The organism is Streptomyces sp. S.PB5 (genome assembly GCF_030403745.1).
Taxonomy (GTDB): Bacteria; Actinomycetota; Actinomycetes; order Streptomycetales; family Streptomycetaceae; genus Streptomyces.
The window spans coordinates 287,676-343,987 of record NZ_JAQMWP010000003.1 but is presented as its reverse complement, the minus strand read 5'-3'; the positions used below and the strand labels follow the sequence as shown (position 1 = coordinate 343,987).

The 56,312-nt window shown below is 71.1% G+C and carries 51 protein-coding genes (1 of these 51 only partly in view); 16 read left to right on the top strand and 35 right to left on the bottom strand.

Translation table 11 applies throughout. The features are described from left to right. From argJ to PH203_RS10365, 4 genes are all read right to left on the bottom strand, one after another. Positions 1–805 carry the 5' portion of a bifunctional glutamate N-acetyltransferase/amino-acid acetyltransferase ArgJ gene (gene argJ / locus PH203_RS10380; RefSeq protein WP_289918927.1) on the bottom strand. The gene continues 347 nt to the left of window position 1, outside the view, so only the first 805 of its 1,152 coding nucleotides appear in the window; it begins with the start codon at positions 803–805; its stop codon lies beyond the left edge, outside the window. Then, a complete protein-coding gene (gene argC, locus PH203_RS10375) occupies positions 802–1,830 on the bottom strand; it encodes an N-acetyl-gamma-glutamyl-phosphate reductase (RefSeq protein ID WP_289918924.1) in 1,029 nt (342 codons plus the stop codon). Before argC ends, argJ begins: the two co-directional genes overlap by 4 nt. A 57-nt stretch (positions 1,831–1,887) precedes the next feature. Further along, on the bottom strand, positions 1,888–4,572 hold the full coding sequence (locus tag PH203_RS10370; protein WP_289918922.1) for a YfhO family protein: 2,685 nt from the start codon (positions 4,570–4,572) through the stop codon (positions 1,888–1,890). Positions 4,573–4,750: 178 nt separating this feature from the next. Then, the gene (locus PH203_RS10365; RefSeq protein ID WP_289918920.1) at positions 4,751–7,225 is read right to left on the bottom strand and encodes an alpha-L-arabinofuranosidase C-terminal domain-containing protein; all 2,475 of its coding nucleotides are present in this window, start codon (positions 7,223–7,225) and stop codon (positions 4,751–4,753) included. Between the two features lie 153 nt (positions 7,226–7,378). Between PH203_RS10365 and PH203_RS10360 the strand changes: the two genes are divergently transcribed. Continuing rightward, the gene (locus tag PH203_RS10360; RefSeq protein WP_289918918.1) at positions 7,379–7,822 is read left to right on the top strand and encodes a DUF6314 family protein; all 444 of its coding nucleotides are present in this window, start codon (positions 7,379–7,381) and stop codon (positions 7,820–7,822) included. On the opposite strand, the gene PH203_RS10355 is transcribed toward PH203_RS10360, so the two are convergent. Next, on the bottom strand, positions 7,804–8,397 hold the full coding sequence (locus PH203_RS10355) for a histidine phosphatase family protein (protein WP_289918916.1): 594 nt from the start codon (positions 8,395–8,397) through the stop codon (positions 7,804–7,806). The two genes, PH203_RS10360 and PH203_RS10355, sit on opposite strands and share 19 nt — an antisense overlap. Before the next feature lie 122 nt (positions 8,398–8,519). Beyond that, the gene (locus tag PH203_RS10350) at positions 8,520–8,945 is read right to left on the bottom strand and encodes a GNAT family N-acetyltransferase (protein ID WP_289918914.1); all 426 of its coding nucleotides are present in this window, start codon (positions 8,943–8,945) and stop codon (positions 8,520–8,522) included. Between the two features lie 101 nt (positions 8,946–9,046). Between PH203_RS10350 and PH203_RS10345 the strand changes: the two genes are divergently transcribed. Next, on the top strand, positions 9,047–9,676 hold the full coding sequence (locus tag PH203_RS10345) for a DUF6461 domain-containing protein (RefSeq protein ID WP_289918912.1): 630 nt from the start codon (positions 9,047–9,049) through the stop codon (positions 9,674–9,676). Between the two features lie 157 nt (positions 9,677–9,833). On the opposite strand, the gene PH203_RS10340 is transcribed toward PH203_RS10345, so the two are convergent. Further along, positions 9,834–11,267 carry a PLP-dependent aminotransferase family protein gene (locus PH203_RS10340; RefSeq protein ID WP_289918911.1) on the bottom strand — a complete coding sequence of 478 codons (1,434 nt, stop codon included), beginning with the start codon at positions 11,265–11,267 and terminating at the stop codon, positions 9,834–9,836. Between PH203_RS10340 and PH203_RS10335 the strand changes: the two genes are divergently transcribed. Next, positions 11,266–12,180, top strand: coding sequence for a DMT family transporter (locus tag PH203_RS10335; protein ID WP_289918908.1), 915 nt, complete (start codon positions 11,266–11,268; stop codon positions 12,178–12,180). The two genes, PH203_RS10340 and PH203_RS10335, sit on opposite strands and share 2 nt — an antisense overlap. A 115-nt stretch (positions 12,181–12,295) precedes the next feature. Then, the gene (locus tag PH203_RS10330; RefSeq protein ID WP_289918905.1) at positions 12,296–12,490 is read left to right on the top strand and encodes a DUF1918 domain-containing protein; all 195 of its coding nucleotides are present in this window, start codon (positions 12,296–12,298) and stop codon (positions 12,488–12,490) included. Position 12,491: 1 nt separating this feature from the next. On the opposite strand, the gene PH203_RS10325 is transcribed toward PH203_RS10330, so the two are convergent. Then, entirely contained in the window at positions 12,492–13,730 is a 1,239-nt protein-coding gene (locus tag PH203_RS10325) for a family 10 glycosylhydrolase (protein ID WP_289918901.1), read from the bottom strand. Between the two features lie 167 nt (positions 13,731–13,897). On the opposite strand from PH203_RS10325, the gene PH203_RS10320 reads away from it, so the two are divergent. Both PH203_RS10320 and PH203_RS10315 read left to right on the top strand, forming a co-directional pair. Beyond that, entirely contained in the window at positions 13,898–14,773 is an 876-nt protein-coding gene (locus PH203_RS10320) for a 3-hydroxybutyryl-CoA dehydrogenase (RefSeq protein WP_289918899.1), read from the top strand. A 223-nt stretch (positions 14,774–14,996) separates the two neighbouring features. Then, entirely contained in the window at positions 14,997–15,254 is a 258-nt protein-coding gene (locus PH203_RS10315) for a hypothetical protein (protein ID WP_289918896.1), read from the top strand. A 23-nt stretch (positions 15,255–15,277) separates the two neighbouring features. Here the strand turns inward: PH203_RS10315 and PH203_RS10310 are convergent, their stop codons facing one another. The 10 genes from PH203_RS10310 to infC form a co-directional block, all read right to left on the bottom strand. Beyond that, a complete protein-coding gene (locus PH203_RS10310; protein WP_289918895.1) occupies positions 15,278–15,823 on the bottom strand; it encodes an NUDIX hydrolase in 546 nt (181 codons plus the stop codon). Positions 15,824–15,930: 107 nt separating this feature from the next. Continuing rightward, positions 15,931–17,271, bottom strand: a complete 1,341-nt coding sequence (locus PH203_RS10305; RefSeq protein ID WP_289918893.1) for a transcriptional regulator — start codon at positions 17,269–17,271, stop codon at positions 15,931–15,933. 267 nt (positions 17,272–17,538) lie between these two features. Then, the gene (locus tag PH203_RS10300; protein WP_289918891.1) at positions 17,539–18,594 is read right to left on the bottom strand and encodes a PP2C family protein-serine/threonine phosphatase; all 1,056 of its coding nucleotides are present in this window, start codon (positions 18,592–18,594) and stop codon (positions 17,539–17,541) included. 145 nt (positions 18,595–18,739) lie between these two features. Beyond that, a complete protein-coding gene (pheT, locus tag PH203_RS10295; RefSeq protein WP_289918888.1) occupies positions 18,740–21,250 on the bottom strand; it encodes a phenylalanine--tRNA ligase subunit beta in 2,511 nt (836 codons plus the stop codon). After that, positions 21,250–22,371: a phenylalanine--tRNA ligase subunit alpha gene (pheS, locus tag PH203_RS10290; RefSeq protein WP_289918886.1), complete on the bottom strand. Its 1,122-nt coding sequence runs from the start codon at positions 22,369–22,371 to the stop codon at positions 21,250–21,252. The genes pheT and pheS overlap by 1 nt, the downstream gene beginning before the upstream one ends. A 139-nt stretch (positions 22,372–22,510) precedes the next feature. Next, positions 22,511–23,647, bottom strand: coding sequence for an ATP-binding protein (locus PH203_RS10285; protein WP_289918884.1), 1,137 nt, complete (start codon positions 23,645–23,647; stop codon positions 22,511–22,513). A gap of 53 nt (positions 23,648–23,700) precedes the next feature. Beyond that, positions 23,701–24,543, bottom strand: coding sequence for an RNA methyltransferase (locus tag PH203_RS10280; protein ID WP_289918883.1), 843 nt, complete (start codon positions 24,541–24,543; stop codon positions 23,701–23,703). A 152-nt stretch (positions 24,544–24,695) separates the two neighbouring features. Further along, positions 24,696–25,079, bottom strand: a complete 384-nt coding sequence (gene rplT, locus PH203_RS10275) for a 50S ribosomal protein L20 (protein WP_033531708.1) — start codon at positions 25,077–25,079, stop codon at positions 24,696–24,698. 111 nt (positions 25,080–25,190) lie between these two features. Next, positions 25,191–25,385: a 50S ribosomal protein L35 gene (rpmI, locus tag PH203_RS10270; RefSeq protein WP_004933563.1), complete on the bottom strand. Its 195-nt coding sequence runs from the start codon at positions 25,383–25,385 to the stop codon at positions 25,191–25,193. Positions 25,386–25,496: 111 nt separating this feature from the next. Beyond that, on the bottom strand, positions 25,497–26,156 hold the full coding sequence (infC, locus tag PH203_RS10265) for a translation initiation factor IF-3 (protein WP_289919442.1): 660 nt from the start codon (positions 26,154–26,156) through the stop codon (positions 25,497–25,499). A gap of 379 nt (positions 26,157–26,535) precedes the next feature. Here infC and PH203_RS10260 point away from each other — a divergent pair, with 379 nt between their 5' ends. Further along, positions 26,536–26,895, top strand: coding sequence for a DUF1844 domain-containing protein (locus PH203_RS10260; RefSeq protein ID WP_046261477.1), 360 nt, complete (start codon positions 26,536–26,538; stop codon positions 26,893–26,895). Between the two features lie 11 nt (positions 26,896–26,906). On the opposite strand, the gene PH203_RS10255 is transcribed toward PH203_RS10260, so the two are convergent. Further along, positions 26,907–27,635 (bottom strand): SseB family protein, encoded by a 729-nt coding sequence (locus PH203_RS10255; RefSeq protein ID WP_289918853.1) that lies wholly within the window; start codon positions 27,633–27,635, stop codon positions 26,907–26,909. Between the two features lie 150 nt (positions 27,636–27,785). On the opposite strand from PH203_RS10255, the gene PH203_RS10250 reads away from it, so the two are divergent. Continuing rightward, positions 27,786–28,757: a serine hydrolase gene (locus PH203_RS10250; RefSeq protein ID WP_289918851.1), complete on the top strand. Its 972-nt coding sequence runs from the start codon at positions 27,786–27,788 to the stop codon at positions 28,755–28,757. 31 nt (positions 28,758–28,788) lie between these two features. Here the strand turns inward: PH203_RS10250 and mycP are convergent, their stop codons facing one another. Together mycP and PH203_RS10240 are read right to left on the bottom strand one after the other, a co-directional pair. Beyond that, on the bottom strand, positions 28,789–29,946 hold the full coding sequence (gene mycP / locus PH203_RS10245; RefSeq protein WP_289919441.1) for a type VII secretion-associated serine protease mycosin: 1,158 nt from the start codon (positions 29,944–29,946) through the stop codon (positions 28,789–28,791). Between the two features lie 23 nt (positions 29,947–29,969). Next, complete coding sequence (locus tag PH203_RS10240; RefSeq protein ID WP_289918849.1) at positions 29,970–31,682, bottom strand: hypothetical protein; 1,713 nt, start codon at positions 31,680–31,682, stop codon at positions 29,970–29,972. A gap of 745 nt (positions 31,683–32,427) precedes the next feature. On the opposite strand from PH203_RS10240, the gene PH203_RS10235 reads away from it, so the two are divergent. Beyond that, the gene (locus tag PH203_RS10235) at positions 32,428–33,630 is read left to right on the top strand and encodes an amino acid deaminase/aldolase (RefSeq protein ID WP_289918847.1); all 1,203 of its coding nucleotides are present in this window, start codon (positions 32,428–32,430) and stop codon (positions 33,628–33,630) included. A gap of 22 nt (positions 33,631–33,652) precedes the next feature. Here the strand turns inward: PH203_RS10235 and PH203_RS10230 are convergent, their stop codons facing one another. From PH203_RS10230 to PH203_RS10215, 4 genes are read right to left on the bottom strand one after another with little or no spacing between them, the layout of a single operon-like run. After that, positions 33,653–34,609 carry a DUF2510 domain-containing protein gene (locus tag PH203_RS10230; protein WP_289919438.1) on the bottom strand — a complete coding sequence of 319 codons (957 nt, stop codon included), beginning with the start codon at positions 34,607–34,609 and terminating at the stop codon, positions 33,653–33,655. 27 nt (positions 34,610–34,636) lie between these two features. Beyond that, the gene (locus PH203_RS10225; protein ID WP_289918845.1) at positions 34,637–35,437 is read right to left on the bottom strand and encodes a 3-oxoacyl-ACP reductase; all 801 of its coding nucleotides are present in this window, start codon (positions 35,435–35,437) and stop codon (positions 34,637–34,639) included. Further along, positions 35,434–36,822 carry an aldehyde dehydrogenase family protein gene (locus tag PH203_RS10220; RefSeq protein ID WP_289918842.1) on the bottom strand — a complete coding sequence of 463 codons (1,389 nt, stop codon included), beginning with the start codon at positions 36,820–36,822 and terminating at the stop codon, positions 35,434–35,436. The genes PH203_RS10225 and PH203_RS10220 overlap by 4 nt, the downstream gene beginning before the upstream one ends. 8 nt (positions 36,823–36,830) lie before the next feature. Continuing rightward, positions 36,831–38,189, bottom strand: a complete 1,359-nt coding sequence (locus tag PH203_RS10215) for a glutamine synthetase family protein (RefSeq protein WP_289918841.1) — start codon at positions 38,187–38,189, stop codon at positions 36,831–36,833. A 120-nt stretch (positions 38,190–38,309) separates the two neighbouring features. On the opposite strand from PH203_RS10215, the gene PH203_RS10210 reads away from it, so the two are divergent. Both PH203_RS10210 and PH203_RS10205 read left to right on the top strand, forming a co-directional pair. After that, positions 38,310–39,044 carry an FCD domain-containing protein gene (locus tag PH203_RS10210; protein WP_289918839.1) on the top strand — a complete coding sequence of 245 codons (735 nt, stop codon included), beginning with the start codon at positions 38,310–38,312 and terminating at the stop codon, positions 39,042–39,044. Between the two features lie 82 nt (positions 39,045–39,126). Next, positions 39,127–39,813, top strand: coding sequence for a gamma-glutamyl-gamma-aminobutyrate hydrolase family protein (locus tag PH203_RS10205; RefSeq protein WP_289918837.1), 687 nt, complete (start codon positions 39,127–39,129; stop codon positions 39,811–39,813). 49 nt (positions 39,814–39,862) lie between these two features. Here PH203_RS10205 and PH203_RS10200 read toward each other — a convergent pair whose 3' ends face one another. Further along, on the bottom strand, positions 39,863–40,792 hold the full coding sequence (locus PH203_RS10200; protein ID WP_289918836.1) for a LysR family transcriptional regulator: 930 nt from the start codon (positions 40,790–40,792) through the stop codon (positions 39,863–39,865). 70 nt (positions 40,793–40,862) lie between these two features. Between PH203_RS10200 and PH203_RS10195 the strand changes: the two genes are divergently transcribed. Next, positions 40,863–42,002 carry a TDT family transporter gene (locus PH203_RS10195; protein ID WP_289918832.1) on the top strand — a complete coding sequence of 380 codons (1,140 nt, stop codon included), beginning with the start codon at positions 40,863–40,865 and terminating at the stop codon, positions 42,000–42,002. Here PH203_RS10195 and PH203_RS10190 read toward each other — a convergent pair. From PH203_RS10190 to PH203_RS10175, 4 genes are all read right to left on the bottom strand, one after another. Beyond that, positions 41,950–42,669 (bottom strand): helical backbone metal receptor, encoded by a 720-nt coding sequence (locus PH203_RS10190; RefSeq protein WP_289918830.1) that lies wholly within the window; start codon positions 42,667–42,669, stop codon positions 41,950–41,952. The genes PH203_RS10195 and PH203_RS10190 overlap by 53 nt on opposite strands. Positions 42,670–42,679: 10 nt before the next feature. Continuing rightward, complete coding sequence (locus tag PH203_RS10185) at positions 42,680–43,249, bottom strand: XRE family transcriptional regulator (protein WP_289918829.1); 570 nt, start codon at positions 43,247–43,249, stop codon at positions 42,680–42,682. Positions 43,250–43,554: 305 nt separating this feature from the next. Next, positions 43,555–46,161 carry an ABC transporter permease/substrate binding protein gene (locus PH203_RS10180; protein WP_289918827.1) on the bottom strand — a complete coding sequence of 869 codons (2,607 nt, stop codon included), beginning with the start codon at positions 46,159–46,161 and terminating at the stop codon, positions 43,555–43,557. Next, a complete protein-coding gene (locus PH203_RS10175; RefSeq protein ID WP_289918822.1) occupies positions 46,154–47,209 on the bottom strand; it encodes a glycine betaine/L-proline ABC transporter ATP-binding protein in 1,056 nt (351 codons plus the stop codon). The genes PH203_RS10180 and PH203_RS10175 overlap by 8 nt, the downstream gene beginning before the upstream one ends. A 153-nt stretch (positions 47,210–47,362) precedes the next feature. Between PH203_RS10175 and PH203_RS10170 the strand changes: the two genes are divergently transcribed. Both PH203_RS10170 and PH203_RS10165 read left to right on the top strand, forming a co-directional pair. Beyond that, the gene (locus tag PH203_RS10170; protein ID WP_289918821.1) at positions 47,363–48,307 is read left to right on the top strand and encodes a 5'-3' exonuclease; all 945 of its coding nucleotides are present in this window, start codon (positions 47,363–47,365) and stop codon (positions 48,305–48,307) included. A gap of 148 nt (positions 48,308–48,455) precedes the next feature. After that, on the top strand, positions 48,456–49,298 hold the full coding sequence (locus tag PH203_RS10165) for a siderophore-interacting protein (RefSeq protein WP_289918819.1): 843 nt from the start codon (positions 48,456–48,458) through the stop codon (positions 49,296–49,298). A gap of 86 nt (positions 49,299–49,384) precedes the next feature. On the opposite strand, the gene PH203_RS10160 is transcribed toward PH203_RS10165, so the two are convergent. From PH203_RS10160 to PH203_RS10145, 4 genes are all read right to left on the bottom strand, one after another. Beyond that, entirely contained in the window at positions 49,385–50,161 is a 777-nt protein-coding gene (locus PH203_RS10160) for an ABC transporter permease (RefSeq protein WP_289918815.1), read from the bottom strand. Continuing rightward, positions 50,158–51,192: an ATP-binding cassette domain-containing protein gene (locus tag PH203_RS10155; protein ID WP_289919436.1), complete on the bottom strand. Its 1,035-nt coding sequence runs from the start codon at positions 51,190–51,192 to the stop codon at positions 50,158–50,160. The genes PH203_RS10160 and PH203_RS10155 overlap by 4 nt, the downstream gene beginning before the upstream one ends. 189 nt (positions 51,193–51,381) lie before the next feature. Further along, positions 51,382–51,978, bottom strand: coding sequence for a PadR family transcriptional regulator (locus PH203_RS10150; RefSeq protein ID WP_289918813.1), 597 nt, complete (start codon positions 51,976–51,978; stop codon positions 51,382–51,384). Positions 51,979–52,111: 133 nt separating this feature from the next. Then, positions 52,112–52,708 carry a TetR/AcrR family transcriptional regulator gene (locus PH203_RS10145; protein ID WP_289918811.1) on the bottom strand — a complete coding sequence of 199 codons (597 nt, stop codon included), beginning with the start codon at positions 52,706–52,708 and terminating at the stop codon, positions 52,112–52,114. Between the two features lie 200 nt (positions 52,709–52,908). Between PH203_RS10145 and PH203_RS10140 the strand changes: the two genes are divergently transcribed. Both PH203_RS10140 and PH203_RS10135 read left to right on the top strand, forming a co-directional pair. Next, complete coding sequence (locus tag PH203_RS10140) at positions 52,909–53,847, top strand: alpha/beta fold hydrolase (RefSeq protein WP_289919435.1); 939 nt, start codon at positions 52,909–52,911, stop codon at positions 53,845–53,847. A 177-nt stretch (positions 53,848–54,024) separates the two neighbouring features. After that, positions 54,025–55,560 carry an amino acid permease gene (locus PH203_RS10135; RefSeq protein ID WP_289918808.1) on the top strand — a complete coding sequence of 512 codons (1,536 nt, stop codon included), beginning with the start codon at positions 54,025–54,027 and terminating at the stop codon, positions 55,558–55,560. Positions 55,561–55,711: 151 nt separating this feature from the next. Here the strand turns inward: PH203_RS10135 and PH203_RS10130 are convergent, their stop codons facing one another. After that, entirely contained in the window at positions 55,712–56,293 is a 582-nt protein-coding gene (locus PH203_RS10130) for a GNAT family N-acetyltransferase (protein WP_289918805.1), read from the bottom strand. Positions 56,294–56,312: the final 19 nt, after the last annotated feature.

Below are 56,312 nucleotides of genomic sequence, written 5' to 3'. Positions count from 1 at the left end.
CCTCGACCTTGATGTCCTTGCTGGCGCCCTCGGCGTCCCGGATGAGCTGCTGCCCGAGGTCGTCGCAGACGGCACGCACTGCCTCGGCGAACTCCGCGTACTCCGGGGTGACCTCGGCGGCGCCGGAGGCGAGCAGCAGCACGGTGTCGTTGGTGGACATGCAGCCGTCGGAGTCGACGCGGTCGAAGGTGGTGTGTGTGGCGGCGCGAAGTGCCTTGTCCAGCACATCACTCGGAAGGTCGGCGTCGGTGGTGAGCACGACCAGCATGGTGGCGAGGCCGGGGGCGAGCATGCCCGCGCCCTTGGCCATGCCGCCGACGGTCCAGCCGTCCTTCGTCACGACGGAGGTCTTGTGGACGGAGTCGGTGGTCTTGATGGCGATGGCGGCCTTCTCGCCACCGTGCTCGGAGAGCTGGGCGGCGGCCGTCTCGACTCCCGGGAGCAGCTTGTCCATCGGGAGCAGCACACCGATGAGACCGGTGGAGGCCACGGCCACCTCGCCGGCACCGATGCCGAGCACGTCGGCGGCCTTCTCGGCGGTGGCGTGGGTGTCCTGGAAGCCCTTGGGGCCCGTACAGGCGTTGGCGCCACCGGAGTTGAGGACGACGGCGGTCAGCTCACCGCTCTTGAGCACCTGCTCGGACCACAGGACCGGCGCGGCTTTCACACGGTTGGAGGTGAAGACACCGGCGGCGGCGCGGCGGGGCCCGGTGTTGACCACGAGGGCCAGGTCCGGGTTGCCGTTCTCCTTGATCCCGGCGGCGATGCCCGCCGCCGTGAATCCCTTGGCTGCCGTGACGCTCACGGTGCGACTCCGATCGTGGAAAGCCCGGTGGACTCGTCGAGTCCCAGGGCGATGTTCATGCTCTGTACGGCACCGCCCGCGGTGCCCTTGGTCAGGTTGTCGATGGCGCTGATGGCGATGATGCGGCCCGCCGCCTCGTCGTACGCGACCTGGATCTGAACGGCGTTGGAACCGTAGACGGACGCCGTGGCGGGCCACTGCCCCTCGGGGAGGAGGTGGACGAACGGCTCGTCGGCGAGGGCCTTCTCGTAGGCGGCACGCACCGACTCGGCGGTGACGCCCGGCTTGGCCTTGGCGGAGCAGGTGGCGAGGATGCCACGGGGCATCGGCGCGAGGGTCGGTGTGAAGGAGACGGAGACCGTCTCCCCGGCGACCCCGCTGAGGTTCTGGATCATCTCGGGCGTGTGCCGGTGACCGCCGCCGACGCCGTACGGCGACATGGAGCCCATGACCTCGGAGCCCAGCAGATTGGGCTTGAGCGCCTTGCCGGCGCCCGAGGTCCCGGAGGCGGCGACGATCACGGCCTCGTGCTCGGCGAGTCCGGCGACGTAGGCCGGGAAGAGCGCCAGCGACACGGCGGTGGGGTAGCAACCGGGCACCGCGATGCGCTTGGCCCCCGTAAGCGCGGCGCGGGCACCCGGCAGTTCGGGGAGGCCGTACGGCCAGGTGCCGGCGTGCGGGGAGCCGTAGAACTTCTCCCAGTCGGCGGCGTCCTTCAGCCGGAAGTCGGCGCCCATGTCGACGACGAGGACGTCCGGACCGAGCTGCTCGGCGACGGCGGCGGACTGGCCGTGGGGCAGGGCGAGGAAGACGACGTCGTGCCCGGCGAGGACCTCGGCCGTGGTCTCCTGGAGCACCCGGTCGGCCAGCGGCAGCAGATGCGGCTGCAGCACGCCCAGCTTCTGTCCGGCGTTGGAGTTGCCGGTCAGGGCGCCGATCTCGACCTCGGGGTGCGCGAGAAGCAGGCGCAGCACCTCGCCACCCGCGTACCCGCTCGCTCCGGCCACCGCCGCACGTACCGCCATGTCACCCTCCTCTTGGATGGCATGACTATACGTATCGATGCACGTTTATGCAACCGATCACGAGAGCATGCGCCGCCGCCGGACGGCCCGGCCGACGCCGAGCCCGAGGAGCACCACGAGCGCACCGCTCCCGACCGTCGTGCCCAGTCTCAGCCCCGGCGGATGGAACGTGCAGCTCACCTCGGTCGAGGTGCCGTCCAGCGGCACGGCGATCAGCCCGTGGTACTCCCCCGCCGGCACTTCCGGACCGTCGCCCGTCGCGCAGCGCCAGCCCGCGATCCGGGGTGCCGCGACGACGGCGGTCCCGGTGCTGCCCGCGGGAAGCTCCGCCCGGATCGTGCCGCCGGAGCCGGAGACGGTCACCTCGGTGGCGCCGGTCGCCTTGAGCTGCCGTACGGCATCCCGCAGCCGGGCGGTGTCCAGACAGCCGACCGCGCCGTCCGGGACGACACCCAGTCGCTCCGGGGTCAGCTCGATCGTGAGGCGCCCGGAGGCCGGGACCGTGCCGAGCCGCTGCATGGCGGCGCTCTGGGCCCTGGCGGGGTTGTACCTGAACCGGCCGGTCGGGGCGCCGGCGGCCGACCCGGCTTCGGCTTCGGCGAGCCGTGCGGTGCCGGCGAAGTGGGGTGCCCAGAGGTACACCTCGTCGCCCGCCCGGCAGCGGGTCGTGATCGTCGGTCCCTGGCCCCCGGTGCCGTGGCGGGGGACGCCGATGAGCAGGCCCTCGTGGTTGCGGGGCGGCTGCTTCCCGGCGGCGTTGCGGACCGTGAGGTGGGGCAGGGTGTAGACGCGGGTGCCCAGGAGGAGTTCCTGGTTGCGGTAGGGCGACGGTCCGAAGGAGGAGGCGTCGGCGGACGGCCGTACGGTGACCAGGGGCGGGACGTCCCGCCGGGTGACGGTCAGTTCCTCCCCGTCCTGGCGGAACCAGTTCTGGTGCGGGTCCGGCGGGGAGTGCACCCGGGCGCCGACGGAGAAGACGACGTCCGTGACAGCGTTGTCCAGGCTCTGGAGGCTGCGGGCTCCCGAGGTCCAGCCGTGGCCGAGGGCGCTGAGGGTGCTGCTGAAGACGGCGGAGGTGTGGCTGCTGTAGTACTGGGCGCCCTCGCCGCCGACGAGCAGCGGGTCGTTGCCGACGGTCTGCTCGCGGCCGGGGTCGGTGCGGTAGCGAGGCCAGCCGTCCACCTCCGCGATCGCGTCCGCCTGCCGCTGCTGGCGGTCGCCCCAGGGGGCGTAGTCGTCCATCGCCAGGAACCGGGCCCGCGTGGTCACGGCGTCGGTGGCGGTCGCCTCACCGAGCTGTACACCGATGAGGAGCGTCGCGGCCAGTGCGGCGGGGGCGACGCGCAGCCACGGGAGGCGTCCGCGGCGCAGGCTCAGCAGGGCGAGACCGGCGAGCGCGCCCGCAGCCGCCACGAGGAACACCGGCCAGGCGAAGAGCCGCACGAGATGGCTCCCGCTCGCGACCACCGCGATCAGCGCGAGCAGCCCGGCCGCCGCGCCCAGTGCGCGCCGGTCCAGGGGACCGTAGGAGAGCGTGTGCCAGGCCGCGATCACCAGGAGTGCGCACACGACGAAGGTCTGACGGTACGGGCTGCCCTGCGGGGCGGCGAAGGCGTGCCAGAGGAGGTGGGTCGGGTGCCACTGCATCGACAGGATCACGGCGACGACCAGCACGGTCCACCCGGCGCGCACCCGTCGGGGAGCCGCCCGGTGGAAGGGCAGCGCCAGGGCGAGCAGCAGGGCCGTGGTGCCGACGAAGATCCCGGGTGAGCCGAAGCTGTACGTCGTCGGGAGCAGCCGGGCCAGCAGGTCCTCGGCGCCGACCGGCGCGAACCGTGTGAACCGGCCCGGCGAGGCGTGCGCGCTGCCGAAGTACACGACCGCCACCAGGGGTGCCGCGAGCCCCAGACCGAGCGCGAAGGTCAGGACGGCCCGGCCCGCGGCGGCGAGGGCGCGGCGACGCGGCAGTCCGGAGAGCGACAGCCGCACCAGCAGGACGAGTCCGGCCGCGAGGGTCGCCATGTACGCCGTGTAGAAGTTGGCGATCCACACGGCGGCCACGACCAGCACCCCGAGAAGTGGCCGCCGCCCGCTGAGGATCCACTCGCCGACCAGGCACAGCAGCGGCAGGGCGATGAGCCCGTCGAGCCACATGAGGTTGTACGAACCGGCCGCCACGGTCCATCCGCACAGCGCGTACGAGGCCCCCAGCAGGCCTGCCGCCCACCAGCGGCCGGGGCGCAGCCTGAGCAGCAGCCAGGTCATCGCGGCGGCGGCACAGGCGATCTTCAGCACGGTGATGACGTACACCGCGAGGTCGATCCGGTCCCTCGGGAACACCCCCACGAGCAGGGCGAACGGGCTGGTCAGATAGGTGCCGAGATCGGGCAGGAAGCTGGTGCCGAACCCCGACTGCCAGTTGACGAGGAGTCCGCCGGAGCCGCGTCCGTGCAGCAGGTCCCACAGGTGTGCGTGGAACGGGATGTACTGGTTGCCCAGGTCGTTGACGGTCCGGGTGCGCGGGCCGAAGGGGTAGCTGCGGGCGACGGTGTCGGCGGCGCAGAGCACGAACACGGTGATGGCCGCCGCGAGCAGGGCGGCCTGGCCCGGTCCGGGGCGCGGATCGGCGGGTGGGCGGGGTGCGGGCAGCGGCGGGCGGGTGCCCACGTGTTCGTCCGCGGTTCTGAGCTCATCGCCATGAGCCGTGGTTTTGAGCTCGTCCCCACAAGCTGTGCCACTCATCGTTTTCTGCCCCCGTCCGGGGTGGTCAGCCCCGTCTGTTGTGGATGCGTCGATTTAGACGGAGGGTGAATCCGATGAGTTGTGCGACATGCGTAAGTGGCGGGATGAATTCCAGGCGAGGCGCAAGTTAACAAAGATGCGGGCCGCTGTCGTTCGACAGCGGCCGCACCCCGGGAAACTACTTCTGCCTGATCCTCAGGAACGTGACCGAGTTCGCCGGGAAGGTGTACGTGAATTCGTCCGCGACCGCGTCGAACGTCGACTTCACGGGCGCGACCGGTGTCTCGGTCTCCGTGTTCACCGCGTTCGGGTCGGCCGTCAGGGTGGTCACCCGGGCCTTGGAGGCGACCTTCGCGCCGCCCAGGTCGATGGCCGTACGGGCCGCGGTGGCCTGGGCGTTGACGACCTTGACGATGAGGTCGCCGGTCTTCTTGTCCTTGGTGACGACCTGGCGGAACGGCTCGGCCGGCTTGTCGTCGGTGAAGCTGCCCCACTCCTGGCCGTCGAGGTGGAGGGTGACCTGACGGCCCCGCACCTTGATGTCGATGTCGTAGGTACGGCCCGTCTCGATGCTCCCCGCCTTGGAGATCAGCGTGGACTTTCCGCCGTCCACGGCCTGTTCGACGGCGGAGAGCGTGTTGTTCCAGCCGCCGAGGTTCCACCAGTAGTAGTTGCCGGTGTCCTTGACGCCGAAGGCGACGAGAAAGCCCTCCTTGCCGGACTTCTTGGTGGCCTTCACCTTGAGGTCGTAGTCGTGCCAGTCGACGTCGCCCGCGGACACCATGGTGTTCTCGGCGGCCACGTCGGTCTGCACGTACTGCCCGTCCTGGATCGCCCAGCTGCCGCCGCCCGTGTGCGTCCACTTCGAGGCGTCACCGGAGAAGTCGTCGGCCAGCAGGGAGTTGCCGTCGGCGTCCGTGACCCGCACATCGTCGTACGCCGCTGTCGTCGCCCAGGTCGACAGGCCGACGGCGCCGGTGATGGGGCCGGCCAGGGAGGGCGTGCCGGTGGCCGTGGAGGGCACCACGCGGTCGCCGACGTTGTTCATGAACAGCTTCTGGACCTCGTAGTTGGCGGAGTTCCAGGAGGCGTGGTTGTTGAACCACACCATGTCCGGGCTCCACTGGACGTAGTCCTCGTTGGCGAACAGCGGGGCGTAGGAGGCGAGTTTGACGACGTCGGCGTTGCGCTCCAGGCCGGTCATGAACGCGGCCTCGGCGAGGCCGTTCTTGAAGGCGTTGCCCCAGGAGGCGTATTCGCCGAGGAAGACCTTCGGGCCGCTGCGGTCGTAGGAGTCGTAGCGGTCGTTGTTCTGCAGGAACCACTGCGGGCTGTTGTAGTAGTGCTCGTCGACCATGTCGACGTTCTCCTGGCGGTTGAGCTGCCAGGCCGTGTCGAAGGTCGAACCGGCGTCGTCCGGGCCGGAGTTGGAGACCACCGTGATGTCGGGGTACTCGGCCTCGACTGCGGCGCGGAACTGCTTGAACCGGGCCATGAACTCGACCGGCAGGTTCTCCTCGTTGCCGACTCCGATGTGGGTGAGGTGGAACGGCCTGGGGTGGCCCATCCGGGCGCGCTTCCCGCCCCATTCGCTAGTCGCCGGGCCGTTGGCGAACTCGATGAGGTCGAGGGTGTCCTGGATGTGCCGCTTGAGCAGCGCGTCGTCGTCGGTGGCCTGGTTCTGGCCGCAGCCGGTCACCAGGGCGGGGACGACGGGCAGCGGCATGGCGCCGATGTCCTCGGCGAAGCGGAAGTACTCGTAGTAGCCGAGGCCGTAACTCTGGTTGTAGCCCCAGAAGTTGGAGTTGGTGGCGCGCTCCTCGACCGGGCCGATGGTGTCCTTCCACTGGTAGGACCGCTTGCGCTCGTAGCCGGAGGCCTCGCTGTAGTCCGCCATGGAGCCGGTGTTGACCAGGCAGCCGCCGGGGAAGCGCAGGAAGCCCGGGTGCAGGGCGGCGACCTTCTCGGCGAGGTCCTTGCGCAGGCCGTTCGGCTGGTGCTTGTAGGTGTCCCGCGGGAAGAGGGACACCATGTCCAGGGCGGCCGCTCCCGACGTACCCACGGTCAGACGGCCGTTGCTGCTGGTGCGGGCCGCCGTGAAGGTCGCCCCGTACTTGGCCCAGCCGCCCTTGGCGGCCACCTGGCGGGCGGTGGCGAGGCTGCCGTCGGCGTCCTGAAGGGTGACCGTGAGGGTGGTGCCGCTCCCGGCGCGGGCCCACACGGAGAAGTCGTACTTCTTGCCCTGCTCCACATGGACGCCGGTGTTGTATCCGGCGTTCGTCACGGCCGAACCTGCGCCCAGGGAGAGGTAGTTGCGGTTGCGTGCGTTGAGCCGGCCGGAGTCGTCCAGGACCTGTGCGGTGCCGTCCACCGTCCAGGAGGTGAGGGGGGTGTAGGAGAGGTTGTCGGCCGTGGAGTACTCGAAGGAGCGGTTCTGGACGAGCTCGGCGTACAGACCTCCGTCGGCGGCCCGGTTGATGTCCTCGAAGAAGACGCCGTACATCGTGTCGTCGATCCTTGCGCCCTGGGCGGTGGGGTCGACGGTGATGGCGTAGTCGGCGACGTCCTCGGCATGGGCGGGGGCCGGTACGAGACCGGCGGCCGCCACTAAGGCGGTGGCGGCGAGGCCGAATCTCCAGCGGGTGCGTGACATGAATACTCCGCGGCTCAGTGGGGAGTGGTTCGAAATATCAGACACTGATCAGCAATTCGAACGGCAAGATAGGGAGGGGTCCTCGCGAGCGTCAACGGGTCGCACGGGACCGAAAGTATCGGAAGCGTCGAAAGTGCCGGAAGAGAGGAACGGATGGGCGAGTTCTGGCCGGTCCCGGACGTCCTGGCGTTCCTGGCCGGGGGTTGGCGGGTCGAGCGGTCGGTACGGGACCTCGCGAGCGGTGACGCGGGAGCGTTCTCGGGCACGACGCTTTTCAGCCCGCTCGACGGCGGCGGGCTGCTGCACCGGGAATCGGGCACGTTCACCTGGCAGGGCGTCCCGCGCCCCGCCGAGCGCACCCTGCGCTTCCTGCCGGGCAGTTCACCGGGCGCGGCCGACGTACGCTTCGCCGACGGCCGCCCCTTCCACGACCTGGACCTGACCTCCGGCCGCCATGTCGCCGACCACCCCTGCTCGGCGGACCTCTACCGCGGCGAGTTCAGCGTCCTCGACGCGAACCACTGGCGGACGGTGTGGCGGGTGGGCGGCCCCGCCAAGGACCTGGTCCTCACGACCGACTACGCACGCGAGGGCTGACCGGCCACCCCGTCGAAGCGCAGGTTCCAGCGGCCCGAACGGCCGGTGACGGTGGTCGTCGACAGCGGACGGACGTCGATGTTCCAGTAGGTCGACGGCGGCGCCTTGAGGGCGTACACGAGCGCGGCCCGGACCACCGAGGGCTCGGCGACGGCGACGATCCGGCCGCCGTCCCCCACGGGCCGCGTGTCGAGCCAGCTGCCGACACGGGAGATGAAGGCCAGCAGCGACTCACCGCCGTGCGGGGTGCCGCGCGGGTCGGCGAGCCAGGCGTCCACCGCCTCAGGCTCGCGCGCCATCGCCTCGCCGAGCGTGAGACCGCGCCAGCGGCCCATGTCGCAGTCCCGCAGGGCTAGTTGCACCAGCGGGGCATAGCCGAGGGCGTCGCCCGTCGCGCGGCTGCGCGGGGTCGGCGAGCAGTAGCGCAGCTCCGCCGCGGCCAGCGGCAGCAACTCCCCCGCCGCGCGCTGCACCTCGTCCCAGCCGGCCTGGTCCAGCGGCCGGTCGTCCTCGAAGCGATCCGCGAGCAGGGGTGAGCTGCGGGCGGCGGCGACGAATGTGACCCGAAGTGACATGCGGCGATGGTGAGTGGAGAAAGTCCGCAGGTCAAGGGAGGTTATCTGGGGGTTACGCAGGGTTGGCGGAATCTTACTCCGCGGTCAGGACGTGCCGGACAAGTCCGCCGAAACGAGAGGTGTTAGTAGAGGTGCGCCATCCAGTGGTCCGGGTCGGCGAGCGGCTCGAACCCCGCCTTCTCGTAGACCCCGTGTGCGTCGTGCGTGGCGAGCAGGATCCGGCGCAGTCCGTGCGGGCGCAGGTGCTCGCGCACGGCCTCGACGAGCGCGGTGCCGATGCCCTTTCCGCGTACGGCCGGGTCGACGTAGACGTCGCACAGCCACGCGAAGGTGGCGCGATCCGTGATGACCCGGGCGTACGCCACCTGATCCCCGGAAAGCGTGTCGTACACCCCGAAGTTGAGCGACCCGGCGATCGCCCGGTCCTGCTTCTCCCGGGGGCGGCCGATCGCCCAGTACGCGTCGGTGGAGAGCCAGTGGTGGACGCGGGCGGCGTCGATGCGGTCGGGGTCGGCGGAGATCTCGTAGCCGTCGGCGAGGTTGCTCATGCCGGGATCCTGGCAGGGCGGGGAGGGCGGCGGCGAGCGGTTTCTCGGGGGCGTTGTCGGTCTCGGAGGCGTTGTCAGTGGTGGGTGCGATGCTGTGCGTCATGACGGGGACGACACCGCACGCCACGGACTACGCCTGGTTGCGCGAGCAGCACGACGGCCTGCTGGAGGGCTACTGCGTCACGCTGGTCGACGCCATCACACCGGCCCGCCTGCTCGAAGAGCTGGGGGCCGCACCCGGCATACGGGTCACCGGGGTACCGGCGCTGTTCGAGCCGGCCTTCGAGTTCTGGGACCGGCAGGACGACGGGGACGACGGGGACGACGAGATGTTCGTGGGCGTCGCGGCCCTCGACGGCTGGGCGGTGATGGTCGAGATCCATGGCTGCGTGGGTGTCACCTCATCGGTGATGGGCCCCGTGTCGAAGGGGCGGACCGTGGTCTCGCACTGCCGGAACATCAACGCGGTGGACCACTTCACCTGGCTGGCGGACGGCGAGCTGCTGCTGCACTTCGAGCCCCTCTTCCCGTCCCTGCGGGACGGCAGCGGCGCCGACCGGTTCCTCACGGAGATGCGGGAGTCCGGCTTCGAGCCGGACGAGGAGCGGACTTCGGCCCACCGCCCCACCGAGTCCGCGTTCGCCCTCGCCGAGCGGATCACCGGGATACGGCTGACGGCCGGGCGGTTCGGCTCCCTGGAGTTCGTCTGCGGGGCGGTACGCGCGGGCTAGGCGCTCCGCGGGGAGGGCGGCGAGGGGCTGCCGGCCGGCTGCGGTGCCGACGTGGCCGGACGTGTCCGGTCACGCCCACGCGACGAAGCCGCACTCCGGTACGACCCCGCGCCCCTTCGGGACGCTGCCGCGCCGCAGCCGACTTCACCGGGTCCGCTCAGAAGACCTCGTCACAGGCCGCCCGCAGCCGCCGTACCCCCTCCGCGATCTCCCCGGCACCCGCCACCGCCGCGAAGCTCAACCGCACGTGTCCCGCCGGAGGTTCGGCGCTGAAGTACGGGCGGCCCGGTGTGATCGCGACGCCCGCACGCAGGGCGGCGGAGGTGAGCGCGGCCTCGTCCAGGCCTTCCGGCAGGCGGAGCCAGAGGTGGTAGCCGCCCGACGGGATGTGCGGGAGGGCGAGTTCGGGGAGGCCGAGGCGGAGGGCGGACGTCATGGTGTCCCGGCGTTGCCTCAAGTCGGCCGAGATCGCCCGCAGATGGCGTGGCCAGGCCGGCGAGCCGACGAGTTCGAGCGCGGCCTCCTGGAGGGGGCGGGGCACGAAGAAGGTGTCGACGACCTGGATGGCCCGGAGGCGTTCCAGTACCGGCCCCTTCGCCACCAGCGCGCACACCCGGAAGCTCGGCGAGGTCGCCTTGGTCAGTGAGCAGACGTGGACGACCACACCGTCGGCGTCCTCGGCGGCCAGGGGGCGCGGCAGCTCCCCCGCGTCCTCGTGCACGAGCCGTCGTACGAAGTCGTCCTCGACGACGAACGCGCCGGCCTCGCGGGCGATGCGCAGCACCTCACCCCGCCGCGCAGGGGCGAGCACCGCACCCGTCGGGTTCTGGAACAGGGGCTGGCAGACGAACACCCGGGCGCCGGTGGCCCGGAAGGCGTCGGCGAGGAGTTCGGGCTTCACACCGTCCGCGTCCACCGGGACCGGTACGGGGCGCAGACCGGCCGCGCGGGCGATCGCCAGCATGCCCGGATACGTCGGCGACTCCACCAGCACCGGCGCCCCTGGCGGGGCGAGGGCGCGTAGCGCGATCGTGAGCGCCGACTGGCCGCCCGCGGCGATCAGCACCTCGGCCGCCGTGACGGAGCCGCCGATACCGCGCGCGAACCACTCGCGCAGTTCCGTCAGCCCCTCCATGGGCGGCCTCCCCCAGGCGCCGGGGCGGCGGGCGGCTCGGGAGAGGGCCGCGGCCAGTGCCTGCTCCGGCTGGAGCGAGGGGTGCAGATAGCCGCCGGTGAACTCGATGACCTCCGGCGGCGGTGCGGCGAGCGAGACCAGGACACCGCTCGCGTCCACCGAGCGCGGTACGAGGTCGGCGGCGGCGTCCGCGCTGAGGGCGACCTCCTGCCAGGAGGTGTCCCCGGCCGGGGTGGCGGTCGTACGCGCTTGCGCGCGGAACGCACCCGCGCCGGGCCGGGTGACGACGAGCCCCTCGGCGGCCAGCTGGGCAAGCGCCCGGGAGACGGTCACCGGGCTCACCCGGTAGCGCTCGACGAGCGCCCGGCTGGACGGGAGCTTTCCACCAGGAGAGTAGCGGTTCAGCTCGGATCGCAGCCGTTCCGCCAGCTCACTCACACTGCTACGCTCTTGCATGAGAGCACAGAGTAGCGCTACTACCCCCACCACGATAGCGGTCGACGCCCCGCCCGCCAGGACGACCGGCACCGTCCTCGCCGCCCTCGGGGTCGTCGCCTTCTCCCTCACCTTCCCCTCGACCGCCTGGGGTCTGGAGGGTTTCGGCCCCTGGTCGCTGGTCGGCGTCCGGTCCGTCCTCGCCGCGCTGATCGCCGGGGCGTGTCTGCTGGCGCTGCAGATCCCGGTCCCGGACCGGCGGCACTGGGCGGGGCTCGCGGTCGTGGCCGCCGGGGTCGTCGTCGGCTTCCCGCTGCTGACCACCCTCGCGCTGCAGACCTCGACCACCTCCCACGCCGCTGTCGTGGTCGGGCTGCTCCCGCTCACCACCGCGCTGTTCTCCGCCCTGCGCATGGGCACCCGCCCGTCCCGCACCTTCTGGACCGCGGCCCTCGCCGGGGCGGCCGCGGTCGCCGCCTTCACCGTGCAGCAGAGCGGCGGTGCGCTGACCTCCGCCGATGTCTATCTGTTCGGCGCGCTGCTGGTGTGCGCGGCCGGTTACACCGAGGGCGGCCGGCTCGCCAAGGTCATGCCGGGCTGGCAGGTCGTCGGCTGGGCGCTGGTGCTGTGTCTGCCGGTCAGCGCGCCCGCCGCCGCGGTGGCACTGTCGTACGAGCCCGTGCGGTTCACCGCGCACAGCGTGGCCGGGCTGCTGTGGGTGGCGGCGGGTTCGCAGTTCCTCGGGCTGGTCGTCTGGTACCGGGGCATGGCGATGATCGGGATCCCGAAGGCCAGCCAGTTGCAGTTGGCCCAGCCCCTGCTCACACTGGTGTGGTCGGTGCTGCTGCTGGGTGAGCACCTGACGGTGGCCGCCCCGCTGACGGCCGCGGCGGTGCTGGTGTGCATCGCCGTCACCCAGCGGGCGCGCGGCTGAGGGCCGCGTACGCGCCCCGGCTGAGGGCGTGTACGCGCCGGTCCCAACAGGGCGTCAGCGCCGTAAAATCAAGGCCACGGACCGCTGCTCCCGCACCTCGTGAGGAGGACCGCAGATGCGTGCAACCGTGGGCGACCAGCTTGTGCAGCACGGCAGGGTGGTCGGACAGCACGACAAGATCGGCGAGATCGTCGAAGTGATGGGGCACGAGGGCAACCCCCCGTACCGCGTCCGCTTCGAGGACGGGCACGTGGGCGTGTGCTCACCCGGCCCCGACACCGAGATCCGTCACCGGGACACCGCGAAGTAGTTCAGCGTGAGGTTTTCGCCGGCTGCTGGTAGTGGTCGGCGACGACCCGCGCCATCGCGCCGATCGGATCCGAGGCCACCTCCCTGGCGGCGAAGAACACATGCCCGCAGACCTCCGGGTGTTCCTTGGCGAGGGTGAGGTGCCGGGACAGCTCCGCGGGGTCCTGCCAGGCCGCGGGCTGGGCCGGGTCCCCGGCCTTGTACAGCGCCTCGCCCAGGTACAGCTTCGTCCTGCTCCCCCGCGCCACATCGGCCCACCAGGGCACGAGCTTCGCGTAGTCGGCGACGGCCAGGCCGATGTTCCAGTACAACTGCGGCACGAGGTAGTCGATCCAGCCCTCCTGGACCCACTTGCGGGTGTCCGCGTAGTTGTCGTCGTACGACTGCACCCCCGCGCCCGTGTTGGAGCCGAGCGGATCGGTGGCCACGTTGCGCCACACGCCGAAAGGGCTGATTCCGAACCGGGTGGCGGGCCGGATCTGCTTGATACGGGCCGCGGTCTCCAGCACCAGCTTGTCGATGTTGTCCCGCCGCCAGTCGGCCCGGGTGGCGAACCCGCCGCCGTACTCGTCGTAGGCCGCGTCGTCGTCGAAGGTCTGTCCGGCGACCGGGTACGGGTAGAAGTAGTCGTCGAAGTGGACCGCGTCCACCGGGTACTTCGCCACCGCGTCGAGGATCGCGTCCTGCACGAAGGCACGGACCTCGGGCAGCCCGGGGTTGTAGTACAGCTTCCCGCCGTACGGCACCACCCACTCCGGGTGCTGCCGCGCCGGGTGCGAGGCGACGAGCCCCGCCGGATCCGCCTGGTTGGAGATGCGGTACGGGTTGAACCAGGCGTGCAGTTCCAGTCCCCGCCGGTGCGCCTCCCGTACGGCGGTCCCGAGCGGGTCCCAGCCGGGGGCCTTGCCCTGGGTTCCGGTCAGGTACTGCGACCAGGGCTCGTACGGTGAGGGCCACAGCGCGTCCGCGGTGGGCCGTACCTGGAGGATCACGGTGTTGAGGCGGTCGGCCACGGCCCTGTCGAGGTGGCCGATGAGCTCGGCCTTCTGCTCCTTGGCGGTCAGGCCGGACCTGGAGGGCCAGTCACGGTTGGCCACACTCGCGATCCATACGCCCCGCGTCTCACGCACCGCACGCGAATGACGGGCCGGCGCGGCCTGCGCGGCCGACGCGCTCCCCGAAGCGGTGGTGAGCGTCGTGAGCGTGGCCAACGCGAACGCCCGACGTGACAAACGACCCATCTGTACACCCCGAAATCCGGCAGATCCGCCCGACCGCGGACCGTTCGCGCCCAGGATGCCCGACCCCACCGATCGATCATCGATACTTTCCAGTAACGTGCACGAACGGAGCAGGGCATCTCCACAAAGAGTCCCTGCGGAGTTCGTGGACCAGCGAAAGGGACGATGTGACGGACATCCCCGCGGGAGACATCGCGCGCGTCGGAGTAGTGGGCTGCGGCCAGATGGGAGCCGGCATCGCCGAGGTCTGCGCCCGCTCCGGACTGGACGTGAAGGTCGCCGAGACCACCGGCGAGGCCCTGGAGATCGGCCGGACCCGGCTGCTGAACTCCCTGGCGAAGGCCGCCGAGCGCGGCAAGATCACCGAGGAGGAGCGGGACGCGACGCTGGCGCGGCTGTCCTTCACCACCGACCTCGGCGAGTTCTCCGACCGCGATCTGGTGATCGAGGCCGTCGTCGAGAACGAGCAGGTCAAGACGGAGATCTTCCAGGTCCTCGACCAGGTCATGACCCGCCCGGACGCGATCCTCGCCTCCAACACCTCGTCCATCCCCCTGGTGAAGCTGGCGGTCGCCACCTCGCGGCCCGACCATGTCATCGGCATCCACTTCTTCAACCCGGCCCCGGTGCAGAAGCTCGTCGAGCTGATCCCGGCGCTCACCACCTCCGAGGGCACGATCAGCCGCGCCCAGGCCTTCGCCGAGAAGCTCCTCGGCAAGCACGCGATCCGCGCCCAGGACCGCTCCGGCTTCGTGGTCAACGCGCTGCTGGTGCCGTATCTCCTCTCCGCCATCCGGATGTTCGAGTCGGGCATCGCGGGCCGCGAGGACATCGACAACGGCATGGAGATGGGCTGCGCCCACCCGATGGGCCCGCTGAAGCTGTCCGACCTGATCGGTCTGGACACGATCGTCTCCATCGCGAACTCCATGTACGAGGAGTACAAGGAGCCCCTGTACGCCGCTCCCCCGCTGCTCCAGCGCATGGTGGACGCGGGCCGGCTGGGCCGCAAGACGGGTTCCGGCTTCTACACCTACAGCTGACAGGTCTCAGCCATGTGCACAGTGCCCGTTTCAGGGTGCTGATTACACAGTGCGACGAACACGGGCCCGGCACTCTTCGGAGCGCCGGGCCCGCCGCATTCACACACCGTGTGCGCGCCGGGCCCGCATATGCCTGTCGCACACGCTCCCCACGCGTCCACCAGGGGAGTTGACTCTTCATGCGCATGCAAGGGATGTGACGACTACGGAAAGGAGTGGACCCGTGACCACCGACCCGGAGCATCCCGTGGTCCATGGAGAACTCGCAGAGTTACGCCGCCGCCTCGACGTCGCGTACGCGCGTGTCGAGGGAGGGCTCGCACTGCTCAGCCATCGCACGGAGGAGACGGACAAGGAACTGGACGACCTGAGCGCACGCATCGTCGCACTGGAACACGCCCGCTGGCCGCTGCCCGCCGTCGCCGCCGTGACAGCCGTGGGCGCGCTGATCGTGGCGATCTGGCAGGCCATCGGCCGCTAGGACGCGGGACGCGGTGGGGGGAGTCAGGGCAAGGCGTCCTGCCCGAGCCTCAGATGGTGCAGCAGGAGTAACGCGGCCGCCATGTTGGCGGCCGGGACCTCCCCACGGGCGACCATGTCGGGGACGAGCTTGAGGGGGACCCATTCCCGGCGGTCCGACTCGAAGTCGTCCACGGGGTGTCCCACGTACTCGCCCTCCTCGGCCCAGTAGATGTGGTGCCGGGCGTCGGTGAGCCCGTTGGACGGTTCCACGCTCATGAGGTGGTGCAGAGGTCCCGGTCGCCAGCCGGTCTCTTCCTCGAGTTCCCTGGCGGCCGCGTACGCGATGTCCTCGCCGTCCTCGACGACACCCGCGGCCAGTTCCCACCCCCAGCTGTCGGTGATGAAGCGGTGGCGCCACAGGAGGAGGACCTCATTGGCCTCGTTGACCACCGTGGCCACGGCAACGGGCCGCAGCCGTATCAAAAAGTGATCGAGGTGCCGACCGTCCGGCAGCTCGACATCCGCGAGGTTGACGCTGAACCAACGGTTTTCATACACAGTTTGTTCGTTCTGTTTCGTCCACTGCACGGTTCTGCCACCTTCCGCCGAGTAAGTGGCAATATCGCAGCAGGAGCAGTTCGGCAGCAGACGCCGGGACACCACTCACAGCTGCGGCGCAGTGTGTGGGTGAGGGTTCACAGCGGTACGCGCAGGGCTCCGTCGATCAGTTCGGCTGCCTCGGCCGTGCCCGCGCAGCCGCTGCGGACCAGGTGTTCGCGCACCGCCCGGAGTCTGTCGCGCAGTCGCTGGGACTCCATTCCACGGGCCTGTTCTGCCATCTGCACCGCGGTGGCCACCGCCTTGTCGGCGTTGCCCTGGCGCAGCTCGATCGTGCTCAGCATCGCGAGCCGGTGCACCCGGCCGCGGTCATGGGCGGGATTGTCGACGGCGACCGAGGCATGCTCTCTCGCCGCCACCAGTTCGCCGAGGCTGAGGAGTGCCTCCGCCACCTGGACGTTGACGAGTCCCGGCTGGACATAGCCCGTTTCGTCGGGTTCGTATCCCCGCCGGATGCGTTCTGCGGCCTGTTCGGCACGCCGGATGCAGGACAGCGCGCTCGTGCCGTCGCCGAGGTGGGCGTACGCCTTCGCCTGCATCGCGTAGAGGTCGGAGGCGAGCGCGGGGGTGATGTGCTTGCCGGCGGCGCGCAGCGCGGCCTCCGCGAAGGCGACGGCCTGCCGGTGCTCACGCATGAACAGCGACTGGTTGACGAGGAGCGCGATCACATAGGCCCCAAGTCCCCGGTCGCCGCTGGCCTTTGCCAGGCGCAGGGCCTGGTGGAAGTAGCGCTGGGCGAGGCCGTGCGCATCGGAGTCGTACGCGCAGATCCCGGCGACCGCCACCAACCCGCCGGTGGCCCGGTGCAGTTGGCGTCCGGTCTCGTCGGTGTAGCTGCCGCGCAGCAGGGGCGCGGCCTCGGCGTTGAGGAACCCGACGATCCGGGCGCGGGTCGCTATGCCGCCGGCCTTGCGGTACATCTGCTCGTAGTGCGTCCGGGCGGCCCGCAGCATCTCCAGGTCACCGGCGGTGACCCGGTGCCGGCCGCCGCGCGAGACGTCGACGTCCTCGGGCGGGTTCTCCCACTCCCACACCGGCATGACGGCGGGGGTGCCGGTCACGGCCGGGGCTCCCAGTATGTGCGGCCGCTGCTGCTCGTCGGAGCGCCACAGGGCGGTGGCCCGCTCCACGAACCCGGAGAGCGAGGTGGTGTGCGGGGTGGCGGGTTCGCCGGGCACGCCGAGGCCGATGTCGTCGAGTGTGACCGTGCGGTGCAGCCGGGCGGCGAGCACCTCGCAGATCAGGTCGGGCACCTGACCACGCGGCCGCTGCCCCTTCAACCACCGTGCCACGGCGGTGTGTTCGTACCGGAGCGCGAGCCCGCGCGCACGTCCGGCCTGGTTCACGTGTGCGGCCAACCCCGCGTGCGAGATCCCCGCTTCGTCCAGGATCGCGTCGAGCAGAGTGTTGGGCTGCATATATGCCCCCCGGGTGGCTCGGTGCCGACCGTGCCGTCAGAGTAATGGGTGTGTCTTCACACGGGGTGTGAACGGAGTGCCCGAATCCGTAGCGTGCGCGCACTGTTGCGGAGAGTTTCCAGCCGGTTGACTGAAATGCCTCGCAAGAGGCCGGCCGGGCCGCCGGCTCCCCCTCGTACAGTGCGGCGGCCCGAATCCGCGCCGTCCGCCGCAGCTGCCTGCCCGACACTCCGTGGTTGCGACGGACGGCGACGGGCCGCTGGTGCGCTAGAGGCTCGTTGTCGACTGCGGGCTCGTCGTGGCTGGTCGCGCCCGCGCGGCGGAGCCGCTGATGTCACCGCCCCGCGCCCCTAAGGTGCGATGCAGTGGACGATCGTTTTGCAGCACCAGTAGCGCGATGTCGTCCTTGGGGGCTCCCGTCGAGTGGCGAAGCAGGCCTGCGAAGACCGAGCCCAACACCGCTTGGGGAGTCTCCCCCGCAGCCTTCGTCAAGGCTCCCCGCAGAGAAAAGAACCGGCCATGAGCGTCTCGCGCGTCCTCGGCTCCGTCCGTGTGGAGGACCAGGGTTTCTCCTGGGAGGAGGTGACCACATTGCACAGGCGGCAGTTCAGAGGGGAGTGGGAAGGACCCGAGCGGTGGGAGGGGATCCGCTCGGGCGAGGGGGTCGACTCGTGAGCCGCTCAGCAGGTGAGGCCACGGGTGGCCGCAGTTGAGTGCGGATACGTCGCTGTCGCGGCCGATCTCCAGGAGCAGTACGGTGACGAACTCCTCCGGGACGGAGGCGTCGTCCCGAGCCCGCTCACGCAGGTGTCGGTCCAGTGCCCGTTCCAACCGGCGGAGCACGCCGCCGAGTTCGGGCTCGTCATGGACCGCCTCGCGGAAGCTGCCGAGGACGGCGGCGACGGTGCCGAGGGCGGCGAGGCCGTGGCCGCGGACGTCGCCCATCACGACCCGTACGCCGTGTTCGGTCGAGATGACCTCGTACAGGTCGCCGCCGACGGAGGCGCCACGGTCGGCGGAGAGCTGGGCGGCGGCGATGTTCAGCCCGTCGATGCGGGGCGGGAGCGGCCGCAGCAGGGCGCTCTGCGCGGCACCGGCGACCTGTCGGATCTGCCGGAGCTCACGCAGTAACACATGCCGCACATGGGCTATCAGCCCGGTGCCGACGACGAAGAACACGACGCTGGTGGCGAGCCTCGCGCCGAAGTCGGTCTGCTGGGCGAGCGGACAGGTCAGCTTGTACGTGACCGCCACGGCACCCCAGGCGCTGGGCAGCCCCAACGCGAGCACCTTGCGGGGAACCCGACCCCTGATACGGATCATGCCGATGGCCCCCCAATAGGCCCAGATGCAGAGACGGACCGACCCCGAAAGGCCGGTCCGATTCTGTCGACAGCATGACCCGGAAGGACCAGATCACCAGCAAAGCTCACTCAATTGAGTGACGTGACTACAAGCGCCCCGACGATCAGCCGCGCAACACCGCGCCCGTGCGCTCACCCGCAAGGGCAACCGCCGCATCCCGGGCCGCCGACGCCTCATCCACCGTCAGCGTCCGGTCAGCCGCCCGGAACCGCAGCGCATACGCCAGCGACTTCTTGCCGTCGCCCAGCTGCTCCGCGTTCTCGTACACGTCGAACAACCGGATCGCCTCAAGAAGCGAGCCCGCGCCCTCACGCAGCGCCGCCTCGACATCCGTGTGCGGCACGAACTTGTCGACGACCAGCGCGACATCCTGCGTGGCGACGGGGAACGTGGAGATGCTCGGCGCCTGAGGCGTGTCGTCGCCGACGGCCTCCAGCGCATCGAGGTCCAGCTCCATCGCGGAGGTCCGCGCGGGCAGCCCGAACGCCTTCACGACGCGCGGGTGCAGCTCACCGGCGTACCCGACGACCTTCTCCGCCCCGTCGGCCACGACCACGAACTCGGCGCACCGCCCCGGGTGCCAGGGCCCGTACTGCCCACGGCGGACGACCAGCTCGACCCCGGCCTCGCGCGCCACCGCGCGCCCCGCCTCGATCGCGTCTGCGTAGTCGGCCGGACGGCCCTTGCCCCACCAGCCGGCCTGTTCACGGGCGCCCGCGAGGACGGCCGCCACATGCCGCGGCTGCTCCGGCAGCACGGCGTTCAGCGCGGCGATCTCCTCGTCGGTCGGACGCCGGTCGACGGGCAGCTGCGCGGCGACACCCTGCTCCTCGCGCGGCTGGAAGACCAGCCCCGTCTCGAAGAGGGCCAGGTCGTGCGAGCCCCGCCCGTCGTTGCGCCGCAGCGCACCGAGCAGGCCCGGCAGCAGCGACGTACGGAGCGCGGGCTCCTCGTCGCTCAGCGGGTTGGTCAGCTTGACGACACGGCGGGCCGGGTCGTCGGCCTCCAGGAGGAGCTGGTCGAAGACCTGCTCGCCGATGAAGGGGTAGTTCGGTGCCTCGACGTAACCCGCACCGGCCAGCGCCCGCCCGACGCGGCGGTGCAGCCGCTGCCGGTGGGTCAGGCCGCGGCCCGACGGGGGCTTGGGCAGCGTGGAGGGCAGGTTCTCGTAGCCCTCGAGGCGGATGACCTCTTCGGCCAGGTCGTTGACCTCGGCGAGGTCGGGACGCCAGGACGGCACGGTGACGATCAGCTCGTCCTGCCCGTACACGTCACAGCCGACCTGCTGGAGACGGCGTACGACGGTCTCGCGGCCGTACTCCACGCCCGCGACCTTGTCCGGGTGGTCGGCGGCGACGGCGATGGTGTGCGGCGCGGACGGCGTGGCGACCTCGGTGACACCGGCGTCGGCGGTGCCGCCCGCGAGCAGCACGAGGAGGTCGACGGTGCGCTGGGCCGCAGCCGCAGCCGCGGCCGGGTCGACACCGCGCTCGAAGCGCCGGGACGCCTCGGAGGAGAGCTTGTGACGGCGGGCCGTACGCGCGATCGACACCGCGTCGAAGTGCGCGGCCTCGATGACGACGTCGGTCGTGCCCTCGCCCTCCTCGTGATCCGCGATCTCCGTGTTGGCGCCGCCCATGACACCCGCGAGGCCGATCGGGCCGCGGTCGTCGGTGATGACGAGGTCCTCGGCGTGCAGCTTCCGCTTGGCGCCGTCGAGGGTGACGATCTCCTCGCCCTCGGCGGCCCGGCGGACGCCGATGGTGCCCTGGACCAGCCCACGGTCGTAGGCGTGCAGCGGCTGGCCGAGTTCCATCATCACGTAGTTGGTGATGTCGACGGCGAGCGAGATCGGGCGCATGCCGACCTTCTGCAGACGGCGCTGGAGCCAGATCGGGGAGCGCGCCTCGGGGCTGAGGCCGCTGACCGTGCGGGCCGTGAAGCGGTCGCAGCCGAGCGGCTCGGAGACCTGGACCGGGTAGCCGTAGGCGTTGGGGCCCGGGACGTCGAGGAGGGCCGGGTCGCGCAGCGGCAGGCCGTAGGCGATGGCGGTCTCGCGGGCGACGCCGCGGATGGACAGGCAGTCGCCGCGGTTGGCGGTGACGGCGATGTCCAGGACCTCGTCGACGAGTTCGAGGAGCTCGATGGCGTCCTTGCCGACCTCGGTCTCCGGGGGCAGCACGATGATGCCGTGGCTGCCGTCGTCGCCCATGCCCAGCTCGTCGCCGGAGCAGATCATGCCGTGGGACGTCTTGCCGTACGTCTTGCGCGCGGAGATCGAGAAGCCGCCCGGCAGGGTGGCGCCGGGGAGGACCACGACGACCTTGTCGCCGACGGCGAAGTTGCGGGCGCCGCAGACGATCTCCTGGGGCTCACCGGTGCCGTTGGCCTGACCCACGTCGACCGTGCAGAAGCGGATCGGCTTCTTGAAGCCCTCCAGCTCCTCGATGGTCAGCACCTGGCCGACGACGAGGGGGCCCTTGAGGTCGGCGCCGAGGTGCTCGACGGTCTCGACCTCGAGGCCTGCCGAAATGAGCTTGGCCTGGACGTCACGGCCGGTTTCGGTCGCCGGCAGGTCGACGTACTCCCGCAGCCAAGAAAGCGGGACCCGCATCAGATCTCCATCCCGAACGGCCGGGTGAACCGGACGTCACCCTCGACCATGTCTCGCATGTCTTCGACGTTGTGGCGGAACATCAGCATCCGCTCGATACCGAACCCGAAGGCGAACCCGCTGTACTTCTCGGGGTCCACGCCACAGGCGGTCAGCACCTTGGGGTTGACCATGCCGCAGCCGCCGAGCTCGATCCAGCCCTCGGAGGAGCAGGTGCGGCAGGGGCGGTCGGGGTTGCCGACGGACTCACCGCGGCACACGTAGCAGACCATGTCCATCTCGGCGGACGGCTCGGTGAAGGGGAAGAAGTTCGGCCGCAGCCGGGTCTTCATACCCTCGCCGAACAGGGCCTGGACCATGTGGTCCATGGTGCCCTTGAGGTCGGCCATGGTGAGGCCCTCGTCGACGGCCAGCAGCTCGACCTGGCGGAAGACCGGGGTGTGCGTGGCGTCCAGCTCGTCGGTGCGGTACACGACACCGGGGCAGATCACGTACACCGGCAGCTCACGGTCGAGCAGCGAGCGGATCTGCACGGGCGAGGTGTGGGTGCGCAGCACGACACCGGACTCGGTGCCGCCCTCCGGGCCCTGCACGAAGAAGGTGTCGGCCTCGCCGCGGGCCGGGTGGTCCGGGCCGATGTTCAGGGCATCGAAGTTGAACCACTCCGCCTCGACCTGCGGGCCCTCGGCGACCTCGTAGCCCATGGCCACGAAGACGTCCTCGATGCGCTCCGACAGGGTGGTCAGCGGGTGGCGGGCGCCGGCCGGTACGCGGTCGTACGGCAGCGTGACGTCCACCGACTCCTCGACCAGCACACGCGCGTCGCGCTCTTCCTCCAGCTCGGCCTGGCGGCCCGCGAGGGCCTTGTTCACGGCGCCGCGGGCCTGCCCGACGAGCTTTCCGGCGGCGGCCTTGGCCTGCGGCGGCAGGGCGCCGATCTCGCGGTTGGCGAGGGCCAGCGGCGAGGTGCCGCCGGTGTGGGCGACCTTGGCCTCCTGGAGCGCGTCGAGGGAGCTCGCTGCGGCGAAGGCGGCGAGCGCCTCGTCCCGCATGCGCTCGATCTCTTCTGGCTTCAAGGCCTCGACCTCGACAGGGTCGTACGACTTATTCGGTGCCGACATCTCTTCCCGTGCTTCCGATTGGCTGGCTGAAGGTCCCCGTCGCCGACTCACGCGGAGGTCAGAGGGCCGTCCATGGGACACAAAGGTGCCAAAGGCCGAGTCTAACGGGGTGGAGGTATACGAATGCGCCCGTGGGCCGCTAGGCGAGATACGCCGGCGTCGCCACGGGCAACGTAAATCGGAACTCGGCGCCGCCGCCGGGGGCGCGGCCGACCGTGATGGTCCCGCCGTGGGCTTCGACGATGCCCTTGACGATGTACAGCCCGAGGCCGGTGCCACCGCGCTTGCTGCCCCGCCAGAAGCGGGTGAAGACGCGGTTCATGGATTCCTCCGGGATGCCGGACCCCTCGTCGCTCACCGTGACCGACGTGCCGACGTCCTCCCCCTCACGGGGGGACGCCGCGGGCGTGATGTCAATCGTGACGGTTCCCTCGCCGTGCCGCACGGCATTTTCGAGGAGGTTGCTGAGCACCTGGTCGATCTTGTCGGGGTCGGCCCACAGCATGGGCAGCGGCTGCTCGATGCGCAGCAGGAACCGGTCGGCGGTCTGCCCTGCGGCGACGTACGCCTGGATGTGCCGCCCGACCGCGGCCCCGATGTCGACGGGCTGCCGCCGCACTTCCAGCCGCCCGGAGTCGATCCGCGAGATGTCCAGCAGCTCGGCGATGAGCCGGGTGACCCGGTCGGCGTCGGCGTCGACGGTCTCCAGCATCAGCCGTTTCTGGTCGTCCGTGAACCGTTCCCACTTGGCGAGGAGGGTGGCGGTGAAGCCTTTGACGGAGGTGAGCGGCGAGCGCAGCTCATGAGCCACGGTGGCGATCAGCTCGGCGTGACTGCGCTCGGTGCGACGGCGGGCCTCGGTGTCGCGCAGGCACACCACGACGCGGTGGACGGGTCCGGTGGGCTCGGTGCGCACGTACTGCGCGGAGACGAGGACCTCACGCCCGCCGGGGAGGAGCAGATTCCGCTCGGGCTGCCGTCGCCGGATGGCGAGCCCGCCGTACGGATCGGTGATCTGCCACCAGCGGCGCCCTTCCAGATCCTCTAACGGCAGGGCCTTGTCGAGCCGCTGTCCGAGGGCCTCGGCGGCGGGGACGGCGGTGATGCGTTCGGCGGCGGCGTTGAAGGAGACGACCCGGCCGTGCTCGTCGGCGACGACCAGTCCGTCGGGCAGGAGGTCGGGGTCGATGCCGGGCCCGGCGCGGTCATCGGGACCGGACGCGGATCCGTGCCGCACGTCGCGTGCTCCCGGTGCGCTGCTCGTGCCCACACTCATCCCCGTACCCCACCTCTCACGACGGCTGAGGGGCCCCCGAGCTGGTCACCCTACTAGCTCTCGGTGACGGAGCGGCACCCTCCGGAGGCGCGCTGTGCACGGGCCGACGCGTAGAGACATACGGCGGCCGCGGTCGCGAGGTTCAGGCTCTCGGCCTTCCCGTGGATCGGGACGCGCACGACGGCGTCCGCGAGCGCGCGGGTCTCCTCCGGGAGCCCCCACGCCTCGTTCCCGAACACCCACGCGGTCGGTCCGCCCATGGTGCCCTTGTCGAGCTCGTCGTCGAGGTCGTCGGTCCCGGCCCCGTCGGCGGCGAGGATCCGCACACCGGCGTCCTTGAGCCCCTGGACGGCCTGCTCGACGGGCACCCCGACGGCCACCGGCAGATGGAACAGCGAGCCCACGGAGGCCCGTACGGCCTTGGGGTTGTAGAGGTCCACGGACGCGTCGGTCAGTACGACGGCCTCGGCCCCGGCGGCATCGGCGCAGCGCAGGACGGTCCCGGCGTTCCCCGGGTCGCGGACGTTCGCGAGGACGGCGACGAGTTTGGGGCGGGCGGCGAGGATCTCCTCGAAGGGGGTGTCGAGGAACCGGCACACGCCGACGAGCCCTTGCGGGGTGACGGTGGTGGAGATGTCGGCGATGACGTCCTCGGAGGCGAGGTGCACCCGCGCCCCGACGCCACGGGCCTCACCGACGATGTCGGCGTAGCGCTCGGCGGCCTCCACGGTCGCGAACAGCTCGACCAGCCCGTGCCCGGCGGCCTCCCGCACGGCCTGCGGCCCCTCGGCCAGGAACAGCCGCTCCTTGCCCCGGAAGTTCCGCTTGGCGAGCCGCCGGGCGGCCGACACTCGGGGGGAGCGTGGGGAAATCAGCTCGGGCGTAACGGGGGGCATCAAGGTCACCTAACTATTTTCCGCCGCATCGGCGATCAACCACGACGGCGGACTCCGGCGGTGCCGAACTCGCCTCCGCCGCACAACACAACGGACCCGCAGGCACAAGCCCACGGGTCCGATTGTCACGTCGGCCTAAGCCCAGCGCAGCGTCACGCCGCCTTGGGGGCGTTGACGTCCGCCGGCAGAGCCTTCTGCGCAACCTCGACCAGCGCGGCGAACGCGGTGGCGTCGTTGACGGCCAGCTCGGCCAGGATCTTGCGGTCGACCTCGATGTTCGCGGCCTTCAGACCCTGGATGAAGCGGTTGTACGTGATGCCGTTGGCGCGGGCAGCGGCGTTGATGCGCTGGATCCACAGCTGACGGAAGTCGCCCTTGCGCTTCTTGCGGTCGTTGTAGTTGTAGACCAGCGAGTGGGTGACCTGCTCCTTGGCCTTGCGGTACAGGCGCGAACGCTGACCGCGGTAGCCGGAGGCCTGCTCGAGGATCGCCCGGCGCTTCTTGTGGGCGTTCACTGCCCGCTTGACGCGTGCCACTTTTTACTCCTTGTAGCGGGGCCGTGGTTGGACTCACACGGCCCGGAATCGATGGGGTCCCGGTCCAGACGTACGGCGCGAAGGGATCCGCAGATCACCGCGCCGCGTACGTCACTTGCCGAGAAGCTTCTTGATCTTCGCGGCGTCGCCCGGGGCCATCTCGGCGTTGCCGGTGAGGCGACGCGTCACGCGGGACGACTTGTGCTCGAGCAGGTGGCGCTTGCCGGCGCGCTCACGGAGCACCTTGCCGGAGCCGGTGACCTTGAAGCGCTTGCTGGCACCGCTGTGCGACTTGTTCTTCGGCATAGCGCCGTTCTCTCCTCTGGGTGGCGCTCCGGTGCCCGGTCGTGAAACCGGGCACACGGTGGAGCGTCGCTCTTGTATCGGTTACGTCCTGGGGACTCGCGTCCCCCGGGATCACGCCTCGGCGGAAGCCTCGGCCGGAGCCTCGGCAGCTTCCTCGGCGATCTCGGCGTCCGCGGCGTTCTGCGACTTGCCGGGGTTCGCCTTCGCTTCGGCCTTGCGGGCCTCCTGCGCCTGACGGGCCTCGGCCATCGCCTCGGTCTTCTTCTTGTGCGGACCGAGAACCATGATCATGTTCCGGCCGTCCTGCTTCGGGTTCGACTCGACGAAACCGAGGTCCTGGACGTCCTCCGCGAGACGCTGCAGCAGTCGGTAGCCGAGCTCCGGCCGGGACTGCTCGCGACCACGGAACATGATCGTGATCTTGACCTTGTCGCCCTGCTTGAGGAACCGGACGACGTGACCCTTCTTGGTGTCATAGTCGTGCGGGTCGATCTTCGGCCGGAGCTTCATCTCCTTGATGACCGTGTGCGCCTGGTTCTTGCGCGCTTCACGGGCCTTCATGGCCGACTCGTACTTGAACTTCCCGTAGTCCATGAGCTTGCACACGGGCGGACGGGCGTTCGCCGCGACCTCGACCAGGTCCAGGTCGTACTCCTGCGCAAGCTCCAGTGCCTTGGCCAGCGGGACAATACCCACCTGCTCGCCACTGGGACCGACAAGTCGCACCTCGGGAACGCGAATCCGGTCGTTGATGCGGGGCTCGGCGCTGATGGATCCTCCTCGGTTAGCACCACACAGCCGTCTGGCGGACGGCCGCGTTTGTCTCTGTTCGACTAGACCTAACCGCGCCGAAGCACAAAAAATGCCCCGGACGATCACAAGACGGGGCTCCAAAGCACTGCCGGAGCACCGCCGCGATGATCGCGGGGCGCACATTCGGGCGACTCCATCGTCCGTACGGAACGATGGTGGCCGCCTGACCGGGGTGACCCGCCGCCCCGGAGGACGGTCAGGTGGGAGATCGGAGCCTCCACTTGTGGGCCGGGCACACGCACTTTCTCAAGGGGGTGTCCAGCCGGTCGTCACACAAGGTTAGCAGCAACCCGGGGGTGGTGCGAACCGGAGTGCACCGGGGCCTATCGTGTGGGGCATGAGTGACACCCCTCCTGAGTCCCCCGCCGACTTCGACGAGATGACCCGCGACATCGCCGAGGTCCCCGCCGTCGAGGTGATCGTGACGGTCGCCGTCAACCTGATGAGCGCCGCCGCGGTGAAGCTCGGTCTGACCGAGGAGGGCGACAAGTACAAGGACCTGGACGAGGCCCGCAAGCTGATCCACGCCCTGGCCGGCCTCCTCGACGGCAGCGCGACGGAGATCAGCTCCTTCCACGCGGCCCCGCTGCGGGACGGCCTGAAGTCCCTCCAGCTGGCCTTCCGTGAGGCGTCGATCGTCCCGGACGAGCCGGGGCAGGGGCCGGGCGAGAAGTACACGGGCCCGGTCTACGGCTAGTCCCCGCAGCTCTATCGCACATACAAGGGCTCGCCCGGAGGCGTCGCCCCGGCCGGCAGCAGTGCCAGGTCGAGGCCGCGCACCAGGCGGGCCCGCAGTGTTTCGTCGGCGGCGAGCCGCTGGGCGACGGCACGCGCTGCCTCGGCGGGGGCGGCCGACTCGTCGAGCACGAGGGCCAGGGTCCCGTCGGCCTGCCCGGGCCCCAGATGGGCACGGAGTACGGCGGTCTCGGCGGCCACCGCGCTGCGTACCGCCTCCCGGACGGCCGGGTCGGCCAGCGGATCGGTGGTCGTCCGGCCCTCGGCGAGGGCGAGCAGCGCCGGGCCCGTCAGCTCGAACGGCACCGGTCCGGCCAGATCCAGCACGACCGTGTCCGCCTTCTCGTGCGCGGCGGCCTGCAGCGCCTGGTGCAGGGGGACGGCGACGGGGCGGGCCTGCGGGTCCCAGCGGGCCAGCGAGTCGGTGGAGGTGAAGGCGGGCAGGGCGACGCGGTCGCCGGCCTTCAGCGTCGGCACGGCCATGTCGCTGGTCTTCTCGCGGCGCAGTCCGTTCTCGTCCTCCTCGACCTCGCCGAGCACGGCCACGACGGGAACGAGGAGCCGGGTGCCCTTGAGCGCCTCCAGTACCGGTCCCACGGCGGTGCGGTCCTCGGCCCAAGCGGCGAGCGCAGCGCTCAGCCGGGGGTCGGCACAGCCGTCGTCGTCGGAGAAGCCGGGGTCGGGAATGTTCTTGTTCGCCACAGTGACAGACCCTATCGGGGGGATGCTGCTGGGTTTGTGCGGGCCCGGAAACCTGTTCGTGACGCCCTTCACCGGAATCTCAGATTTCCCTGACACACATCTAACTTTCGTCTAACGGACCGCACAGCCGACGGCCCGACCATCACGGTCATGGAGTCCTCCAGAGTCCGCCGAAGCCGTCGCCCGCTCTCCTCGCGACGCCGTCCGCTGATGTACACCGCCCTCGCGTCCGTCGCCATCGTCGGCGGTACGGCGGCGGGGACCGTGTACATGAAGGCGCAGGCGCACTCGGGTTCCGCCGCCGTGCCGTCGGCCGTACCGTCGGCCCTACCGTCGGCCGCGTCGCCGAGCCCGGTGGCGACGACCCAGGAGGCATCGGTGGAACCCGTGACACAGCCGACGGTGGACCACGACGATCTGCTGGCCGCCGCCATGAAGGCGGTGACCGTGCCGGGCGACACCGAGGTGTCGGTGGCCGTGCGCGATCTGGACTCCGGGGAGAGCGCCACGTACGGGGACGGCTCGTTCGACACGGCGAGCATCGTCAAGGTCGACATTCTGGTGGCGTTGTTGCTGCAGGCGCAGGACGAGGACCGGCATCTGACGAGCGCCGAGAAGTCGTACGCCACGGCGATGATCGAGAACAGCGACAACGTCTCGGCGTCGGCGCTGTGGCGGATCATCGGCAGGGCAAAGGGGCTGGACGCGGCGAACTCACGTCTCGGACTGACGGACACCGAGGGCGGGGACGGCATGCTGTGGGGGCTGACGCAGACCACGGCGGCGGATCAACTCACGCTGCTTCAGCAGGTGTTCGGGGACGACTCGGAGTTGAGTCAGACGTCCCGGAAGTATGTGCGGGGGCTCATGGGGCAGATAGCCGTCGGCCAGCGCTGGGGGGTCTCGGCCGCGGCGGACGGGTCCGCGTGGGCTCTGAAGAACGGGTGGCTGCCGCGCAGCACGACCGGGCTGTGGGACATCAACAGCATCGGGCGGGTCACGGCGCCGGACGGCGGCGCGTACCTGGTCGTGGCTCTGTCGAACGGCAACGTGACCAAGGAGAAGGGGATTTCGCTCGTGGAGTCGGCCGCGAAGGCCGCGGTGTCGGTGTTCGCGGGCTGAGGCTCGACGCACCCCGGCACCCCCGCGCCGCTCAGTCGGTTTCTCTTCTGCCTCTCCACAGGAACACCGCCGCCATCAGCAGGACTGCGCCCGCCCCGCCTGCCAGGGGGGCCGCCCAGCTCGACGTGTCGTCGTTGTCCCGTGCCGCGTCCGGGCCCGAGCCGAAGTACTTCTCGCCGTAGGACGCCGCCTGCAGGCCCTCCGGCTTCAGCTTCGCTGCCGCCTTGATCGCTGCCGCCGGGTCCACGAAGCCGTAGCCGCGGGAGTCGTCGCGGCCGCCTGCCGGGGCGTCCCGGGCCGTGTCCTCCAGGAGCTTCTTGATCTGGGCCGGGGTCAGGCCGGGGTGGGCCGCCTTGACCAGGGCCACCGCGCCGGAGACGAAGGCCGCGGCGGCGCTGGTGCCCCAGCCCTCGTAGTACTTGTGGTCGGGGTCGGCGATGACGACCTTGTAGCCGGGGGCGCTGACCGTGGCGTACCAGCGGCGGGTGGAGAAGGAGGCGCGGGTGCCGAAGCGGTCGACGGCGGTGGCGGCGATGACGCCGGGGTAGGCGGCCGGGTAGGAGATGTGGTCGCCCTTCTCGCCGCCGTTGCCGGCCGAGGCGACGACCACGGCGCCCTTCTTGAGGGCGTACTGGACGGCCTCGTCCTCGGCGGGTTCGGGATGGGCGGACTTGGAGTCGTCGCCCAGGGAGAGGTTGATGACGTCGGCGCCGTGGTCGGCGGCCCAGCGGATGCCTTCGGCGAGGGCGTTGCCGCGGGTGTTGCGGGCCTTGCCGCGGGCGGAGTCGCCGTCTTCGAGGATCACGCGGACGGGGAGGATCTTGGCCTCGGGGGCGATGCCCATGACGCCGTCGCCGTTGGCGTACCCGTGTCCGTGGCCGGCGATGATGCCGGCCATCGCCGTGCCATGGCGGGCCCAGGCGCGGTCGCCGCGGCTGGCTCCGAAGCCGACCATGTCCTTGCCTTCGAGGACGTTGCCGACGAGGTCGGGGTGGTCGTTCTCGACGCCGGTGTCGAGGACGGCGACGGTGATGCCCTTGCCCTTGGTGGTCTGCCAGGCCTCCTGGGTGTGCATGGCGTCGAGGGCCCACTGCTGGGCACGGATGCCGTCGGCGTGCGCCACGGTGGACGGGACCAGGGCGAGGGAGGCGGCGAGCAGGACGCCGAGGAGGCCGGTGCGGCGGGTCATGGAGATCTGGGGCCTGGGAGTCTTCACGAAGGCTTCTCCGTGGCCGAGCTGACGGTCCTGCGGAAGCCTCGTTCGATGCGGTCGGTGAGGCCCTGGGCCTCGTTGCCGAGACCGGCCTGGGCGACGGCTGTGGTGGCGCCGGACTCCATGGCCTCCTCGGCGGGCTGCGGCTCGTCGACGGTACGGCCGTCGGCCCAGCCGGAGACCGCGAAGGCGACGACGGGAGCGTCGGTGAGGACGGAGATCGCCCAGGAGGCGCGCTGCTCGGTGCCGAAGTCCGCGGCGACGGTGTCCTTGGCGGGGTACGTGCGGGGCATCAGGTCGGCACGCCGGTCGAGGTTCTCCTTGTCGAACCGGGTGTCGAGGGCGGTCATGGCGGTGGCGTCGGCCTTGGTGAAGAGGAGGCCGACGGTGGTGACGTAGCTCTGGGTGGCGTCGGTGTAGGTGGCGCGCAGGAGTCTCTGGCAGCCGACGGGTGCGAGTGCCTTGAGCAGCAGCGGGTCGAAGGCGTCCTTGCAGCCGCTGTCCGGGGCGACGGCGATCCGCGTCCAGGTCCGGTCGGCACCGCCGGGGCCGGCGCCCTGTCCTTGGACGGTGGGCGGGAAGAGCTGGTCCACGGGCACGCTGTGCCACATCCCGGAGGCCGCGGCGAAGGTGTCCCGGCCTCCGGCCGCCGCCGAGTCCCCGACGAGCCAACTCCCGGTCACTGCCCCGCCGATGAGCCCGAGACCCAGCACGAGACAGACGGCCACGGCAGCGGTCCGCATCCTGCTCCGCCGCCCGATCGGCCGGGGCCGCGCCTGCTCGTCATACCCCTCGGGCTCCCCGAACGACACGACGGGCCGCCCGGATCCATGGGTCTCGCCGGGTGTCAGGGGTGCGCTCCAGGAGAGGGAGGGGTCGGGCTGGGGGCGGGAGGGGGCGTCGGCGGGTGCCGCGGCACGCGTGAAGGGCTCGACGGGCACACCGCCCGCACGAACCCCGGGCTCCGGCGGCCCCCCGACGGCCCCGCCGGACGAACGCCCACCACCGAGAACCCCGGAGCCACCGACGGCCCCACCACGGCCGAAGCCATCGGCGGGCCGGGAGTCGGGCCGCGGCGACGCACCCGCGGGGACCCCGGACGACACCCCCGGACCGGAAGGACCGGCACCGGGCGCAGCGAACGGCCGCCCACCACCGCGGGCCCCCTCATCACCGGCGGGACGCGCGGGCACACCCGTGGGGGCGCCGGAGGACGTCGGTCGGTCCGAGGGCCGGGCATCGACCGGGGTCGGTGCGAACGGGCGCAGGCGGAAGGTGGTCTCCGAGGCCGTCTCGGGGGGTGCGCCATTGCGGCGTGGGGGCGTCGCGGACTGGCCTGTACGGTCCTGCCGTACGCCCTGACCGGCGCTCGGCGGCGCGTCCGGGAAGCGTGAGGACGCCTTCGGCGGAGGCGGGTTCAGGGGTGCGTCGGAGGACGGAGCACGCAGGTCGGGGAAGCGGGGAGGCATGTCCGGGGACGTGCCGCCGGGACGGCGGGGCGCTTCGGCGGCGGCGCCACGGCGGAGCGAGCCGTCGTCGCCTTGGCGGCGCGACTCGGTGTCGCCGCGGCGGAGCGAGCCGTCGTCGGCGACGGGTGTCACGCGCGGCTCCCGCGGCCGCTCTCCGACGCCGTCCGTCGTGTCACGCACCGCCGCGCCGGGGGCGAGCGGGCCCCTGGCGCCCGGCAGAGCCTCGCGGGGCACGGCCGTCATCGGGGCCCCGGTCGCCGGTCGCGTAACCGGCATGGGGGGCACAGCCGCCCCGGCCACCGGCCGCGCACCCGGCACCGGCCCGTCGGCTCCCCCGATCGTCGGTCGCGCACCCGGCACCGGCCCGGCAGCCCCTCCGATCGTCGGTCGAACATCCGGCACCGGCCCCGCAGCATCCACCGCCGACCGCACATCGGGCGTCGGCCCGGTCGGCGGTCGGAAGGCCGGCGTCGGCCCCGCACCAGCTGCCGCCGGCCGGGTGTCCGGCATGAGGCCCGCAGCATCCGCCGCCGGCCGCGCACCCGGCACCGACCCACCAGCCTCAGCCGTCGGGCGGGTGTCCGGGGCCGGAGCCGCGGTCGTGTCCGTCTGGTTCTCGGTGGTGGCCGAGGCGTGGTTGGAGGGGGCGGGGTCCGTCGGGTCGGGGGTTGTTCTGGGGGGAGCCGGGGGGAGGGGCGGGGTCGTGGGGCGCGGGGGGATGGAGGCGTGCCGCGCTTCCGTGCTCATGCGCCCCCCGTTTCCCTTGTGCCCGGGTCCGTCGTCGTGCCCGGCGCTCGTTTCGGTGCCCCGGGCACGCATACCCGCACCATGAGATCGGCATCCCCCGAACCGGGTCTTTGCCGCCTCACGTGCGTGCGCGTCACTCTACGGGTTGTCCCCGGTCGGGCGGGAACCAGTCCATGAGCTCGGGGCATTGGCCCGGATCGTCCCCCTACCCTGCGGTAATCCTGTCTGGCAGGCTTCGTTCATGACTGCGCGCGCCGCCGACCGGGCCCGTTACGACCGGGCCACCGCCCATCTCGACGCCCCTCTCGCGATCGTCGATCTGGACGCCTTCGACGCCAACGCGGACGATCTCGTCCGCCGGGCCGGGGGCAAGCCGATCCGGGTCGCCAGCAAGTCCGTGCGCTGCCGCACGCTGCTGGAGCGGGTGCTGGCGAGGGAGGGGTTCGCGGGCATCATGTCCTTCACGCTCGCCGAGTCCCTGTGGCTGGCCCGCTCCGGCTTCGACGACATCCTGCTCGCCTATCCGTCCGTCGACAGAGCCGGTTTCGCCGAGCTGACCTCCGACCCCAAGCTCGCCGCCGCCGTCACCGTGATGGTCGACGACGTCCAGCAGCTCGACCTGATCGAGCGGTCACGCGACGGCGGCCGTGAAGTCGTGCGCGTCTGCCTGGAGTTGGACACCGCCCTCAAGCTCCTCGGCGGCCGTATCCGCGTCGGTGCCCGCCGCTCCCCGCTGCACTCCCCCGCCCAGGTCGCCGACGTCGCCCGTGCGATCTCCCGCCGGCCCGGCTTCAAGGTCGTCGGGATCATGGCGTACGAGGGTCATATCGCCGGTGTGGGCGACTCCGTCGCCGGGCATCCCTTCCGGTCCCGGGCCGTGCGGCTGATGCAGGCCACCGCCCGCCGCGAACTGGCCGAGCGGCGCGCCGAGGTCGTGCGTGCCGTGCGGGCCGTCGTGCCCGACCTGGAGTTCGTCAACGGCGGCGGCACCGGCAGTGTGCAGACCACCGCCGCCGAGGACGCCGTCACCGAGATCGGGGCGGGGTCGGGGCTGTATGTCCCGCGGTTGTTCGACAACTACACGTCCTTCAGCGGGCGTCCGGCCGCGCTCTTCGCGCAGCCCGTCGTACGGCGGCCGGGGGTGGGAGTGGTGACCGTCCTCGGGGGTGGTTATCCCGCCTCCGGTGCTCCCGGGCGGGACCGGTTGCCCGTTCCCCATCTGCCCGAAGGGCTCAGGTACGACCCTCAGGAAGGGCCCGGCGAGGTGCAGACCCCGCTGCTCGGCTCCCCCGCCGACGATCTGCTCATCGGCGACAAGGTGTGGTTCCGGCACGCGAAGGCCGGTGAGCTGTGCGAGCGGTTCGACACGCTGCATCTGATCGAGGGGGACGCCGTCACGGCGACGGTCCCGACGTATCGCGGCGAGGGCCGGACCTTCCTGTAGACCGGCCCGAGTTCAGTGCGGGTCAGTCCGTCGGGCCCACGCTGCTGCCCACGCCGCCGCCCGAGTCCGCCGTGTCGCCCGTGGACCGGATGCCCTTGGTGATGCGGTCCATGTCGGCGAGCGGCGGCCCGTCCTCGCCCGCGTCGAAGACATAGCGGACGATGACCGGCGACTCGGTGCCGACGCTGGACTGGAAGGCGAGGGACTGGACGTAACCGCCGGGGCCTTTCGCGGTCTTGACGCGCCAGCGGACGTAATAGCCCGCGCGGCCTGCCACCGCGACCGGCCCCGCCTTCACGAGTTCGTGGGACTCGATGCCGCCGAAGGGCCGTTTGCCGACGAGGTCACGGTCGTAGGCGTCGTCGGCGGCGTCGGAGATGTCCGCCTTGGCGAGCGCCTCGGGGGAGGTCTCCGCGTTCTCGGTCACCGTGCGGGAGATGACGAGGCCGTGCCGGCACAGGCCCGGGTCGCCGGGGCAGTTGTAGGTGCCTTCGGTGCTCATCAGGACGTCGTCGTCGACGATGAACTCCGGCCGGACCCAGCCGGTGAGCAGGGGCAGGGTGATGCCGTTGAGCTGGTCCTCGACGACGGCCGGGGCGTCGGCGGAGGGCTCGTCGGCGGAGTCGGTGGGGGTGGGCGAGGGCGGTTCGCTCGTCGGGGCGAAGGTGGGGGTGATCGACTCGGTGGTGACCGTGTTGCCCGCCGTGCTGTCGTCCTCGCGGAGCACCAGCGCGCCGGTGACGATCGCCGCGACCAGGACCGCCCCGGCGGTGGTCAGGGCGACGGCCTTCGCGCGCCCCGAGGACTCCCCGCCGGGCGGCCGCCCGGGCGCCGGTGGGACCGCCGGTACCGGTGACGACACCGGCGGCGGGCCCGGAAGTGCGGGCTCGCGCCGGTGCTCGGTCCAGGCGGTGCCGTCCCACCAGCGCTCCAGATGGGGCTGCTCGGGGTCGCGGTACCAGCCGGGCGGGGGCGTCATGCTCATCCCGGCACTGTAGGACGAGGGCTACAGCGGTGTGACGTAAGCCCCGGAGATTCCGCCGTCGACCAGGAAGTCGCTGGCGTTCACGAAGGACGAGTCGTCGCTGGCCAGGAAGGCGACGGCGGCGGCGATCTCCTCGGCCTCGGCGAACCGGCCGAGCGGGATGTGGACGAGGCGGCGGGCGGCGCGCTCGGGGTCCTTGGCGAACAGCTCCTGCAGCAGGGGGGTGTTGACCGGGCCCGGGCAGAGGGCGTTGACGCGGATGCCCTCCCTCGCGAACTGCACGCCCAGTTCACGGGACATGGCGAGAACGCCGCCCTTGGACGCCGTGTACGAGATCTGGGACGTGGCCGCGCCCATCCGGGCCACGAAGGACGCCGTGTTGATGATCGAGCCCTTGCCCTGGCGCCGCATGTAGGGGATCGCTGCCTTGCAGCACAGGTAGACGGAGGTGAGGTTGACCTCCTGGACGCGCTTCCAGGCCTCCAGGCCCGTGTCCAGGATGGAGTCGTCGTCGGGCGGTGAGATGCCCGCGTTGTTGAAGGCGATGTCGACGCTGCCGTAGGTGTCGTACGCCGTCCTGAACAGCGTCTCGACCTGTTCGGCGTCGGTGACGTCGACCTTCACGAAGATCCCGCCGACCTCCTCGGCGGCCGCCTTGCCGCGCTGCTCGTCGATGTCGCCGCAGACGATGTGCGCGCCCTCGGAGGCGAGCCGGCGGGCGGCGGCGAGGCCGATGCCGCTGCCGGCGCCGGTGATGACGGCCGTACGGCCGACGAGGCGACGGCAGACGGTCTCTTCGGTCTCTTCGGTGGATGCGGTCACTGTGCGGGGCCCTCCGTGCTGGTGGCGACGTTGCTGATGAAGACGTTCTTGGTCTCGGTGAAGGCGGCCAGGGCGTCCGGGCCGAGCTCGCGTCCGACGCCGGACTGCTTGTAGCCGCCGAAGGGGGTCCAATAGCGGACGCTGGAGTGGGAGTTGACGGACAGGTTCCCGGCGCGGACGCCCTGGGAGACGCGGAGCGCGCGGCCGACGTCCCGGGTCCAGATGGAGCCGGAGAGGCCGTACGGGGTGTCGTTGGCGAGGCGGATGGCGTCCTCCTCGTCGGTGAACGGCAGGAGCACGGCGACCGGGCCGAAGATCTCCTCCCGGGCCGCCTCGGAGTCGTGCCGCTCCCCGGTGAGGACGGTCGGCGGGAACCAGAAGCCGGGCCCCTCGGGCGCGCTGCCGCGCAGGGCCGGGGCGTCGTCCGGTACGAACGACCGTACGCGGTCCAGCTGCTGACGGGAGATCAGCGGGCCCATCTGGGTCTTCTCGTCGGCCGGGTCGCCCACGACGACGGCGGCCAGCGCGTCGGCGAGCAGTTCGCGGACCTCGTCGTAGACGGACTCCTGGACCAGGATGCGGGTGCGGGCGCAGCAGTCCTGGCCGGCGTTGTCGAGGAAGGAGAAGGGGTCGACGGCGGTCTTGAGGTCGGCGTCCGCGAAGACGATGTTCGGGCTCTTGCCGCCGAGTTCGAGGGTGACCGGCTTGACCTGGTCGGCGCAGAGGGCCATGACGCGCTTGCCGGTCCGCGTGGAGCCCGTGAAGACGATTTTTGCGACGCCGGGCTGCCGTACGAGGGAGTCGCCCGCGATGTGACCGATTCCTGGCACCACCTGGAAGAGGTTCTCCGGGAGCCCTGCCTCCAGGGCGAGTTCGGCGAGGCGGAGCGCGGTCAGGGGGGTCGTCTCGGCGGGCTTGAGGACGACGGCGTTTCCCGCGGCGAGGGCGGGGGCGGTGCCCCAGGCCGCGATGGGCATCGGGAAGTTCCAGGGCGCGATCACGCCGATGACGCCGAGCGGCTCGAGGAAGGTGACGTCGAGGCCACCGGGTACGGGGATCTGACGGCCGGTCAGGCGCTCCACTCCCCCGGCCGCGTAGTCGAGCAGGTCACGGACGTTGCCCGCCTCCCAGCGGGCGTTGCCGATGGTGTGGCCGGCCTCGCGGACCTCCAACCGGGCGAGTTCCTCGATGTGTTCGTCCACGACGACGGCGAACCGGCGCAGCAGCCGGGCCCGGTCGGCGGGCGCGACGGCGGCCCATGTGCGCTGTGCCAGGCCGGCCCGGTGGACGGCGGCGTTCACGTCCTGCTCGACGCCGCCCGTGATGGTGGCGATCACCTCCTCCGTCGCGGGGTTGAGGATGTCCATTTCGTAGTGTCGCGACAAGAGATGCCTCACATGCGTTCGAAGGAGCGGCGCAGCTCCCAGTCGGTCACCGCGGCGTCGAAGGCGTCCAGTTCGACCCGCGCCATGTTGCGGTAGTGGGCGACGACCTCGTCACCGAAGGCGGCCTTGGCGATGGGGCTGTTCTCCCAGAGCTCGGCGGCCTCGCGGAGGGTGGTGGGGACGTGCGCGTATCCGGCGGTGTAGGCGTTGCCGGGACAGGCCTCGGGCAGTTCCAGCTTCTGCTCGATGCCGTACAGCCCCGCCGCCACCAGCCCGGCGACGGCGAGATGCGGGTTGACGTCACCGCCGGGCAGCCGGTTCTCGAAGCGCATCGAGCGGCCGTGGCCGACGACCCGCAGCGCGCAGGTGCGGTTGTCGTGACCCCAGGCGACGGCGGTCGGGGCGAAGGAGCCGGGCTGGAACCGCTTGTACGAGTTGATGTTGGGGGCGTAGAGGAGGGAGAAGTCCCTCAGGGCCGCCAGCTGCCCGGCGAGGAAGTGCCGCATGACCTCCGACATGCCGTCGTCGCCGGCCATGACGTTGTTGCCGGCCGCGTCGGCGAGGGAGAGGTGGATGTGGCAGGAGTTGCCCTCGCGTTCGTTGTACTTGGCCATGAAGGTGATCGAGACGCCTTCCTGGGCGGCGATCTCCTTGGTGCCGGTCTTGTAGATGGCGTGCTGGTCGCAGGTGACCAGGGCGTCGTCGTACTTGAAGGCGATCTCGTGCTGGCCGGGGTTGCACTCGCCCTTGGCGGACTCGACGGTGAGCCCGGCGCCCGCCATCTCGTTGCGGATGCGGCGCAGGAGCGGCTCGATACGGCCGGTGCCGAGCACGGAGTAGTCGATGTTGTACTGGTTGGCCGGCGTGAGCCCTCGGTAGCCCGCGTCCCAGGCCTGCTCGTAGGTGTCCTTGAAGACGATGAACTCCAGCTCGGTGCCGACCTTGGCGGTGTAGCCGAGTTCGGCGAGCCGCTCCAGCTGGCGGCGGAGGATCTGGCGGGGCGCGGCGACGACCGGGGAGCCGTCGTTCCAGGCGAGGTCGGCGATGAGCATGGCGGTGCCGGCGTTCCAGGGCACGCGGCGGAGGGTGCTGAGGTCCGGGTGCATGGCGAAGTCGCCGTAGCCGCGGTCCCAGGAGGACATGGCGTACCCGTCGACGGTGTTCATCTCGGTGTCGACGGCGAGGAGGTAGTTGCAGCCCTCGGTGCCGTGGTGGAGTACCTCGTCGAGGAAGAAGCGGGCGGCGAACCGCTTGCCCTGGAGCCGGCCTTGCATGTCGGGGAAGGCCAGGACGACAGTGTCGATCTCACCGCCGGCGACGAGGGCGTGCAGGTCCTCGACGCTCAGCGGGGGTGTGCGGTCTGCCACGGGAGAGCTCCTTCGGCATCTGCGCATTTCGTCTGCGCTTTTCGTGTGCGCGTTTTACGGCCGGGCCGGAAGCCATAAGGTATTGCGGAGAACCATTGCTTGGGAAGGGGGTGCGGCGGGATGTCGCTGGATCCGGAGGCCGACCTGGAGGACCGGTTGACGCCGGTGCTGCGGCCGGTGCGCGCGGGCAACGGCTTCGAGGAGGCACTGGAGCAGATCCTGCAGGTCGTACGGCTGGGCCTGGTCCCCGGGGGTGAGCGGCTGCCCGCCGAACGCGAGCTGGCGGAGCGGCTCGGGATCAGCCGGGTGACGCTGCGCGAGGTGCTGAAGGTGCTCCAGGACCAGGGGCTCGTGGAGTCGCGGCGCGGTCGGTACGGCGGCACGTTCGTGCTGCCGCGGGCGGACGCGGGCGGCGAGGACGAGCTGCGGCGGCGGATCACCGCGGTCGACATCGAGGACGTGCTGCGGTTCCGCGAGGTGCTGGAGGTGGGGGCGGCGGGTCTGTGCGCGGCGCACGGGCTGACGGACGAGCAGGCGGAGCGGCTCCGGGAGGCGCTGGCCCGGACCCAGGACGCTCCGCTGGCGGACTATCGGCGCCTTGACACCCTGCTGCATCTGACGCTGGCCGAGCTGTGCGGGTCGCCGACACTGACGTCGCAGTACGCGGCGGTACGGGCGACGGTGAACGACCTGCTGGACTGCATCCCGCTCCTGGTGCGCAACCTGGAGCACTCCCAGCGGCAGCACAGCGCTCTGGTGGAGGCGGTCCTGGACGGGGACGCGGACGGGGCGCGGGAGATGATGCGGGAGCACTGCGCGGGCACGGCGGCGCTGCTGAGGGGGTTCCTGGCGTAGGCCCGCGACCGGCGTGCTCTTGCCGTTCCGGGCTCGGCTCAGCAAAGGTATGCGGGAAATCCATTGCGGGGCGGGAGGACGTATGGCGGGCAGGCCGCTGATCGGCATCAGCACCTATCTGGAGGCCGGGGCGCGCTGGGGCGCGTGGGAGCTGGAGGCGGCGTTGCTGCCCGCCGGGTATCCGCGGCTCGTGCAGCGGGCGGGCGGACTGGCCGCGATGCTGCCGCCGGACGGGCCCGAGCTGGCGGCCGCGGCCGTGGCACGCCTCGACGGGCTGGTGATCGCGGGCGGCCCGGACGTCGAACCGGTCCACTACGGCGCCGAGCGCGACCCTCGCACCGGGCCGCCGGCGCGGGAGCGGGACGCGTGGGAGCTCGCCCTCGTCGACGCCGCGCTCGCCGCGGGCATCCCGCTGCTCGGGATCTGCCGGGGCATGCAGCTGCTGAACGTCGCCCTCGGCGGCACGCTCGTCCAGCACATCGACGGGCACGCGGAGGTGGTCGGCGTCTTCGGGCAGCACGCGGTGAAGCCGGTGCCGGGGACGTTGTACGCCGGGGTCGTGCCGGAGGAGGCGTCCGTACCGACGTACCACCATCAGGCCGTGGACCGGCTCGGCGCCGGTCTTGTGGTGTCGGCGTACGCGGCGGACGGGACGGTGGAGGCGGTGGAACTGCCCACCGCCCACTGGGTGTTGGGGGTGCAGTGGCATCCGGAGATGGGTGAGGATCTGCGGGTGGTGCGGGCGTTGGTAAAGGCGGCAGGAGGCTGAGGCGGCCCGGGGTCCGGGGCGGCGGGGGGACTGAGGCGGCGGGAGGGTTCTAGCCCCGCGTCAGCGACAACAGCTCCCGCGCCGGCCCCACCGGCCGGTGTCCCGTGGGCCACACCGCCCGCAGATCCCGCGCCAGGGAAACCCCCTCCACCGGCACCCGCACCAGGCGCCGCATCGCCAGTTCCTCCCCCACCGCCAGTTCGCTCAGCACCGCCGGGCCCGCACCGCTCACCGCCGCCGCCTTGACCGCCGTGGTGGACGACAGCTCGATCAGCGGACGGGCCAGACCGCCCAGCGCGGCGTCCAGCACCTGCCGCGTCCCCGAACCCTTCTCCCGCAGGATCAACGGCGTCACCGCCAGCTCCTGGGCCGACAGCGGCCGTCGGCGACGCGCCCACGCATGCGCCGGAGCCGTCACGACGATCAGATGGTCGTGGGCGATCACCACCGAGTCCAGACCCGTCGGTACCGTCAGCCCCTCGACGAAGCCGAGGTCCGCCTCGTCCGCGAGCAACCTCTCGGCCACCGCGGCCGAGTTGCCCGCGAGCAGCGACACGGCCGTGTCCGGCCGTCCGGCGCGCAGTGCCAGCAGCCAGCCCGGCAGCAGGTACTCCGCGATCGTCATGCTCGCCGCCACCCGGAGCCGGGAGTCCCGGCGGTCCCGCAGCGCCTGTGCCCCCGCGTCGAACGCCTCCGCCGCCTCCACGATCCGCCGCGCCCAGTCCGTCACCAGCGCGCCCGCGTCCGTGAGACGGGAGCCCCGCGGCGAGCGGTCCACGAGCGCCACGCCCAGCTGCCGTTCCATCGAGCGGATACGGCTGCTCGCCGCCGGCTGGGTGATGCCGATCTCCCGCGCCGCGGCACCGAGGCTGCCGAGGCGGGCCACCGCCAGCAGCAGCTCCAGTGCTCCCAGATCCGGGACGCGGTGCGCCAGCGTGCCACCGAAGGTCGGAAGAGAATCGTCCTGCCCACTGCTCATAAATCCAGTTTATGTCCTCATAGAAACGTCGTCCCTGGTGGGAGGCGTGGAATCGCGCGACCGTCTCATCATGGTCACCGCAGCCCAGCCTCTTCTCCCCCGTGCCACCGCACGTCCCCCGCGCGCCATGGGCGTCCGTCACCTCGGACCGAACTGGTACGCCACCGTCATGGGCACCGCCGTCGTCGCCACCGCCGGAGCCGGCCTTCCGGTCTCCGTCCCCGGTCTGCGTCCCGTCCTCACCGGCGTCTGGGCGCTCTCCCTGGCCCTCCTCGTCACCCTGCTCGGCGCCCGCGCCCTGCACTGGACGCACCACCGGGACCAGGCCCGCGCCCATCTCCTCGACCCGGCCATGGCGCCCTTCTACGGCTGCCTCTCCATGGCCCTCCTCGCCGTCGGCGGCGGTGCCCTCACCGTCGGCTCCGACTGGATCGGCACGGAGGCCGCGGTCGCTCTCGACGCCGTGCTGTTCACCGCGGGGACGGTCGTCGGACTCGCCGCCGCCGTCGCCGTGCCGTACCTCATGGCCGTACGCCATCGGATCGAGCCGGCGCAGGCCACGCCCGTGTGGCTGCTGCCGCTCGTCGCGCCGATGGTGTCCGCCGCGCTCGGGCCGCTCCTCGTGCCCCACCTTCCGGCCGGACAGGCGCGGGAGACGCTGCTGCTCGCGTGCGTGGCGATGTTCGGGGTCTCGCTCCTCGCGACGCTGCTCATGCTGCCGCTGGTCTTCGGCCGGCTGATCACCGGCGGACCGCTGCCGCTCGCCCTCACCCCGACTCTGTTCCTGGTGCTGGGGCCGCTCGGGCAGTCCACCACCGCCGTCAACAAGTTCGCGGACGTCGCCCCCGGGGTCGTACCCACCCCGTACAGCGGTGGCTTCGGCGTGCTCGCCGTGCTCTACGGCGTTCCCGTGATGGGGTTCGCGCTGCTGTGGTTCGCGCTGGCCACCGCGCACGTCGTGCGGGCGCGGCGGGAGGGCATGGGGTTCGCGATGACCTGGTGGGCGTTCACCTTCCCCGTCGGCACTTGTGTCACCGGGGCGGAGGGGCTGGCCCGGCACACGGGGCTGATCGCCCTCGACGGGCTCGCCGTCGTGCTGTACGCCGTGCTCGCCGCCGCCTGGGGCACGGCCGCCCTGCACACCGTGCGCGGTCTGCTCAGCGGTGCGCTGCTCGCAGGGCCTCGGACAGCAGCCGTGGCGCCTCGGTGAGGGAGGGGCCGTACCAGGTGAGGTGCCTGCCGCTGACCAACGCGCAGCGCAGACCGGGGAAGACCTCCGGACCGTCGTCCGCGGTGAAGCGGTACGGCTCGTCCGGGAGGATCACCACATCGGGGGCGGCCGCGCGCAGTTCGTCGGCCGGGATGCGCGGGTAGCGCTCGGCGTGGTTCGTATACACGTGGTCAACGCCCAGACGGGCCAGTACGTCACCCGCGAAGGTGTCCCGGCCCAGGACCATCCAGGGGCGGCGCCAGATCGGCACCACGGCCGTCGTCCGGTACGGCGGTTCCGGCAGCGCCCGCCACGCCGACTCCGCCTCGTCCAGCCAGCGCGGGCGGGTCCGGGCGCCGCACGCCGTGAGCACGCGGGACAGTTCCGTGAAGGCCTGCGGGACGTCCCGTACCTCCGTCACCAGGACCTCGACGCCCGCCTCGCGCAGGGCGGCGAGGTCCGGTGCGCGGTTCTCCTCCTCGTTGGCGATCACGAGGTCGGGGGTGAGGGCGAGGACGCGGTCGAGGTCGGGGTTCTTGGTGCCGCCGATCCGGGTGACGTCCAGGCCGGCCGGGTGAGTGCACCAGTCCGTCGCCCCGGCCAGGACCTCGGGGACGGAACAGGCCACCGCCTCCGTGAGGGACGGGACCAGTGAGACCACCCTCACCGTGCGCCGCTCACTTCAGTGGCCGGTCCCGGACCGCCTCGATGTGTTCGGCCACCGCGACGACGACCACCCGGGTGTCGGACACCGTCGCCCGCCACCGGTGGCGCACCCCGCCGGTCAGGTAGAGCGTGTCGCCGCGGCCGAGCCGGTACGCCCGGCCCTCCGCCTCGATCTCCACCGCGCCGTCGGCGACGTACATCAACTGGTCGTTGCGGTACTGGAACTCACGGCCCGCGTCATGGTCGCCGGTGAACTCCTGGGCGTGCATCTGATGGTGACCGCGCACCAGGGAACGCGCCCGGGGCAGGCACTGCGGCTCGGGGTCGTCGGCGCGGACGACATCGACGCTGCACGCCGGGTCGGCGGCGGCGAGGAGTTCCACCGCGGTGGTGCGCAGGGCGTCGGCGACCTTCTCCAGGGAGCTCTGGCTGGGGCGGGCGCGTTCGTTCTCGATCTGGCTGAGGAAGGGGACGGACAGGCCGCTGCGTTCGGCCACCACGGCGAGGGTGAGTTCCAGCGCGCGGCGACGCCGCCTGACGGCCGCGCCCACCCGCAGGGGCTGTTCTTTGTGGTCGCCCATCGCTCCGGCTCCCTCCTTCGCTCGTCGGTCCGGTCCTACTCTCCCAAGGACTCTCTGAAGAGTTGTCTGCACCCTACGCATGTTCGGCAAACCGTTTCATGCGCCCGTCACATTGCCGTAAACCCCGCATGGGGCATCACGCCAACTCCAGCCAGTAGATCAGCTCTCCGCCGTCCGTGTTCGGGGTTTCCGCTGTCAGGACGAACCCCGCTGACCACGACCGCCCCCTGAGGCTCAGGGGGCGGCATAGCTGTATGTGGTTGTCCAAATCCTTGCGGCGCCCGGTCGACCGGGAGGCCGGCCGGCTACTGCGGTGTCATCCGCTCCACCATGTCCGGGTGCTCCTTCAGCCAGGCCGCGACCGCTTCCTCCTCGTGGCCCTGCCCACGCTCGTTGATCTCGGCCTCCAGGGTGCCGAGCTCGTCCTCGCTCATCCGGAAGTTCTTGATCCACTCGGTGAGCCGCGGGTACTGCTCGGGGAACTTCTCGTTGGCGACGGTCCGGATGGTGTTGCCCTCGCCGAAGAGCTTCTTGTCGTCCTTCAACTTGGTGAGCTCGTACTTGCTGTACGCCCAGTGCGGAGACCAGAGGACGACCGCGACGGGCTGTTTCCTGGCGTACGCGCGCTTCAGCTCGGCGAGCATCGCGGGCGTGGAGCCGTCGACGACGTCGTACTCCTTGTCGAGGCCGTAGCCCGGCAGGACCTTCTTCTTGAGGAGGTTCATCTCGCCGGTGCCGGGCTCGATACCGATGATCTTCCCGTCGAAGAGGCCGGCCTTGCCCTTGAGGTCCTCGTAGGACTTGACTCCCTTCACGTACGAGGGAACCGCGACCTCCAGTGAAGTGGGCTCGTACCAGGTTCCGAGGTCGGCGAGTCTGTCCTTGTTCTTGTCCCAGTAGTTCGCCTGCGCGTACGGCAGCCAGGCGTCGAAGTTGAGGTCCAGGTCCCCGGAGGCGAGGCCCGTGTAGACCGGGCCCACGTCCATCTGCTTGAGGTTGAGCCGGTAGCCGCGGCGCTCCAGGACGTTCTTCCAGAGGTAGGTGACGGCGATGTCCTCGTCCCAGGGGAACCAGGCCACGTCGATCGGGTTCCTGGCCTCGGCGGGGGTGGCGGTGCCGGCGACCGGGGCCAGCTTGTCGACCACGTCCGGGTTGGCCTTCAGCCAGGTGCGGACGGCGTCCTGCTGCTTGCCCTTGCCCGCCTTGTTGATCTCGGCTTCGAGGCCGGTGAGCTGTTTCTCGCTCATCCGGAAGTCCTTCAGCCACCCGGCGACGACCGGGTCGTCCTCGGCGAAGCCCTTGCGGGCGACGGTGTGCACACCGTCGCCCTTGCCCCAGGCGCCCTTCGGGTCCTTGAGCTTCTTCAGGTCGTAGTCGCTGTACGCCCAGTGCGGCGACCAGAGCGTGACGACGATCGGCTCCTTCTTGCTGTACGCGCGCTTCAGCTCGGCCAGCATCGCGGGCGTGGAGCTGTCGACGACCTTGTACTCCTTGTCGAGGCCGTACTCCCCCAGGACCTTGCTCTTCAGCAGCCCCATCATTCCGGCGCCGGACTCGATGCCGGTGATCTTCCCGCCGAAGGCGGCCGCCTTGCCCTTGAGGTCGTCGAGCGAGTCGACGTCCTTCATGTACGACGGGACGCTCAGCTCCAGCGAGGTCGGGCCGTACCAGGAGCCCAGGTCGTCGAGCCGGTCGCCGTGCTTCTTCCAGTACTCGGCGTGGGTGGTCGGCAGCCAGGCGTCGGTCTGGAAGTCGACGTTGCCGGAGGCGAGGGAGGTGTAGAGCGGGCCCGCGTCGAGCTGCTCGGCCTCGACCTCGTAGCCGCGCCGCTCCAGGATCTCCTTCCAGAGGAAGGTGGAGGCGATGCCCTCGTCCCAGGGGATGTAGCCGATGCTGACCTTCTTGCCCTGGCCCACGTTCTCGCCGGCCGGGGTGGCGCTGTCGGTCCTGCCGCCGAACATGCCCATGCCGCCGGCCACCAGGGCGAGGACGACCACGCCGATGACGGCGACCTGCGGACGGGGGCGGTACGACCAGATCTTCAGCCCGTGGGCGGCGCGGGCCTTGGCGGCGGCCCGGCGGCCCAGCGGGGAGACATGGGCGCCCAGGGCGCTCGTCATGCGGTCGAGGTAGATCGCGAGGATCACGATGGCGATGCCCGCCTCGGAGCCGAGGCCGACGTCGAGCTGGCCGATGGCCTCGTTGACGCGGCCGCCGAGGCCGCCGGTGCCGACCATGCCGGCGATCGCGGCCATGGACAGGCCGAGCATGATGACCTGGTTGACGCCCGCCATGACGGTCGGCAGGGCGAGCGGGAGCTGGACGCGCAGGAGGGTGTTCCTGGGAGTCGTGCCGAACGCCTCGGCCGCCTCGACCAGTTCCTTGTCGACCTGGCGGATGCCCAGCTCGGTCATGCGCACACCGGGGGCGAGCGCGAAGATCAGGGTGGCGACGATGCCCGCGGAAGCGCCGGTGCCGAAGAAGAGGATCGCCGGGATGAGGTAGATCATCGCGGGCAGCGTCTGCATGAAGTCCAGGACCGGCCGGACCAGTCCGCTGACCCGGTCGGAGCGTGCCGCCCAGATGCCGACGGGCACGGAGATCAGCAGGGCGATGATCGTGGCGACGAGGACCAGCGAGAGGGTCACCATCGCGTCGTCCCACAGTTCGAGGGAGTCGATGAAGGCGAAGCCCGCGAAGGTGAGGAGTCCGGCGGTGGTGCCGCGCAGCCAGAAGGCGACGATGGCGAAGATGCCCGCGAGGAGCAGGGGCCGGGGCGCCTGGAGGACGGCGTCGATGCCGTCGTAGGTGCCGGTGAAGACGGTCTTGAGGAAGTCGAAGAGCCAGGCCATGTGGCCGAGCAGCCAGTCGACCGCGTCGTTGACCCAGTCGCCGAGCGGGATCCTAGGCATGGGCGGTCTCCCGGTCCTGCTCGCCGAGGAAGCCGATCAGGCGTTGCGCGGGGACCACCCCGACGAGTTCCCGCTTGTCGTCGAGGACGGCGACGGGGTGGGTCAGGCGGGCGCTGACAGCACAGAGTTCGGCGAACGTGGTGTCGGGGCTCACGGTCTCGCAGCCGCTCGCGCATCCGCACTCGGCCTCGTCGCCGCGTACGTCCGTGTCCATGACGGCGGACGCGGTGAGCACCCGGGACCGGTCGACGTCCCGGGTGAAGGAGGCGACGTAGTCGTCGACGGGCCGGACGAGGATGTCCTCGGCGGTGCCGGTCTGCACGATGCGCCCGTCGCGCATCACGGCGATCCGGTCGCCCAGCCGCATGGCCTCGTTGAGGTCGTGGGTGATGAAGACGATGGTCTTCTTCAGGGTCTGCTGGAGCTCCAGGAGCTGGTCCTGCATGTCGCGGCGGATCAGCGGGTCCAGGGCGCTGAAGGACTCGTCCATCAGCAGCAGGTCGGCGTCGGTGGCGAGGGCGCGGGCGAGGCCCACGCGCTGCTGCATTCCGCCGGACAGCTCGTCGGGCCAGGACTTCTCCCAGCCCCCCAGGCCGCACAGTTCGAGCGCCTCGGCGGCCCGCTTCAGCCGCTCGGCCTTGGCGACGCCCTGGACCTCCAGGCCGTACGCGGCGTTCTCGGCGACGCTGCGGTGCGGGAAGAGAGCGAAGTGCTGGAAGACCATGCTGATCTTCCTGGCCCGGACCGAGCGCAGTTCGCGGTCGCTGAGGGCGGTGAGGTCCTGGCCGTCGAAGCGGACGTGTCCGGCGGTGGGCTCCAGGAGGCCGTTGAGCATGCGCAGCAGCGTGGACTTCCCCGATCCGGACAGGCCCATGACGACGAAGATCTGGCCGGGCTCCACGGTGAAGGAGGCGTCGACCACCGCGGCGGTGGTGCCGTCGGCGCGGAGCTCCTCTCGCTCGGCCCCATTGCGCAGTCTCTCGACTGCCTCACTCGGTCGTCTGCCGAACACCTTGTAGAGATGTTCGGCTTCCAGGCTGGCTGACACGCGTACCTCTTGGCTCGGGGGCGGGGGTCAGTGGCGGCGCCTGCCCCCGACCGACCAGGGCAAACGCCCGAGTGGTTCAGTTCACAACCAGTCCGTGGGATCACCGCCCGGGCTTCACAACGGCCAGGAGCGTCGCCGTACCGCTGACTGTCGGTGCCGTACGGCATGATGCGAGACGTGACCGGACGACTGATGCTCCTCGACACCGCCTCCCTCTACTTCCGCGCCTACTTCGGCGTCCCGGAGTCCGTGAAGGCCCCGGACGGTACGCCGGTGAACGCCGTGCGCGGGCTGCTGGAATTCATCGACCGCCTGGTCAAGGACCACCGCCCGGACGAGCTGGTGGCCTGCATGGACGCCGACTGGCGTCCCCAGTGGCGGGTCGACCTCATCCCCTCCTACAAGGCGCACCGCGTGGCCGAGGAGCATGAGGCGGGGCCGGACGAGGAGGAGGTGCCGGACACGCTGTCTCCGCAGGTACCGGTCATCGAGGCGGTCCTCGACGCGCTCGGCATCGCGCGCGTGGGCGTCACCGGCTATGAGGCGGACGACGTCATCGGCACGTTCACCGCGCGGGCGAAGGGCCCGGTCGACATCGTGACCGGCGACCGCGACCTGTACCAGCTGGTGGACGACGACCGCGGCATCCGGGTGCTGTACCCCCTCAAGGGCGTGGGCACGCTCCAGCTCACCGACGAGGCGTGGCTGCGCGAGAAGTATGGGGTCGACGGGCGCGGGTACGCGGATCTGGCGCTGCTGCGGGGCGACCCGAGCGACGGTCTGCCGGGGGTGCCCGGCATCGGGGAGAAGACGGCGGCCAAGCTGCTGGCGGAGTTCGGCGACCTCGCCGGGATCATGGCCGCGGTCGACGACCCGAAGGCGAAGCTCACACCCTCGCAGCGCAAGCGCCTGGACGAGTCGCGGCCGTATGTCGCGGTGGCGCCGAAGGTGGTGCGGGTCGCGGACGACGTGCCGCTGCCGGACGTCGACACGACCCTGCCGCGCGGTCCGCGCGACCCGGCGGCGGTGGAGGAGCTGGGGGCCCGTTGGGGCCTGGGCGGCTCGCTCAAGCGACTGCTGACGACCCTGGCGCCGTAAATCATCTTCTCCGCTGGGCGAATCAGCTTCTCACCTGAGGGCGATGGCACTCCTGTCCTTGGCTTAATCTTGGCCTCGGACAAGGGGTGTTGAGCAGGGGGGAGATGCTAACTTAGGTAAGCCTAAGCATGGGAGCAGGGAGGCCGTCATGGCAGAACGACCGGCACGTAAGCCGCGGAAGCCGCATTCCGCTCAGGTCGTCCGCACCGAGCGACTGACCCCGCACATGCAGCGGGTGGTGCTCGGTGGCGACGGGCTCGCCGAGTTCGCGGCGGACACCTGCACCGACCATTACGTGAAGCTGCTGTTCCCGGCGGGGGGTGCCGTCTATCCCGAGCCCTTCGACATGGAGCGGATCCGCGAGGAGTTCCCGCGCGAGCAGTGGCCGGTGACCCGGACCTACACGGTCCGCCACTGGGATGCCGAGCACTCCGAGATGACCCTCGACTTCGTGATCCACGGTGACGAGGGCCTCGCCGGCCCGTGGGCGATGCGGGTACAGCCGGGCGAGACCGTCCGCTTCATGGGCCCGGGCGGCGCCTACGCCCCCGATGCCGCCGCCGACTGGCATCTGCTCGTCGGTGACGAGAGCGCGCTGCCCGCCATCGCCCGTTCCCTGGAGGCGCTGCCCGAGGGTGTCACGGCGTACGCCTTCGTCGAGGTGGCCGGCCCCGAGGAGGAGCAGAAGATCGACTCCGATGTGGAGGTCGGCTGGCTGCACCGCGGGGACCGACCGGTCGGCGAGGCGCTGACCGAGGCCGTGCGGGCGCTGGACTTTCCCGAGGGGCGGGTGCATGCCTTCGTCCACGGCGAGGCGCACTTCGTGAAGGAGCTGCGGCACCTGCTGCGGGTCGAGCGCGAGATCCCGCGCGAGGATCTGTCGATCTCCGGCTACTGGCGGCTCGGCCACAACGAGGACGGCTGGCAGGCCTCCAAGCGGGAGTGGAACGCGCGCATCGAGAGCGAGCAGGAGGGCACGCCGGCGGCGTAGCCCGGCGGTCAGCGGTTAGCCGTTAGCGGTTTCGGGAGGGCGCCGGGGCGCCCTCCTTCGCCTTTCCCGCTGCACCGACTTTCCTGCTACACCGACCGCTGATACGACCTGAACGTCCGTATCGACAGCCACACCGCCGCCACCGCGAGCGCCAGCAGCGCCCCGCCGCGCCCCAGCACCGCACCCCAGTCCGGGTTCTCGGACAGTGCCGAGCGACCGGCCACCATCGCCCAGTTCAGCGGGTTGAAGTCGGCGATGTGCCGCATCCAGGACGGCATCTGGCTCGGCGCCATGAAGGCGGAGGACAGGAACGTCAGCGGCAGCAGCAGGAAGGTGTTGATGCCGATGATCGACTCACGCTCCCGCACCAGCATCCCCAGCGCGTTGGAGAGCGCCCCGAAGACGGTGCCGAGCAGGACCGAGGCGAGGACCAGCACCGCGACCCCCGCGATCCCGCCGGGGTAGTCCGCCCCGCCCAGCAGCCCGAGCAGCACGATGACGACCGACTGCGCGGCGGTGACCAGGCCGTTGTTGACGACATTGCCGTTCATCAGCGCGGCCCTGCTGACCGGGGTCGTCAGGAACCGGTCCAGGGTCCCGCGCTGGATCTCGTCGAGCGTGGTCATCCCGGCCCACATGTTGGAGCTCAGCGCACTCATCACGACCACGCCGGGGACCAGATAGTCGAGGTACGAGGTGGTGCCGAAGCCGCCGAGTTCGACGACCTCGCGGAACAGGCTGCCGAACAGGAACAGCCAGATCACCGGCTGGATGAGAGTGATGATCGCGTAGGCGGGCTGCCGTACGAACACCATGAGTTGACGTTGCGTCATGTACCAGGTCTGGGTGACGGCGGCACTCATCGGGCACCTCCCGCGAGGGCCAGGTCGGCGGCCGCGTCGGCCTCCGGGGCCCGCCCGGCTTCCTCGGCCTCCGAGTAACGGCGGCCGGTGTACCGCAGGTACACGTCGTCGAGCGAGGGCCGGGCGACGGTCGCGGCGGCGACGCCGACCCCGGCACGCTCAAGTGCCCCCAGCAGGGCGGGCATCGCCGCCGCCCCGTCGTCGGCGCGGACGCTGACCCGGTGCCCGTCGACCAGCACCTCGTGCACGCCCGGCAGTCCGCCGAGGGCGCCCTTCAGCAGCGTACGACCGGCTTCGCCGACGGTGGCGCGGAGTTCCATGTGGACGGCGTCGCCGCGGAGTTCGCCCTTGAGGGAGTCCGGGGTGCCCTCGACGACGACCCGGCCGCGGTCGACGATGGCGACGCGTTCGGCGAGCCGGTCGGCCTCTTCCAGATAGTGCGTGGTGAGCAGGATGGTCAGCCCCTCCTCCCCCGCGAGCCGGCCGATCTCGTCCCACATCGCGCTGCGGGCCTCGGGGTCGAGGCCGGTGGTGGGCTCGTCCAGGAAGAGCACCTCGGGGCGGTGCACCAGGCCGAGGGCGACGTCGAGGCGGCGCCGCATGCCGCCGGAGTAGCCCTTGACCCGGCGGTCGGCGGCGTCGGCGAGGGTGAAGCGGCCGAGGAGTTCGGTGACCCGGTCGTCGAGGGCGGCGCCCTTGAGGCCGTAGAGCCTGCCCTGGAGCCGGAGGTTCTCACGGCCGGTGGCGCCGGGATCGGCGCCGGAGTTCTGGGCGACCACGCCGATCGCACGGCGCACCCGGTCCGGGTGCCGCAGCGCGTCGTGGCCGGCCACCGTCGCCGTGCCCGAGTCGGGGCGGGCCAGGGTGGTGAGGATCTTGACGGTGGTGGACTTGCCGGCGCCGTTGGGGCCGAGCAGGCCGAAGACGGTGCCGGGTTCGACGGTGATGTCCATGCCGTTGAGGGCGGTGACCCCGCCGGGGTAGGTCTTGATCAGTTGCCGCGCCTCGACTGCGGGCGCGCGGGTGTTCATGACACGGGCGTTCATGACAGGTGCTCTCCTGAGTGAGCGGATGACAGCTGATCCGCTTGAGGAGCACCGGGCTATCCTGGGTGTGCCGCACCTCGATCGCCTGGATGTGCCTCTCGGCGGATTCAGCTCGGGGTTCGAGGCCCCGGCGGGCTGCTGCAACAGCCGTGCCGGGGCCTGTTCTTCGTCAGATCACGGTTCGTGGAACGCCTTCCACTCCTCGATTCCGGGCAGTGCGCCCTTCTTGACCTCGTCGAGAAAGCCGCGGACCCACTCGGTCTCCGCCTCGGCCATGTGGAGCTGGTACTCCATCTCCACCAGGAAGAGCCGGGGCACGCTCTCGTAGAGCTTGTCGAGCGCGCCCCGGTCCCTGGCGACATGGACCTCCAGGGTGCTGAGCCGCTCCTCCAGCAGCCGCACCACGTCGTCCGGGTGCAGTACGCCGAGCAGCGAGAGCGCGGTCTCGAAGATCGGGTACTCCTTGGTCGGGGTGGCGACCAGGTCCGACATCCACTCGGTGGTCTCCTGGCGGCCGGCCGCGGTGATGCCGTAGACCGTCCGCTCGGGGCGGTTGCCCTGTCGCTCCACGTCGGTGACCTCGACGAAGCCGTGCTTCTCCAGGCTCTGGACGACCGTGTAGAGCGAGCCGTAATTGATCTTCGTACTGGTGTCCTTGCCCTGGCGGCGCAGGGTCTGGGCGATCTCGTAGGGGTGCATCGGCTTCTGCCACAGGGTCGCCAGCACGGCGAGCGCCAAGGGGTTGCGGAGCTTGCGGCGCTGCGGGGGCATGGTCCGATTCACCTCGCTTCCGAATATCCGTAGCCGAACATATCGCGACCATCGAAGACTCGTCAATAGACACGATGTATCGTGTTTAGGCGGATGAGGCAAGGGGTGGGGCGCGGGGTGGCCCAAGGGCGCGTCAGGGCGCGTCGGACCGTCGAAGCCCCGCCAGGAGAAGGGCGATCAGGCGCCGGGGGTCATAGCGGGGGTCGCTCTCGTGGCCGACGCAGAGGTTGCCGATGCCGCGCATCAGCTCGTAGGGCTGCACGCCGGGCCTGATGTCGCCGGACTCGACCGCGGCGTCGAGCAGTCGGGCGCAGACGGGCAGCAGCCGGTCGAGGAAGTAGTCGTGCAGCGCGGCGAAGCGCTCACGCTCGGACTGCAGAGCGTCGGCGAGTCCGTGCTTGGTGACGAGGAAGTCCACGAAGAGGTCGATCCACCGGCGCAGCGCGTCGAACGGGGTGTCGGCGTCGGCCAGCAGGGCCGGGCCGGCCTCGGCGCACGCCTCGATCTGGTGGCGGTAGACGGCGGTGACGAGGTCCGCCCGGGTCGGGAAGTGGCGGTAGATCGTGGCCATCCCGACGCCCGCCCGGGCCGCGATCTGACGGATCGGCGCGTCCACGCCACCGGTCACGAAGATCTCGGCGGCGGCATCGAGAACCGTCTGCCGGTTGCGCTGGGCGTCGGCCCGCTTGCCTCGGGGCGCGGACTGCCCCGCGGAGCGATCGCTGGTCATCACGTTCTCTTTCCACGCCGGTCCAACACCGATTGACAAAACGGAGCAGCGCTCCGAATACTAAATGGAGCAGTGTTCCGCTTCAGGTTAGCCGAAGTGGGACGCGTCTGCCGTTGCGCCCTCGCGCCGACCTGCCCGCATCCCGCACCCCGTATCTCGCACCTCAGATCCCGCATCCCCGCATCCGAAAGGGAACCCCCATCGTGAGCACCTCCACCCCGGTCCTCTCCTTCAGCCCCGTGACCCTCTCCGTGCCCGGACGCCCCGTGGATCTCCAGGTGCGGGTCACCGCACCCGCGACAGGAACCGGCCTCCCGGTCATCCTGCTCTCGCACGGCCACGGCCCCTCGAACAACCTCTCCTCGCTCAACGGCTACGCGCCGCTCGCCAACCTCTGGGCGGCACACGGCTTCGTCGTCATCCAGCCCACCCACCTCACCTCCAGGACGCTGAGCCACCTGGTCGCCGACGCGCCCGGCGCCCCCGACTTCTGGCGCTCCCGCGCCGAGGACATGTCGCACATCCTCGACCGGCTCGACGTGATCGAGCGCACCGTGCCGCAGCTGGCCGGTCGGATCGACGCCGGCAAGGTCGCCCTCGCCGGACACTCGCTGGGCGGCTTCACCGCCGCCCTCCTGCTGGGCGCCGGGATCACCGACCCCGGCACCGGAAAGGTGGTGCACCTCGTCGAGCCCCGGATCAAGGCGGGCGTGCTGCTCGCCGCGCCCGGCAGGGGCGGCGACGTCTACAACGGGCCCATGGCAGCGCAGTGGCCGATCATCGGGGCCGTCGACTTCTCCACGATGACCGCGCCCGCGCTGGTCGTGGTCGGCGACAAGGACGACGCCCCGCACTTCACGGACATGGGACCGGACTGGCACGCCGACGCCTACACCCTCGCCCCGGGCCCGAAGACCCTGCTCACGCTGTTCGGGGCGGAGCACGGGCTCGGCGGGATCGCCGGATACGACGCCGCCGAGACCACCGACGAGAACCCGCAGCTGGTCGCCGCCCTCGCCCGCATCAGCGCGGCGTACCTCCACACCCAGCTCGACTCCGGCGCCCTCGTCGCCTGGCGGACCGAGTGCGAGGCCCTGACGACCGGCCCCGACCAGGTCGGACGGCTCGAATCCAAGTAGGTCACCGGGCGGACGGAAGAGGTCACCCGGGAGCGTGAGGAGTTAGGACCGCCCCGGACATGGCCGCGTCATGCGGGCGAAACAGGGCCTCCCTAATTTCTGTCGCCCGACAGGAATTCAGCGCCCGCACCGCTGTCCCGCTCTTCCGCCCTCATGCCGCCGAAGGCAGGTGCCGCCGTGACGACGACCAGCCCCTCCGAACTCCGCCCCGATCCACCGCACTCCCCCGCCGAGCGCTCCCTCGCCGAGTTCGGCTATCGCCAGGAACTCCACCGCAGCCTGGGCCGGTACGCCTCGTTCGCGGCCGGGTTCTCCTTCATCTCCGTCCTGACGACCGTCTTCCAGTTCTTCGCCTTCGGATACGCGTTCGGCGGCCCCGTCTTCTTCTGGACCTGGCCTGCGGTGCTGCTCGGGCAGCTGATGGTGGCGGCCTGCTTCGCGGAGCTGGCGGCGCGCTATCCCCTCTCCGGCGCGATCTACCAGTGGTCGTCCCGTCTGTCGAACCTCACCTTCGGCTGGTTCGCGGGCTGGATCATGGTGATCGGGCAGGTCGTGGTGGTCGCGGCGGCGGCACTGGCGCTGCAGATGGTGCTGCCGGCGATCTGGTCGGGCTTCCAGCTCATCGGCACGGACCCGGCGCCGACCTCGGCGGACGGCGCGGCCAACGCGGCGCTCCTGGGCGTGTTCCTACTGATCCTGACGACGCTCGTGAACGTGCTCGACAACCGGGTGATGTCCGTGATCAACCGGGTCGGGGTGACGGCCGAGATCATCGGCGCGGTGCTGATCGTCGTCCTGCTCCTGACCCACTCCGAGCGCACACCGAGCATCACCTTCCACACCGAGGGCGCCGCCCAGTCCGGCCTGCTCGGCGCCCTGTTGGTGGGTTCGTTCACGGCGGCGTACGTGATGATCGGTTTCGACAGCGCGGGCGAGATGAGCGAGGAGACCCGCGATCCCCGCCGCACCGCACCCCGCACGATCCTGACCGCGCTGGGGGCGGCGGGCCTCCTCGGGGGCCTGATCGTCCTGGGCGGCCTGCTGGCGGCGCCCAGCCTGACGGACGGCCGCCTGGCGGTGGACGGGCTGAGCTACGTCCTCACCAGCAGCCTGGGCGACGGCGTGGGCAAGCTGCTCCTGGCGGACGTGGTGGTGGCGATCGCGGTGGCGACCCTGGCCATCCAGACCGCGGCCTGCCGCATGCTGTTCTCGATGGCCCGCGACACCCAGCTCCCCTTCTCCGCCCGGCTGGCCCGGGTCCACCCCCGCACGGGCATGCCCAACGCCCCCGCCCTGGTGGTGGGCGTCCTGGCGGCGGCCCTGCTCCTGCTCAACTTCGCCTCCCCCGAGGCGTTCCTGGCCATCGGCACGACCTGCATCGTCATGCTCTACCTCGCGTACGCGATGGTCACGGGCCCGCTCCTGGTCCGCAGGATCCGCGGCGAGTTCACCTCGGAGGGCACGGACGAGACCGGCGCCAAGCTCTTCTCCCTGGGCCGCTGGGGCATCCCGGTCAACGCCCTCGCCCTCCTCTACGGCCTGTTCATGACGGTCAACCTGGCCTGGCCGAGGGCGGAGGTGTACGACCCGGCGGGCGGCCACTGGTACTTCCAGTGGTTCACCGTCCTGTTCCTCGGGGCGACGCTGGTGCTGGGCGTGGGCTGGCGGGCGTACTCCGGGCGCAGGTCGGCCGTACCGGCGGCCGCCGCCTGAGCGCTCCGCCGGAAGGGCGGCGAGGGGTTGTCGGTCGGCTGCGCCGCCGTCGTGGCTGGTCGCGCACGGCAGCGGGGCTGCTGGCAGATACAGCCCCGCGCCGCTTCAGAGCGCTGCCGAACCGCAGTCGGCCTCGCCCGATCCGCTCAGGTCAGTCGCCCTGCACGCGCGCGTGGAGGTGCATGTCGTGCCAGCCGTCCGGGTGGAGGACCGCGCTGCGCAGGGTGCCCTCCAGGGCGTAACCGGTCTTGGCGGCCACGCGGCACGAGGCCTCGTTGCCGACGGCGTGCCACAGTTCGAGGCGGTGGAAGCCGATGTCGTCGAGGGCCCAGCGGGTCAGGGCGGTGGTGGCGCGGGCCGCGACGCCCTGGCCCCGGGCCTCGGGCGCCGTCCAGTACGCCGTCTCCGCGCGGCCCTCGTCCAGCCGCAGCTCACGAAGCCCGACGCGGCCCGCCAGCCGGTCGGTGTCCGCGTCGACGACGGCCCACTGAGCGGTCCGCTCCTCGGCCCAGTCCTTCAGCCAGCCCTCGATCCACTCGCCCACCTCGGCAACGGAGTCGGCGCTGCGGGCGTGCCACTGGTGCATGACGGGATCCTGGAAGACGGCGTGCACCGCTGGGGCGTCCTCGGCCCGCCAGGGGCGCAGCAGCAGGCCGTCGCCGGTCGGGATCACGGGCTGCGGGGCGTGGGACAGGGCGCCCGGGGAGAGGACCGGGTCTGTGAGGAAGGGCATGGATCGGCATCCTGCCAAG

Excerpts from the sequence above, each read along its gene's own strand:
- argC (WP_289918924.1), bottom strand. The coding sequence starts at position 1,830 with ATGGCGGTACGTGCGGCGGTGGCCGGAGCGAGCGGGTACGCGGGTGGC.
- PH203_RS10370 (WP_289918922.1), bottom strand. The coding sequence starts at position 4,572 with ATGAGTGGCACAGCTTGTGGGGACGAGCTCAAAACCACGGCTCATGGC.
- PH203_RS10365 (WP_289918920.1), bottom strand. The coding sequence starts at position 7,225 with ATGTCACGCACCCGCTGGAGATTCGGCCTCGCCGCCACCGCCTTAGTG.
- PH203_RS10360 (WP_289918918.1), top strand. The coding sequence starts at position 7,379 with ATGGGCGAGTTCTGGCCGGTCCCGGACGTCCTGGCGTTCCTGGCCGGG.
- PH203_RS10355 (WP_289918916.1), bottom strand. The coding sequence starts at position 8,397 with ATGTCACTTCGGGTCACATTCGTCGCCGCCGCCCGCAGCTCACCCCTG.
- PH203_RS10350 (WP_289918914.1), bottom strand. The coding sequence starts at position 8,945 with ATGAGCAACCTCGCCGACGGCTACGAGATCTCCGCCGACCCCGACCGC.
- PH203_RS10345 (WP_289918912.1), top strand. The coding sequence starts at position 9,047 with ATGACGGGGACGACACCGCACGCCACGGACTACGCCTGGTTGCGCGAG.
- PH203_RS10335 (WP_289918908.1), top strand. The coding sequence starts at position 11,266 with ATGAGAGCACAGAGTAGCGCTACTACCCCCACCACGATAGCGGTCGAC.
- PH203_RS10340 (WP_289918911.1), bottom strand. The coding sequence starts at position 11,267 with ATGCAAGAGCGTAGCAGTGTGAGTGAGCTGGCGGAACGGCTGCGATCC.
- PH203_RS10330 (WP_289918905.1), top strand. The coding sequence starts at position 12,296 with ATGCGTGCAACCGTGGGCGACCAGCTTGTGCAGCACGGCAGGGTGGTC.
- PH203_RS10325 (WP_289918901.1), bottom strand. The coding sequence starts at position 13,730 with ATGGGTCGTTTGTCACGTCGGGCGTTCGCGTTGGCCACGCTCACGACG.
- PH203_RS10305 (WP_289918893.1), bottom strand. The coding sequence starts at position 17,271 with ATGCAGCCCAACACTCTGCTCGACGCGATCCTGGACGAAGCGGGGATC.
- PH203_RS10300 (WP_289918891.1), bottom strand. The coding sequence starts at position 18,594 with ATGATCCGTATCAGGGGTCGGGTTCCCCGCAAGGTGCTCGCGTTGGGG.
- pheT (WP_289918888.1), bottom strand. The coding sequence starts at position 21,250 with ATGCGGGTCCCGCTTTCTTGGCTGCGGGAGTACGTCGACCTGCCGGCG.
- pheS (WP_289918886.1), bottom strand. The coding sequence starts at position 22,371 with ATGTCGGCACCGAATAAGTCGTACGACCCTGTCGAGGTCGAGGCCTTG.
- PH203_RS10285 (WP_289918884.1), bottom strand. The coding sequence starts at position 23,647 with ATGAGTGTGGGCACGAGCAGCGCACCGGGAGCACGCGACGTGCGGCAC.
- PH203_RS10280 (WP_289918883.1), bottom strand. The coding sequence starts at position 24,543 with ATGCCCCCCGTTACGCCCGAGCTGATTTCCCCACGCTCCCCCCGAGTG.
- rpmI (WP_004933563.1), bottom strand. The coding sequence starts at position 25,385 with ATGCCGAAGAACAAGTCGCACAGCGGTGCCAGCAAGCGCTTCAAGGTC.
- PH203_RS10260 (WP_046261477.1), top strand. The coding sequence starts at position 26,536 with ATGAGTGACACCCCTCCTGAGTCCCCCGCCGACTTCGACGAGATGACC.
- PH203_RS10250 (WP_289918851.1), top strand. The coding sequence starts at position 27,786 with ATGGAGTCCTCCAGAGTCCGCCGAAGCCGTCGCCCGCTCTCCTCGCGA.
- mycP (WP_289919441.1), bottom strand. The coding sequence starts at position 29,946 with ATGACCCGCCGCACCGGCCTCCTCGGCGTCCTGCTCGCCGCCTCCCTC.
- PH203_RS10240 (WP_289918849.1), bottom strand. The coding sequence starts at position 31,682 with ATGACGGCCGTGCCCCGCGAGGCTCTGCCGGGCGCCAGGGGCCCGCTC.
- PH203_RS10235 (WP_289918847.1), top strand. The coding sequence starts at position 32,428 with ATGACTGCGCGCGCCGCCGACCGGGCCCGTTACGACCGGGCCACCGCC.
- PH203_RS10230 (WP_289919438.1), bottom strand. The coding sequence starts at position 34,609 with ATGACGCCCCCGCCCGGCTGGTACCGCGACCCCGAGCAGCCCCATCTG.
- PH203_RS10210 (WP_289918839.1), top strand. The coding sequence starts at position 38,310 with ATGTCGCTGGATCCGGAGGCCGACCTGGAGGACCGGTTGACGCCGGTG.
- PH203_RS10205 (WP_289918837.1), top strand. The coding sequence starts at position 39,127 with ATGGCGGGCAGGCCGCTGATCGGCATCAGCACCTATCTGGAGGCCGGG.
- PH203_RS10200 (WP_289918836.1), bottom strand. The coding sequence starts at position 40,792 with ATGAGCAGTGGGCAGGACGATTCTCTTCCGACCTTCGGTGGCACGCTG.
- PH203_RS10195 (WP_289918832.1), top strand. The coding sequence starts at position 40,863 with ATGGTCACCGCAGCCCAGCCTCTTCTCCCCCGTGCCACCGCACGTCCC.
- PH203_RS10185 (WP_289918829.1), bottom strand. The coding sequence starts at position 43,249 with ATGGGCGACCACAAAGAACAGCCCCTGCGGGTGGGCGCGGCCGTCAGG.
- PH203_RS10180 (WP_289918827.1), bottom strand. The coding sequence starts at position 46,161 with ATGCCTAGGATCCCGCTCGGCGACTGGGTCAACGACGCGGTCGACTGG.
- PH203_RS10165 (WP_289918819.1), top strand. The coding sequence starts at position 48,456 with ATGGCAGAACGACCGGCACGTAAGCCGCGGAAGCCGCATTCCGCTCAG.
- PH203_RS10160 (WP_289918815.1), bottom strand. The coding sequence starts at position 50,161 with ATGAGTGCCGCCGTCACCCAGACCTGGTACATGACGCAACGTCAACTC.
- PH203_RS10155 (WP_289919436.1), bottom strand. The coding sequence starts at position 51,192 with ATGAACACCCGCGCGCCCGCAGTCGAGGCGCGGCAACTGATCAAGACC.
- PH203_RS10150 (WP_289918813.1), bottom strand. The coding sequence starts at position 51,978 with ATGCCCCCGCAGCGCCGCAAGCTCCGCAACCCCTTGGCGCTCGCCGTG.
- PH203_RS10145 (WP_289918811.1), bottom strand. The coding sequence starts at position 52,708 with ATGACCAGCGATCGCTCCGCGGGGCAGTCCGCGCCCCGAGGCAAGCGG.
- PH203_RS10130 (WP_289918805.1), bottom strand. The coding sequence starts at position 56,293 with ATGCCCTTCCTCACAGACCCGGTCCTCTCCCCGGGCGCCCTGTCCCAC.